The organism is Burkholderia sp. AU4i (assembly GCF_000466765.1).
Lineage (GTDB): Bacteria > Pseudomonadota > Gammaproteobacteria > Burkholderiales > Burkholderiaceae > Burkholderia > Burkholderia cepacia.
The window spans coordinates 1-54832 of record NZ_ASSI01000039.1; the positions used below are offsets into that span (position 1 = coordinate 1).

Here is a 54832-nt window from a genome sequence, read left to right on the forward strand (position 1 = left end):
CACGATTCCCGGTGCGGTTCACTTTGTCGGAACGCGGCCGTGCGAAGCTGAAAGCGCGAACCTGCCAATGGAAAGACCATGGGGGCTCACGCAGGTTTGCCGCCTGAGTACCTTGCAGGCGGCATATTTGCTCACGAGGATGGTTTTTGAACGGAGCGCGCTATTAACGCTTGGGGCCGACCTCCGCGGTGTCGTACTGGATGATGGTGCGTTCGCGCATGCGTTGGTGGGGAACATCCTCGGCCGCTTAGCCTGTCGCGTCGTTGTGCTAAGTGCATTTGCGATGCTTGTGGCCCTGGGGGGCCATTTTTGTCGAGCGAGATTGGCAAACATAGATAACCCGTCGTTTCAAATTTCGAGCGTGATCGCATTCGCGGGCATCGCGTTGGCCAATGCACAATACTGCGTAGCAATCTTGCCGAAGATGGGGAAGTTTCCCATTCGGCCAGCAGAGCACGTTCACCTGAACCGCGACGTAATAGAGGTGATCAACCTAGCACTAGGTGAGGCAAGGAGCGCGTACAGCGCATAAGGTGTCAGTTGGGCTGTCCCGGACGTGCCTCACCCACACACGCTCACGTTTTCAGTTATCGTCCTCTGAGATTCCCACATCAATACGTGAGAGACATTGGAAGCACTGCTGTATCGAAGACCCAATGTGATTTCGTCGGGTACTTCCGGCGCTCGCCGCAATGACCTGTACCGCGCGCGAAATCTGAAGTAGGGGATTGCGAAGGAACTGTACCTCGGCACGCAGGTGGTCGGCTTTAAGCATATGGGGTTTGGGGAGCAATGGAACAGCCAACCGACTTAAGCCCTGGCGGGGGTAAGTCGGAACCCCAGAAAATGCCGCCAAGCCCAAACAAGCCGTGTCATCGGCCGCATTGACCGTCGTTCAGCCGCCATGCAGCGAGTCAATCAGTGGACAGGACACGTGACCCTGATGCGCGCAACACTCGTCCACCAGTTTTGACAGCGCCGCCTCCATCCGCGCAAGGTCCGTCAGGCGGGCGCGCACATCAATCAGCCGCAGCGCTGCAAGTTCGGACGCCTCGCTGCAATGGGTGCCGTCTTCGAGTTTCAGCAATTCGCCGATCTCATCCAGGCTGAAGCCCAGCCGCTGAGCCGACTTCACGAATTTCACCCGCGCCACGTCCGGCCCGCCATAGCGCCGGATGCTCCCGTAAGGGCGGTCTGGTTCGAGCAGCAAGCCCTTGCGCTGATAGAAGCGGATCGTCTCGACATTGACCCCGGCTGCCTTGGCAAACGCACCAATGGTCAGGTTCTCCAAATTGTTTTCCATTTCGCTTGACTCCGTACATGACTACGGAAGTAACGTTACCGTATCAAGCGAAATCTCGAAAGGAAAACCGTATGTCGGAATCGCAAAACGGGCGTGGTGCCCTGGCTGCCGGCGGGCTGGCCGCCATCCTCGCTTCGACCTGTTGCCTGGGGCCGCTGGTCTTGGTTGCTCTCGGCTTTTCAGGGGCCTGGATCGGCAACCTGACCGCGCTGGAACCCTACCGTCCGATCTTCATCGGCGCGGCGCTGGTGGCCATGTTCTTCGCCTGGCGGCGCATCTTCCGGCCAGTGGTCGCCTGCAAGCCGGGCGAGGTGTGCGCGATCCCGCAGGTTCGTACCACCTACAAGCTGATTTTCTGGATCGTGGCCGCGCTTGTGCTGGTCGCACTTGGTTTTCCCTACGTGTTGCCTTTCTTCTATTGATCAGGAGTTCACCATGAAAAAGTTGCTTGCCTCCCTTGCGCTCGTCGCGGTCACCGCTCCAGTGTGGGCCGCTACCCAAACCGTCACGCTGGCCGTGCCCGGCATGACCTGCGCCGCCTGCCCGATCACCGTCAAGAAAGCGCTCTCCAAGGTCGAGGGCGTCAGCCAGGTCGATGTGACCTTCGAGAAGCGCGAAGCGATCGTCACTTTCGACAACGCCAAGGCCAGCGTCCAGAAGCTGACCAAGGCCACCGAAGACGCGGGCTATCCGTCCAGCGTCAAGCGCTGATTCTGGGAGGATGCCATGAAGCCAATCGCACGGATCGCTGACAAGGCTGGTGCGCTCGGTGCCGTCGTCTCGGCAATGGGCTGCGCGGCCTGTTTTCCTGCAATCGCCAGCTTGGGCGCGGCCGTCGGCCTGGGCTTCCTCCAGGAGTACGAGGGACTTTTCATCTCCAAGCTGCTGCCGCTGTTCGCCGGCCTGGCATTCCTGGCGAACGCACTCGGGTGGCTGCGCCACCGGCAGTGGCACCGCAGCCTGCTCGGCATGATCGGACCGGCCCTCGTGTTCGCCGGGACCTTCTGGCTGCTCGGCAACTGGTGGACGGCCCGTGTCGTTTACACCGGCCTGGCCTTGATGGTCGGCGTCTCGATCTGGGATCTGCTATCTCCGGCCAACCGTCGTTGCGGACCGGATGGCTGCGAACTGCCCACCCAACGCCCAGCGAAACACGGCTGACTGGCTTGAGCCACAACGAATTGAGAGGAATGACTTCATGACACAGCTGAAGATCACCGGCATGACCTGCGACTCCTGCGCGGCCCATGTCAAAGCGGCGCTGGAAAACATGCCTGGCGTGCAATCGGCCGAGGTGTCCTACGCCAAGGGCAGCGCCCAGCTCGCTATCGAGGCCGGCATTTCACCCGACGCCCTGATTGCGGCCGTCGTCGGACTTGGCTACCGCGCGGCGCTAGCCGATGCGTCGGATGCGCCCCCCAAAGGCGGGCTGCTCGACCGCGTGCGCGATTGGGTCGGCGGCGGCGACAAGGCCAGCCACGACGGCGGCTTGCATATCGCCGTCATCGGCAGCGGCGGGGCCGCGATGGCGGCGGCGCTGAAGGCCGTCGAGCGCGGCGCGCGGGTCACGCTGATCGAGCGCGGCACCATCGGTGGCACCTGCGTGAACGTCGGCTGCGTGCCCTCCAAGATCATGATCCGCGCCGCCCACATCGCCCACCTGCGCCGCGACAGCCCGTTCGATTGCGGCATCCAAGCGACCCCGCCGGTGATCCTGCGCGAACGGCTGCTGACCCAGCAGCAGGCGCGCGTCGATGAGCTGCGCCATGCCAAGTACGAAAGCATCCTGGACGGCAATCCGGCCATCACGCGGCTGGCAGGTGAAGCCTGCTTCAAGGACGGCCGCAGCGTCACCGTGCGGCTGAACGAGGGCGGCGAGCGCACAGTGTCGTTCGACCGCTGCCTGATCGCCACCGGCGCGAGCGCGGCGGTGCCGCCGATCCCCGGCCTCAAGGACACGCCGTACTGGACGTCGACCGAGGCGCTGGTAAGCGACACCATCCCGCAGCGCCTGGCCGTGATCGGTTCGTCGGTGGTGGCGGTGGAGCTGGCACAAGCCTTCGCCCGGCTCGGCAGCCGGGTCACGATCCTGGCGCGCAGCACGTTGTTCTTCCGCGAAGACCCGGCCATCGGCGAAGCCGTGACGGCGGCGTTCCGCGCCGAGGGCATCGAGGTGCTGGAACATACGCAAGCAAGCCAGGTCGCGCACATGGACGGCGAGTTTGTGTTGACCACCAACCAGGGCGAACTGCGTGCCGACCGGCTGCTGGTGGCGACCGGCCGCAGCCCCAATACGGGCAGCCTCAATCTCGAAGCGGCCGGGGTGGTGGTGAACAAGCAAGGGGCCATCGAGATCGACCCCGGCATGCGCACCAGCGCCCCGGACATCTACGCCGGCGGTGACTGCACCGATCAGCCGCAGTTCGTCTACGTGGCGGCGGCGGCCGGCACGCGCGCCGCGCTCAACATGACCGGCGGCGACGCGGCGTTGGACCTGACTGCCGTGCCAGCGGTGGTGTTCACCGATCCGCACGTTGCCACCGTGGGCTTGAGCGAGCAGCAGGCGCACCACGCCGGCATCGAGACCGACAGCCGCACGCTCACCCTCGATAACGTGCCGCGCGCGCTCGCCAACTTCGACACGCGCGGCTTCATCAAGCTGGTGATCGATGAAGGCAGCCACCGTTTGATCGGCGTGCAGGCGGTGGCGCCGGAAGCGGGCGAGCTGATCCAGGCAGCGGCGCTGGCGATCCGCGCGCGCATGACGGTGCAGGAACTGGCCGACCAGTTGTTCCCGTATCTAACGATGGTCGAGGGCTTGAAGCTCGCCGCGCAGACCTTCAGCAAGGACGTGAAGCAACTGTCCTGCTGCGCCGGATAGCGGAAGCGAGGAAGGAGGCTCACCGTGAGCAGCTACACGGTATCGAAGCTGGCGCAGGACGCGGGCGTCAGCGTGAGCGTAGTGCGCGACTATGTGCTGCGCGGCTTGCTGAAGCCGGCGGGCCACACCGAAGGCGGCTACGGCCTCTACGACGCCCACGCCCTGGAGCGGCTGCGCTTGGTGCGCGCGCTGTTCGAGGCCGGCATCGGCCTGGGCGAGTTGGCGCGGTTATGCCACGCGCTGGACGCTCAGGCCGGCAATGCCGGCGACTGCCTGGCGCACCTGCGCGCGTTGGTCGCGGCACGGCGCGAGGCGCTGGCACTGCTCGACCGGCAATTGGCGGAGATGGTTGCCGGGACGCGCCGTTGCACCGAAGCGGAGTCTCATCATGGATAAATCTGACAGCGTCGAATCCCGGCCGCAAGTGCTGCGCTGGCGGGCCTACACCTGGGGCGTGCTGGCGGCGCTGACCTGCCCCTGCCATCTGCCGCTGCTGGCGGCCGTACTGGCCAGCACGACGGCCGGCGCGTTCATCGGCGACCATTGGGGCGTCGCGGCCGTGGTGCTGGCCGCGCTGTTCTTTCTATTCCTGGCGCGGGCAATCCGGGCGTTTCGGAGCAGCCCATGAACCCCGCCGAACCGGCCGCGCCGACGGTCACGGAATTGCGGCAGGCGGCTTGCGCGGCGGTCGTAGCGACCACCATTCGTGCTGCACTACCAGCCCATCGTCGAACTGCATGGCAACCATTTCTGCGGACTGGAGTGCTACCAGCGCTTCCAGGCGCGTGCCCAAGCCGATGCCGAGTCCGGGCAGCCGCCTTGTGGCGACATCTCCAGGCAAGTAACGCCCGCCGGGGCTGGTTCCCGGCAGCGTTAAAAATTGAGCCGGAAGCCGGTGGTCAGGATGTAGTCGTTCTTGAGCGCCGTGCCGTTCATGCGTTGCGAGACCGGAATCTGCACGCCGGCTTCCAGCACCCAGCTACGGGTCACGTATTGCACGGTGGGCGTCAGGAACAGCGTGGTTCGGCCCGAGTTCGCGTCGTCAATCCCGTTGACCTGATCCTTGGCGACATGGATCAGGTTGGCCTCCAGCCCGCCATAGAGGAAGCCGGGAACGCCTTCGCCCAGCGTGCCCGGCCATAGCCGGCGCTGAACCGACAGATCAAGCCGGCTCACCGCTCCTGCCCGGAAGCCATTGGCTTGGCCGTTCGATTGATAGGCAAGCTGGACATCGCCGCCCCAATCAAGCGACTGGTAGGTAGTCACCGCACCGCCTTGCCAGTCCCACGAACCGTAGCCTGATTGAAGCCGCCCGGCCCATCGCCTTGGAATGGATACGCCGCTGACCGTCTCACATTCTGCTTGACTCTGGAGTTAGCTCCAAGGTTTATCCTGAGATTGTGACGGGGTGGCGCACATCCGCGTGGCTGCAACTCATCACAAACATCAACAGGAGCCTTGAAATGACTGCCAAACGCAAAGTCGAAGTATTCAGCGCCGGCTGCCCGGCCTGCGCCGAAGTCGAATCCCTCGTAAAAAGCCTGGCCTGCCCGTCGTGCGAAGTCGATGTGCTCGACATGCATGACATTTCTGTCGCGCAACGCGCCAAGGCGCTGGGCGTGCGCTCGGTGCCGGCCGTAGCGATCAACGGCCAGCTCGCCGGCTGCTGCGCCGGGCGCGGCGTGGACGAAGCGAGCTTACGCGCTGCCGGCCTCGGCCAGCCGTGATGCTGACCATCGGCAAGCTGGCCCGCGCGGGCGACCTCAGCCCCGACGCGCTGCGCTATTACGAGCGCGAGGGGTTGATCGCTCCGGCGACCAAGACCGACAGCGGCTATCGCCTGTACGGCGACGACGCCGTGCGCCGGGTGCGCTTCATCCAGCATGCCCAGGCGTGCGGCTTCACCCTGGCCGAAATCCGCGAGTTGCTGCACTTGCGCCAGTCTGAGCGCGCCTGCTGCGACGACGTGCGTGGCCGCGCCGTCGAAAAGAAACTCCAGCTCGCCGCCAAGATTCGCGCCATGCAAGCGATGTCGTCCGCGCTCGACGTGCTGATCGCCGAGTGCGCGGGCGGGGCGTTGCCGGTCGATGACTGTCCGATCCTGGCAGCCTTGGAATCGGTCTGCGACAAAGCGGAGCGCACGCCATGAAGATCGAGTTGTTCTATACGCCCGGCTGCGCCAGGTGCGCGACGGCGACAACGGCGCTCAAGGCCGCAGCCGAAGCGGCCATGCCTGGCGTCGAATGGAGCGAGGTCAACGTGCTCGACGATCTCGACCGCGCCGTCGATCTGGGCGTGTTGACGCTGCCCGCGCTCGCCGTGGATGGCGAGTTGGTGTTCAGCGCGCTGCCGACAGCCGAGCAGTTCGTTGCCGCGCTGCGTCGCCGAGAGAGCAGGCATGGCGATGGGGCTTGAGACGCTGCGCCAGCTTGCCTCGCAAAGCGTGGGGATCGCCAGCGGCATCAGCCTGCTGGCCGGGCTGCTGTTCAGCGTGAGCCCCTTGGCGATTGCCGCGCTGCCGGTGCCGCTCGCCTATGTCACGCGCGCCCGCGCACCGTGTGAGGCCGTCCGCTATGGCTTGGCCTTTGTCGGCGGCCTGATCGCCGCGCATGCCTTGCTGGGTGCCGTGGCGGGACTCGGCGGCCACGGGGTGCAAGCACTGGTGGGGCGCTGGTGGGGGCTGCTGCTCGGCCCGTGGCTGATCGTCCTTGGCCTGCTGTGGACCGGGTGGATCAGGCTTCCGCTGCCGGCACTCGGGTTCAAGGCCAAGCGCGTCGGCAGCACCTGGGGCGCGTTCGCACTCGGTGTTCCCTTTTCGGTTGCCATCTGCCCGTCCTGCGCGCCGGCGCTGGTCGTGTTGCTGGGTGCGGCGGCGGCCAGCGGCTCGCCGCTGTTCGGCGCGGTGATGCTGACCGCTTTCGCCGTCGGCCGCGCGATTCCCCTGGCGTTGGCGGCGGCCGCGATGGAGTGGATCGAGCAGATCAAGCCGCTCGGGCGTTTCCGCCGCACGTTCGAATTGGCCGGCAGTGTCCTGCTGATGCTCGCCGGCCTGTATCTGCTCAACGGCTACTTTGCCTTCTTCCCTTGGCTGACGTGGTAGGAGCACGCAATGAAAACCGAGCCCTCGCCACTCCGGCAAAGCGCCGTCAGTTGGCTGACGCTGTTCACCTCGGCCGGCACGCTGATCTGCTGCGCGCTGCCGATCCTGTTCGTCATGCTGGGCCTGGGTGCCGACGTGGCGGCCGCGTCACCAGCGCGGCGCCCTTCCTGGTCACGCTGGCCCTGCACAAGAGGTCGGTGTTCGCGGATTCCGGGCTCATGCTGCTCATCTCCGGCTGGCTGATGTACCGGGCCGGCCGCGCCTGCCCGAGCGACCCGGAGCTGGGGCGCTTGTGCGAGCGCGCGGATCGCTGGAACCGCCGGCATCATGGCATCTCGGCGGCCCTCTGGGGCATCGGCTTCTTCGCGGCCTACGATGAGTTCAGCGTTTGGTGGCGTCGGCAACGATTTTGTCGAAAATTGGGTCTAGTTCACTGGCTAAAGCATCCAGCTCGGCATTCTTGTAAGGCGCGAAAGTGGCGCTCGGACTACGGTAGGTGATGTTGCTGCCGTTGGCGTTTTCCGTGACATAGATCCGCAAGGGCGCTTCAATACCGGCCGGCACGCTGGCTTTCAACATTCGCACGGCGTAATCATTCCGAAACACCATGAGTACGGTGTTTCCGGGGATCTTTATGCCGCGTGACGCGGCGCCTTTGCTGGCGCTTGCTTTGGCGACCACGCTCATCTCGTTGTCGACGACCGCCTTCTCCAGGCGACTGACCGTTTCATCGAAATTCTGGGGAGTATTAATCGTTTTGGTGCCGGGATCGGCCAGGGCTGACGGGGATATTGCCAGCAAATACAGCGCTAAGCCGATGGCGCCAACCAGGGCGATGGGGCGGGAGGAAGGGGATGTCATAGTGGTTCTCCGATGGTAAATACTGGGCGGATTAGTGGCACTCGTCCTGAACGCATTCGACCTGGGGTAGATGGCCGGACATGGCACGTGTGACGAGCATGACGGCCGCGATGCCGGACAATAGGGAAAGATAGTTGAACAGCGCCCACAGGGAGAGGGTCGGAATTGCGGAAAGAATCAGGGTGTCGTTGCCCCCCGGTACCAGGGTGCTGCCGATACCCATCAAGAAGCCGCCGGCCAGACGGCGTGGCAGGTGGAGATGCCAATGACGGTTCAGCGCAAACGAACCGCGCTGCAAGGAAGAAAGTAGCATGCCGCCAAGTAGCGCGACGAGCAAAAGTCCGTGAAACGCCGATGGCGCCGCTCCGGCGCCCAACCAAGACACCGTAACAGCCCGGAGGTAGTTCGTGTAGGTCCAAGACCCTTGAAGCTGATAGAGCAAGCCACCGGCAATACCGAGTAGGGCTGCAGTCGAGGATAGCCGGTAGGCTGACGACACCAGTCTTTGATGAAAGCGAATTGCCGCGGCGGCCGGGCGCCATAACCGAATTACTTCCCACGAGGCCCAGAGCAAAAGCAGGCATAACAGGGCTGATCCCCAGGGGTGCCCGCCCTGCCAGCGGGTGGGCAGGGCCTGCAGGGTGGTGAAACCTAGCTCACGACTCAAGGCGTTAAAGGCAAGTGCCCCAAGAATATATGCGGTCAGCGTACCAAGCATGCTTAGATCGCCATCCGCCAAACGTTGAAGTGTGGACAGAGAGCAGCCACCGTTGATTGCGGTACCGACGCCGAAGAGAAAACCTCCCACCAAGCCTAATCCGTGAGGAAGTCGTTCTAGTACCTGCGTAGCCGATGTGGGCGAAACTAGAGCGATGACCCCGGAAACGACGGTCGTCCACGCCGCCGCCTTCGCAAAACTGGTAAGCAGCCACGCCCGCTGTGAGGTCAATACTTCGGCGACTGCCCGGACTGTGCACAAGGTCGCACGGCTCGCAGCGAAGCCGATCAGCCCCACTAGCGGTGGCGAGAGCAGATCGAACATGGCGATAGCGGAGGTCATCACGGAAGCCAAACCAGCCCGATATCAGCGGGTGTGATTTCATGGCATAGAAGGCTGCTGTAACAGACCGGCTCAATCTGCTGTCGATGCATAGTGCTGACAAGAAAACGGTTCTCTAACGCCTCAATCCGCTGATCGAAAAGAATTCGCACGCGTCAGAGGGGCGGCCGGCCTCAACTGCGCCACATTTCCAACATCGCGCCGCAGACGCGTCGTTACGTCTTTCCCCTCATCACCGGGGCCCGGGGGGAAACGCTGCCTTCGTTCCGGCGGCGTCTGCAGTTCGTGCTCCCCCTTAACCATTAGTCGATGGGACATCCGAAATTTTACAAACTGATCCGGAAATTCAATCGGCAACCATCGCGATATGCGCTCGCATGACGGTGGAGGGGGGTGACGATCGACTTTTCTCATACCTGACGAGGGTCGCGAGATTGAATTGCACTGGTCAAATAATCACTACGCGCGCGACGCAACTGTCGCGCTGTGCATGGTGCAGCTGAACGGATGGCGATCGCGTGAGGCTCACTGCAACTTTCTGTAAACCGGCCGTGACCCGTTCGTCTAAGTGACTAGGAGTCAGACGATGTGCAATTTGTCACCATGGTCACATCTAGTGTGACGTTTCCGGATCGGCAGCGTGGTTCGACAATTCCTACTGCTGCTGACGGTTCAATTCCACGTCTAGCCGAACGGTGCGAGCGATATTTCCAACGGCATTGCAGTGCTTTATGGGTGCGAGGCAGTGATCGTGTAACACGACGCTCCGCTCGGCGAAGAGCTCTTTCCTTGGTGGCGCGACGACTTTGAACGTGCTGCCTGCGACTCGCGTCGAGCATGTTTCGCGCTGGTCTAACCGTTCATCATTCGAATCAATTGAGGTATTCCGATGCTCGACAAGCACTATCTCGAGACCACGCGAGACGTGTATCGCAATGCTGCCATGAGCCCGGTGCCGGGTTTATGCTGCACGACTACGCCTGTCTGGCGTCTGCCGGGCTTGACCGTTCCGAAACGCATGCTGGAAATGAACTACGGCTGCGGCACGACGGTCCATCCTCGAGATCTGGCCGACGATCCAACCGTGCTGTACGTCGGCGTGGGTGGTGGCATGGAATTACTGCAGTTCGCCTATTTCAGCCGAAAACTGTGCGGTGTGATCGGTATTGACGTGGTCGATGAAATGATCGCCCGGTGTTGCGAAAATTTGACCGAAGCCGAGAAACTGAATTCATGGTTCGAGCGCGACTTCGTCGCCGTGCGCAAGGGAGATGCGCTTGCCTTGCCGGTGCCGGACGGCAGCGTCGACGTCGCCGCGCAAAACTGCCTGTTCAATATCTTCGAGATTGACGAACTGAAGTTGGCGTTGAAGGAGATGTATCGAGTCTTGAGACCACATGGCCGGCTGGTGTTGTCTGATCCCGTATCGCAGACGCCCATGCCAGATTCGCTCCGGCGCGATCCAGGATTGAGAGCGTTGTGTTTGTCTGGCGCACTGCCGCTCGCCAGCTACCTCGAACTTGTCACGGAAGCCGGCTTCGGGACGGTAGAAATTCGGGCGAGGCGTCCCTACCGCATACTTGATCCGAAGCACTACGACGTCGCAACGCGGATCCTGCTGGAAAGCGTTGAGATTTGTGCGGTCAAGGATCCCGTTCCTGCCGACGGTCCGTGCATATTTTCCGGCAGGACGGCCATCTATTACGGGGACGAGACGTACTTCGATGATGGCAATGGGCACGTCATGACGCCCAACCAGCCGCTGTTCGTTTGCGACAAGACGGCCAATGCACTGGAATTTTTAGGTCGATCCGACCTCTATGTTTCGCCCTCAACGTGGTTCTATGACGGTGGCGGTCGATGCTGAGTTAGCGCGCTACGTCATCCGAACATTATTGTGATTTGGGTCCCCGAATCTGCCCGCATTCGGCCAATGCGGCAAGTGTGATCGATCTCACGTGCCGGGGGCCCTGTTATCGGACTCGATTCGCAACCGACCGAATCCACTCGGAATTTCTCGGCGAGTGTTCCGACTGGCTTTCAGCGCCGAGGTGACGCGTAGGTGTTCGCATGTGCAGGGTTGATGTCAGGGCTTGGTTGGCCATCTCGCTGCTTGCCAGCAGCTTTGCCGTAGCCGCGCCCGTCAAAAACGGTTTCGACCTTGACGGCGGGTTGGTAGCGCCGGAGGCCGTTGAGTCGGGTGGTCCGCCGAAGGACGGCATTCCGGCGCTCGATCACCCGACTTTCGTCAGCGCGGGCGACGCAGGTTTTCTGAATGATCAGGATCGTGTGCTCGGGATTGCCCGCAATGGACTGGCCAAGGCCTATCCGATTGCGATTCTGAACTGGCATGAAGTGGTGAACGATCATTTCGCTGCGGAACCCGTTGTCGTCACCTTTTGCCCTCTTTGTGGTACCGGCGTGGCGTTTGATGCCGAAGCGAACGGGCGTTGGCTGTCGTTTGGTGTTTCCGGACTGTTATACAACAGCGACGTGCTGCTCTACGACCGGCAAAGCGCATCCCTTTGGTCTCAGCTGATGGATCAGGCCATCACCGGACCGATGAAAGGTATGCGACTCACGAGTCTGCCCGTGACCCATACCACCTGGGGCGACTGGAAAAGGCGCTATCCGCGTACCCTAGTTTTATCTCCCAAGACCGGTTATGTGCGCGACTACCAGCATGATCCGTACGCGGGCTACGCACAAAGCGAACGCCTGATGTTCGAAGTGCAGGCGCATAGTGCGCGCTATCACTATCATCCGAAAGAGCGCGTGATCGGTGTGTCAATCGGTGGCGCGCATAAAGCGTATCCGTTTGTCGAACTCGGGCGGAGTCCGAGCGTAATCCACGACACGCTGGGCGGCAGATCGATCGAGGTACGCTTCGACACCGAGCACCAGACCGGATCCGTGTTCGACACGGAGGGCCACGAAATTCCGTCGGTGATCGCGTACTGGTTCGCCTGGTTTGCTTTTCATACGGATACGGAGGTTTTCGTGGCGAAATAGGAAGTCCTCGTGCGCGGGACCGACGGCGCCCCCAAAGTCAGCTGAGCATTGCGCTTACCTAGGGTCGATGAGAAACTGCCCGCCGCTGACGGGACCTCGCCTGAGACTATCTCGTGGTGGGTTTGTGCGACCCGGTCCCTTGGACGACACCCCCAATCTATGAAGTTCTTGACCCGATCGCGGAGTGAGTTGGAGACGTTGGTGGTTTGATTGTGCCGTTACGCGTTACCACTCTTCGCTCTTTACAGCAGACGCGCATCTCGCCGGACGTGACCGATTCGGCGGGCACGAGACGTTGCTCACGTTTGCGCTTGGCCTTCACGTCGATCCCGACGATATGCCCCAGGGCCGCACCCGAAGATTCTCTTAAATGCCTTGCTGAGTGCAGGCTCAGACTCGTAACCGACACGCTCGGCAATCGCAGCAATGTTTAGCTGCGTACGCACGAGCAACTCTGCCGCTTTGTATAGACGCCGATGCGTTACATATTGCATCGGGGATTGTCCGACCATTTCCCTGAAGCGAGTCGCGAAAGCCGCGCGTGACATGCAGGCCTCAGTGGCAAGCGTCTCGACGGTCCACGGTCGTTCAGGCGCGCGGTGGATCTGGTTAAGCGCTGCCCCCACTTGCTTGTCTGCGATTGCACCGAGAATGCCGGCCTCCGGACCCGACTTCGCAATGTACGTTCGCAGCATCTGAATAAACAGCACTTCCACCAATCGCTGAATCACCGCGACGGCGCCGGATCGGGCCCGCAGTGTTTCGTCGGCAATGAAGCGATGTACCGTTTGCAGCCATTCGAACTCGTACGTGTCCGTTCCGCGCAAATGAATCAGCGTCGGCAGGCTGCGCAGCAAATAGTTGTCCTGCTCCCGGTCGAACTCGAAGTGGCCACAAAGAACGGTGGCCGGCAGACCACCACCACCCGATATGACCGACACAAAATCGCCCGGAGTGTCCGGATGAGGTACCGACTCCGCGGATACGACATTGCTGCCCGGCGCATCGACCAGGCAGTGCCCTGTGCCGGAGAGAAGGACCACTAGGTCTCCAGCGTGCAGCTGGATCCATTCGGGTCGGCCCGCCAATTTCAACCAGCAATTGCCGTGAACGATGATGTGAAAGCGCGCGACCGGACCAGATTGCATCTCCAGGCCCCAAGGCGCGGAAAATTCGCAGCGAAAGTCGACGCCGCCCTTCAGACGAATTGTCTGAGTTATATCTGTGAGTACATCCATGTAGTTCGAAATGTACGAATGGACAAGATTTTTGGACGTTGTGATATCGATCGTCTTCATGGTACGCGATATCTTGGAATCAGGCCACGGCAAGGAAGCAACCCTGCTGGCAAGGCCGATTCCAGTCTCATTTCCATCCATGGAGCGCACAGATGACAAGACTCAATGCAGTGGCGCCTGACCAGGCGGCGGGAGCGGTAAAGGAAATGTACGATGCCATCCGCCAAGCGATTGGCGTGGTTCCCAATATCCATCAGGGCATCGCGAACAGTCCGACCGCGCTACAAGGCTTTTTGCAACTCGGTGCATCGCTCAATGCTGGTCAGCTTGGCGCATTGGATCAGGAAGCGATTGCTCTCGCCGTCAGCCAGGCCTACGACTGCAAATACTGCCTGGCGGCCCATACCTTACTGGCCAAGAAGGCGGGCTTGACCGAGGTCGAAACAATCGAAGTTCGTCGCGGAACGATCAAGAAGCCGACACTCGCAGCCCTCGTCCAATTCGTCACCCAGGCGATCCGCCCGGATGGCCGAATTACTGACGAGGACGTCGCGGCGGTCAAAGCGGCGGGCTATAGCGATGCGCAAATTACCGAGGCCGTGCTGACGGCAGCGCAGATTATGTTCGCGAACGTCTTCCAGCGCGTGCACCAAGCACCCGTGGATTTCCCCGCGGCGCCGACCCTGTAGGCCACGCGTCATTCGGATATCGTCATTGAGGAGAACGCAAATGTCGTGCTCATGCTCACAGCATCCCGATCCTGCCGACGAGCCGGCGGTCGACGCCGGCCGACGCGGCTTTGTCAAGGCAGGGGCGGCGATCACAGCCGCCACGATGGCCGCGCCTTTGGCTGCGGCCGCTCAGGAACGCGGAGGGATGGATAAATACGCCGATCCGGACAAGCCATTGCTGCCACCGTCGGACATGACCCTCGATCTGGCACGCACGGCTCTCGTGGTCACTGATCCGCAAATCGATTTTCTCAGCCCGAAGGGCGTCGTTTGGGGGGCAGTCGGCCAAAGCGTCAGGCAGATGAACACCGTGGCAAACATCGGCCGGCTGTTCGCAGCCGCCAAAAAGGCCAACATTACCGTGGCCGTTTCGCCGCACTACTACTATCCGTCGGACGACGGCTGGCGGTTCGACGGCGCGATCGAGAAGCTGATGCACAAGGTCGGCATGTTCAAACGTCGTGGCCCCTATACCATCGACGGCTTCGAAAATTCCGGAGCCGATTTCATGCCGGAGTACAAGCCGTACATCCTCGACAACAAGACTATCGTCGCGTCGCCGCACAAGGTATACGGCCCGGAGCAGAACGATCTGGTCCTGCAATTGCGCAAGCACCGCGTCGACCAAGTGATTCTGGCGGGGATGTCTGCCAACCTTTGCGTTGAATCGCATCTGCGGGAATTGCTCGAGCAAGGTTTCGAGGTCGCGGTGGTACGTGATGCGACGGCTGCGGCAATCCTTCCGGAAGGTGACGGCTACCTTGCTGCGATTACAAATTTCCGATTCATGGCCAATGCGTTGTGGACCACGTCGGAAACGGTCAAGCGGCTTAACCCGACGGGCTGACAAGCAGGGAGAGTGATTGGGTGGAGCGATCCCATGCCCCCGCGTCGATCGGGTACGCGGGGGCAGGTCGCAACGACCTCGAGGACCACTGCGTCGACGCCTCGCTTGTTTTGTACACAACTGAGGGCTGCTCGTTGAGCGCCAGAACATCGGGCTGAGTTGGTGCAATTCATTGGCCAGCGGACATGTGCGTGTTCTTCACCAGAACGGTCCTCGTCGGCTCTTCTGAACCCCGGTCATCGTCGGAACGCCGCTCGCGCCTTAGACCTTCATTAACGAGCGGTGGGCGAACGGTGAACGGTAACCTTTCGTGAGGTGCGAGCGAAGAAGTAAGCAGGTAGAGCAGCTGGATCAAAGCCCATTTGTCGAATTTAGGTGACACATCCGGCCGAACTGCCTGAAGTAAGTGTATCGACGTAGATCGTGATTGCCGTGTGATCCATCCGATGATCGGGAGGTCCATCATGAAAACCAAACCATCCGGCGAGTCACCGCTGCGGAAGGCTTTGATTGCATCGATTTTATCGAGCGCAACATTGCTTGTCGCGGCACCTTCACTCGCTCAAAGCAATATCACCAACACAACTCCCGTCACGCGCGCCCAAGTAAAGGCCGAGCTTCAGGAACTCGTGAACGCGGGATATAACCCACGCGACTGGTATCACTACCCGGAAAATATCCAGGCCGCCGAGCGCATCGTGCAGCAACGGCATGAAATGCTCGCGCAACAGAAGCGGGAGGATTCAGGGGGCGTGAAGGCGGGGCCAGCGGTAACGGAGGAGTCTTATGGCGGGAACGCCGCTGGCAAGTCTGAAACCGGCGCGCAGACGAACGATCGGGGTACGTGGCAACATGGCTCAATGCCATGCTCGATGGATCCGCAGTGCGGTCTCTATCGAGGCCATTGAGTATCCATCAACATGCGCCTGTCGATGTGGCGACGCCGGCTAACAGTTGGCATCGCCACATCGAGCGTTTGAGCCGGTCCTGTTCTACGTTTCCGACGTGGGAGGGTCACGACTCGCCGAAGAATTTCCGGCGAACCAGCCAGTCCAGAGATAGCTTTCCCGGCCCACGTGCGAGCAGCACGAGTATCATAGCGGCCCACTGAATGTGGGTCGGCCAGGCTTGCGGATAGACGAGCACCTCGATCATGGTGGTCATGCCGAGCAGCGCGGCGGCCGCTGGACGTGTAAACAGGCCGAGCACCAGCAGCACTGGCGTCGAGAGTTCGATTGATGTGCCCATGTAGGCCGCAAGTTCCGGTGGCAGCAGCGGCAAACGGTACTCGTCTTGGAATAATGCGATGGCTGCGTCCCAATTGGCGAGCTTCACCATCGCCGAGCTCCAGAATACGTTCGCCACCGCCAGTCGTAGCGGGATCGCGAGCAGCGTGTAGGGAATTCCGTCGAGCCAGCGAATGCAGCGTATGGCGAGTGTCACGGCGCTCCCGTGCGCCTTCGAAACCGTCTGTTCCATCATGTCGCTCCTTCTTCGATGGGGCTCATGGCCCTGGTACGGCGGTGTTCGCCAGACTGAAGCGCGCACAGCGCCCTTGGACGAACAAATCGGCCAGAATCTTGGCCGCATCGATGCCGGGGTACTTGCTCAAGGCATTGCCGAGCGTGCAACCCGCGAACAGGTCGTCAAGGAAACGCCATGTAGTTGCTTCAAGTCGATCGACGCGGATACCGGACTCGTGCCGTTGAACGATCAACCAGATTGGACCGCTACTCAGATCGACGGCCGTCAGCGCTGCATCGTCGCCGGCGAGCACGGATCGCCAGATCTCGTCGACCGGAAACCGGCTGCACACGAGGCTCACGGACGGATGAGGCTGAAAACGGATCCGCTCGTGATCGGCAGGATCGACGATCCCCAACTCGGCCGCGCTGAGCACGGGCGCATCGGGAGCATGAATGCTGCAGTTGACCGCCCATTCGAGTCGTGCAACGTCCGGCAGATACGGCACCGACTGCGCCGGTGGAAACTGCTCGAGAAAGTCCGCGAAGTCGCCGCCGAATTCGTCCAGATAGCTGCTGCGCGGCGGCCGTACGGCGACGTACTCGCGTACCGACGCGTCGAAAAACTCGGCGCCCACCAGGCGATCGACCGCCGGACAGGAAAGCCGCATCGCGCGGATCAGCGTACTGGCGAACGTGTTCCGATAGACCGACAAACGCCTGCCCGGCCCGATGCCGCCATCAAGGATCCACGCGGCGGCATCGAGATCGTCGCGATCGACGATGCTCCGCCGGATCGCATCCTGAAGCTCACGCAACGACGGCATGGCGGCTCCTTTCCCGGCAGCAGGAGAGCCGCCGCTCTGCGAGTGCGGCTTCGCCGACCAGAACGTCCAGCGGCGGGATGTTCGTGTCCCATTCGATCAGCGTCGGAATCGGGCCGAAACGGATCAGTGCAGCTTCATACAGCTTCCAGACGGCGGGCGCGACGCGCGAACCATGATCGTCGATCCTGAGCGTCGCGCCGGAATCGAGTGTGGTCACCGAATGCCCGGCCAGATGGATCTCGCCGATCGCGGCGGGCGGGAGCGCATCGAGGTACGCCAGCGCGTCCCAGCCGTGATTTTGTGCGCTGACATAGATGTTGTTGACATCGCACAAAAGGCCGCATCCGGTACGCCCGGCGACGCTCGACAGAAATTCCCACTCGGGTATCGTCGAGTGCCTGAATTGCAGGTAGGTCGAAGGATTCTCTACGAGGATCCGGCGCCCGAGACGCTCCTGCGTCTGGTCGACGTGACGGCACACGACCTCGAGCGCTTCTTCGGTCATCGGGAGCGGTAGTAGATCGGCGAGGTAAGTATGCCGGACCACACTCCATGACAGGTGCTCGGATATCAATCCCGGCTCAATCCGCTCAACGGCCTGAGCGAGGCGTTCCAAGTGCGCGGCGTCCAGCCCATCCACGCTGCCGAGCGACAAACCGACGCCGTGCAGCGACACGGGATAGTCACGGCGCAGCGTGTCCAAGTAGCGTAACGGCGTGCCACCGCCCATGTAGTTTTCGGCGTGCACCTCAAGCCACCCGACGGAGGGGCGCAGGTCGACGAACGCCTGATGGTGCGGGAAACGCAAACCGACCCCGGCCGCAGCCGGGATCGAACTTGGGTCCGGCGACCTGTTGGTGCACGGAATGAATGTCATGGGTGCCATGACGCATCACGTATGCTTCAGGCTCCCGCCCGCGATCTTGCCGCAATCGCCTGCCGGCAACAGCACGAACGAGGCGGAGTCGCGCGCCTGGGTTGCTTGTCCGGCGCATGAGTGTGCGCCTTCCGCGCAGTCGTTTTTAGCGACAGCATTGATGCCGTAACACTTTTCCAAGTGGCCCTTCATCGCCCTTTCCATGTTTTGCTTCACGATCGGCGGCGCGTTCGACATGTCTTTCATGCCTTGTGCGTTCGCCGCGCCTCCCTGGATGGCGAATGCCAGTCCCAAGGCAGTGGAAAGTGCGGTGGTGGCGAGCAGTCGGTTACTCATGACGAATCTCCTTTCTCCTGGTTGGTCGGCACTCAACACGAGGCCGAGTATCGCTACTTCGGTGGGCATTGCAAAAAGGTTACGCCCTGTCGTTTTTCCCACGCCGCCGAATGGTCAAGGCAGACCATAGAGCTCCCGGATCGGCGCCAAGAAACGGCGGAGCAGGGTAAGGACCGCAGTAAACAGTGCAACGCTGCCGAATTGCCATACGATGACCATCAGCGCGGCGTCCTCAGCGTGGAACAAGCGCAGTCCCGCATTGGCCAGCGCTGCTGCCGCCAAGCTTCCCCACAGCACCGGGGCCGACGTGAGGCCGGCGCCGCGCCGGATCGCGATCACGATAGCCAGCGCCGGAATCGCGCCGGCAATCGCAATATCAGGCAAGCACATCCAGTCCGGACGTAACATCATGCCGGCTGTGCCCACACGGACCCAATCGCTCCAGCACTGGTGTCCAAGGCTTACCATCCAGGCGCACAGCGGCGCGACGGGCGCCCACAGCTTCCAGCGCGCCGTACCGGGAATGCAGCCAGCAAGTGCAGCCCACCCAGCCACCAAGGCGGTTGCCACCGTGGCAGCTTGTTCGGCCAGAAATGTCGGTTCCGCAAACCGCATGGCGAGATCGCTGCGCACGCCTTGTAGCGCAACAACCGTCGCGACAGCCGGTATTGAGACCGCAAGCCATCCCAGTAGCCGCAACGTGGGCGGGAAAAGGCGCCTGACCGGTATGAGGTCTGCAACGAGCGCATCGATGAGCGTGTGAGTATCCATATCATTTCGCGATTGCAAGCATCAGGCGCAACGCCTTGAGTCCGCGATGTGTGGCCACCTTGAGCGCCGCGATGGTCAGCCCGGTCGTGGCCGATGCCTGCTTCAGGGACATTTCCTGCAGCTTGACTAACTCAATTGCCTGTCGCTGCCCGGGCGGCAGTTGAGAAATTGCACTCCTGAGGACTTTGCTGTCTGCGGGTAACTCATATGCGGTATTCGCTTGTTCGATCGAGAAGGTTACGTCGGATATGTCCATCCCGATTTCGCGACGGTGAGTTCGCGCGTGTTTTCGCACGCCGTCCACGATGCGTCGCTGGAGTAGGGCGAGTAGCCAAGGAACGAACGGCCGCCCCGGATCGAAGGTGTGCCGGATGGTGTGGAGGGTGAGCAACGTTTCCTGAACGACGTCCTCAATATCCGCCGCTGCCCCTTTCGGCCAGCCCTGTCTCGCCAAGCGTCGCAGAAACGGCGAAATCTCGCGCAGCAGGGTGGCGTAGCTCACCTGGTCGCCCGCCTGTGCGGCCTTCATGAGCGCAACCCATCGCGAGTCCCGTTGATTATCCACGTCCCCCCCTGCGAAGTGTCTGGCTATCGGATCGCGCCTACCTCACCGTAGCGCGAGCCGCGATGACCGGGATTTCCCTACGGACGCGACCGCCGGCGCCAGGGTGAGCGTTGCGATGCGCATATTCAGGACAGCGCAAGCGAGCTGGAGCTCTCCCTTACCGCCGATTGCTTTGGTGCTCCGGCGACCGGCGGATGTGCTCGCGAACTTATCCGGGGCGGCTCCGTGGCCTCATGTTCAGCGAAACCAATCGGTCCGTCTGGCGCGAATTTGGGCTGATTCACACCTCCGTGACAATCGTTAGTCGGAGCAATCAACGGTCGTTTACGTCTATTTTTCCGAAGTCGGTGATTGAGCCATCCGAATCGCTTCGGTTGCGACCAACCTGGCGTAGCGCCAAGACAGCTGCCGGGTACCAGCGAGGAGCATCCAGAGCGGAAGAGTCCTTCCTGTAACGGTCAGACGCAGCTATTCGATGCCGCGACTTGTAGATGATTTCGAAATCGACTCCCACACGTCAACCGTCACGAAATGAAGCGAGTCGATATCTCAACCGATTCACCCTGCACAGGTAGTTCGAAAAATGCGTAAACCGCATGCCAAGGCCTCGTCTAAATGGGTGTGTATGGAGGCGGCCGCTTCGAACGCTTTTACGTATCGATTCTTAAACGTGTTGGAGGAAACCATGAGCAATGCAATGCTGAACGATAGACCCGCCGTCGGGCGAGGGGCCTTGGCCGGATTCGTGGCTACGGTCGCACTGTCGGTTCTGATGATGATGAAACACGCGATGGGCCTGATGCCGGAACTCGACCCGATCGGGATGATTTCGCACATGCTCGGCATGTCCACTCCTCTCGTAGGATGGGTCATGCATTTCATGATTGGCATCGTGTGGGGCATGGCATTTGCGTTGACGAGCCGGATGTTCCCGGGGGCCTTCTGGCTCAAGGGCATGCTGTTTTCCGTCGCGCCGTGGCTGATCATGATGTTCGTCATGATGCCGATGGCCGGCGCTGGGGTTTTCGGTCTGGATCTGGGCATGGCGGCGCCCGTCATGACGCTGATGCTTCATCTGGTGTTCGGAGCGGTGCTCGGGGCTGTGTACGGAACGCGCGCGTCGAGCGTTACGCCTGCGTGATCGGTGGCCTATGGCGAGTGTTTGTGTCATTGCAGCACTCGACCATTGGCGGTTTGGCCGGCCTGTTGGGGCGGCACGATTGAGCTGCTCGAACGAGGAGGCGTGATGGCCGACGACGTGTCACGTCGTCGCTTAAGGTTGGCGAAGGCTGCAATAGCCGTCGCTGGCTTTCTATTGGTCATAGCTGGATGGTGGCTGTGGCTGCGATTTCCTCAGTGGTTTGCAATCGGCACCGTGCGTCGGGCGGTTGAGGTGATGCGGTCTCTTGGTGCGTGGGGCGTATTGCTTTCGATCGCGCTGATGACAGCACATTCGTTCCTGCCGTTTCCCGCGGAAGTCGTTGCGATCGCTAATGGCGTCATATACGGACCATTGTGGGGCAGCGTAATAACGTGGGTTGGCGCCATGATCGGCGCAGCATCCGCATTTGCCGTCGTCCGCGCACTGGGGCGACCATTCGTCGACCGAATGCTGTCGCCGCGCCGGCGGCTCCAGCTAGCCTCCTGGTCGCATAGCTATGGAGGATCCGCGATCCTGGTCAGCCGGCTGATTCCGGTGATCGCATTCAATCTGATCAATTATGCGTCCGCGTTGACCGACGTTTCGTTCGCGACGTTTGTTTGCGCGACTGGGATCGGCATCCTTCCTCTCACAATCGGGTTCGCCGTGTTGGGTGACCGACTGCTGTCCGGATGGGGTGCCTGGGCATTCCTTGCAGGCGCTGCCGTCGTGGCAGTCGCATGGACGACCGGACGTCTTATATGGAGACGGAGAAATGTCGCGGGCAAGCGGGATGCGAGCCAGTAATCGCCAGTTGCTCGAGACGCGGAATATCCATATTTGCCGCTTGAAGTTCGCCTGGCATGCTTGCATCGCAAGAACCGGGCGTCCTGCGCGCATGCCGGGCCTCGGACTCATTTTGTTAAGGGTTATTCGATGCCTGCCCATATTGACGAGCGCGTTTTCGCACGACGGCGCGTGCGGACAGGCATCGAATAAGCTGTATTAGCCGGGACTCGATCTGACAGGTAGTCGGGCCGATAAAGAATGAGCCATCAATGGGGAATGAGTTTCTCCTTGGCGAGTTCCAACGAATCGAGGAAAGTGCGCATCGGGATCGCTGCTGGCAGCGCGTACACCGATTGTCCGTGCAAGGTAGTGACCCGCTGTTGCCGGTAGCGTGCGATTCACTTTCGCAATTGATTGGGAATGACGTCGTGCGAGCGCCCGTCAATATCCACACGTTCTTCAAACGGACTGCCCATCGCACCAGCCTAACCACCGAAGGATGCCGGGCTAACTCTACAGTGGACCGAAGCACGCGTGAAATACTGGTGGCATTGAGGGACCAGAGCCACCGACGAGGATTGGGGACACCGAAAGTTTTTCGGTCCACGGGCGGCGGCTATACTGAGAACCGCCGAGCTATAATCCATGCCATGAAACTGCTTCGGACCGTCATTCTCTTGCTGCTCTGCGCCGTGCTGCCCATAAGTGGGCTGGCAGCGAGCGGCTTGACTGGCGAATGCCCGATGCAGCACACCATGTCCATGGACACGGACTCCGGCATGTCGGCCGATATGCCTGACTGCGACATGATGAAGTCGCAGTCCGTCGGCAAAGCCAAGGCTAAGGGCGTGTTCTGTAAGGTCACTGCCCAGTGCCAGTTCGGCAGCCTGTACCATCCGGTCGCCCGCACGGACGTCAGCCACCCAGCAGCGCTCGTGCGTCCGGTCGTCTTCCACTACGCCGATTCCCTTCCGGTTCGCGACCCGAACGGGTTGTGGCGCCCTCCGCGCCTCAGCTAATCCCAAGCTAACAGGTTCACCGCAATTGCGGTGAGATTCGTCCTATGCCAGGACGTGGAATCCCTGTGGGATTTCGCCGTTGGGGTTAGAACATGCCATTCACTTATGGCACGCCGCTGGGTCGGCGTGTTCCTTGGCGCGCGCATACGCTTTTTGCCGCGCTTCTAATTGCGGGCGTTGCTCACGCCCAACAAGCAGCTTTCACGCTCGACGCCGCGCTGCAGTCGGCGACCGACCAGTCCGCATCGATGCAGGCGGCACAGGCCTCCGTACGCGCCAGCTCGGAAGCGGCCGTCAAGGCCGGCCAGTTGCCCGACCCGATGCTCAAGGCCGGCATCGACAACCTGCCGATCAACGGCGGCCAGCGCTTCACCATCGGTCAGGATTTCATGACGGCGCGGCGCATCGGCATTGAACAGGAATGGGTTTCCGGCAACAAGCGACGGCTGCGTTCCACGCTCGCAAGCGAGATGGTCGGCCGCGAACGCGCCGGCTATCTGATGCAGCTGGCCAATGTCCGTCAACAAACCGCGACCGCGTGGCTGAATGCCATCTACGCGAAACAAGCACTCGCGCTTCAGCAAGCATTGCTGGACCACATGAGCCACGAACTGGCGGCCACGAAGGCGTCCTATCGCGGTGCGAAGGCGAGCGCTGCCGACGTGATTCAGGCCCAAGCCATGCTTGCGCAGACGCAGGACCAGGTACTGAAGGCGCAGCAGACCTACCAGACTGCAACGATCGGCCTGTCTCGCTGGACGGCCGTGCCGGTGACCGACGTGACCGGACAGCCGCCCGCGCCCGAGTCCTTCGTTTCATCGCTGCCCCTAGAAGAACTGCGCATTTTGCAGCCGGCGCTCGTTGCCGCAGCCGACGACATCGCGGTGGCCGAGGCGGATACGGCAGTCGCCAACAGCGAGCGCAGTCCAAACTGGACGTGGGAAATCGCGTACCAGCAGCGCGGCGGAGCGTACTCAAACATGGTGTCGGTCGGCGTCACGATTCCGTTGCCGCTCAATCGGAAGAATCGCCAGAACCGCGACGTCGCCGAAAAGGCCGAACTCGCGACCAAGGCGCGCCTCACGTACGAGGACACACTGCGCCAGGTACAGGCAGACATTCGCAGCCAGTCCGCCATCCTGGCCAGCGGCCGCGAGCGCATTACTCATCTGAGCCAATCCCTGTTGCCGGCGGCGGACCAACGCGTCCAGCTTGCGAACGCCGCCTATCGCGCAGGTACGGGGCCACTCGCTGACACGTTCGCCGCCCGTCGCGCTCAACTGGATGCCCAACTTCAGGTGCTCGACCTCAAGCGCGAGGTCTCGCAAACCTGGGCTCAGCTCGAATATCAAGTCGTGCCGTCCACGATGGCCGCAGCTCAGTGAGGGAGAACACATGACCAACAAACCACTGGTGCGCGCCGTGCTGACCGTGTTCGCCGGCGCGGCCCTGCTCGGGGCAGGCTACGTCATCGGTACACGCCACGCCTCGATCGGCGCAGCGGCGGCGCCCACCGCTGTCGCTGCTGCTGGCGAAAAGCTCGATCCGAAGACCGGCAGAAAGGTGCTGTATTGGCATGACCCGATGGTGCCGAACCAGCATTTCGACAAGCCGGGCAAATCGCCTTTCATGGACATGCAGCTCGAACCCGTCTATGCGGATGAAGGCGGTGGCTCGTACGGCATCAAGATCGACCCGGGTCTGCAGCAGAACCTCGGCATCCGCTATACGACCGTTCGCAGGCAGGATACGACTGGCGGATTCGATGCCGTTGGCACCACGCAATTCGATGAGTCGCGCTCGGATGTTGTTCAGTCGCGCGTGACAGGCTACATCGACCGCCTGTACGCCAGCGCACCCATGCAGCGCATCGCTAAAGGCGCGCCGATTGCGTCGCTGTTCGTGCCGGACTGGCTCGCGCCGCAAGAGGAATACCTCGCACTCAGGCACGGTGCCATGGACGGTGGTCTGCTCGAGGCGTCACGTGTGCGCATGCGTGCGCTGTCGATTCCCGACGGCGTCATCGCCGATCTCGATCGGACTGGCAAAGCGCAAACACACGTCGTTCTGACGTCGCCGGAGACGGGCGTCGTCAGTGAACTCAACGTTCGGGACGGTGCGATGGTGGCACCGGGACAGACGCTCGCGAAAATCTCCGGCTTGTCGAAGCTGTGGCTCATCGTCGAAATTCCCGAAGCGCTCGCGACGAGCGTGCAGCCCGGCATGACGGTCGACGCGACGTTTGCCGGAGACCCGGCCCAGCACTTCGCCGGGCACATCCGGGAAATCCTTCCCGGCATCAGCACCAGCAGCCGCACGCTGCAAGCGCGCCTGGAAATCGACAACAGCGCGCTCAGGCTAACCCCGGGCATGTTGATGCGCGTGCACGTCGGTGGCCAGAAAGCCGCGTCGCGTTTGCTCGTGCCGTCCGAAGCGGTCATCACGACCGGCAAGCGCTCGGTCGTCATCGTGAAGAACAGCGACGGTCGCCTTCAACCGGCGTCTGTCACCATCGGCAATGACGTCGGCAACGAGACCGAGGTCCTCAACGGATTGAACGAAGGTGATACCGTCGTCGCGTCAGGCCAGTTCCTCATCGATTCCGAAGCCAGCCTGAAATCGGTTCTCCCTCGCCTGCAGAGCGGTGCCGCCGCCAGCGCTACCAATCCGGCCTCCGCCGCAGCCACACAGACCTATGAAACGACTGGCAAGGTCGAAAAGGTCACCGCCGCGGACATCACGTTCTCTCACCAGCCCGTTCCCGCGCTCGGCTGGGGCGCGATGACGATGGCGTTCAACAAGCCCGCACCAAACGCTTTCCCGGACGTCAAGGCCGGGCAAACCGTGCACTTTGTCTTCAAGCAAACGGACGCCGGCTATCAGCTGACGAAGATTGAACCTGCCGGAGACGCAAAATGATTGCGCGCCTCATTCGCTGGTCGATTCACAATCGCTTCCTCGTGCTGCTCGCGACCGTGCTCGTCACGGCATGGGGCGTCTACTCGCTCAAGGAAACGCCGCTCGATGCGCTGCCGGACCTGTCGGATACGCAGGTCATCATCAAGGCGTCGTATCCGGGCAAGGCGCCCCAGGTCATCGAGGACCAGGTCACGTATCCGCTCGCGACGACGCTGCTCGGCGTGCCCGGCGCGAAGACCATTCGCGCATACTCGTCGTTCGGCGACGCGTTCGTGTACGTGCTGTTCGATGACAAGACGGACCAGTACTGGGCGCGCTCGCGCGTGCTGGAGTACCTGAATCAGGTGCAAAGCCGTCTGCCGCAGGGCGCGACCGTTTCGCTCGGTCCCGATGCGACCGGCGTCGGCTGGGTGTACGAGTACGCGCTCGTCGACCGAAGCGGGCAACACGACCTCGGGCAACTGCGCGCGCTCAACGACTGGTTCCTCAAATTCGAGCTGAAGTCGGTGCCGGATGTGTCCGAAGTCGCCAGCATCGGCGGGATGGTGCGTCAGTATCAGGTGGTGCTCGACCCGGACAAGCTGCGCGCCTACGGCATCACGCAGGCGATGGTGGCCGATTCGCTGGGCAAGGCCAACCAGGAGTCCGGCGGCTCGGTCGTCGAACTCGCCGAGTCGGAGTACATGGTGCGCTCGTCCGGCTACCTGCGCTCGCTCGATGACTTCCGCAATACCGTGCTGCGTACGAACGACGCCGGCACGCCGGTGCTGCTGGGCGACGTGGCGCGTATCCAAATCGGTCCGGAGATGCGTCGCGGCATCGCCGAACTCAACGGTGAAGGGGAAGTCGCGGGTGGCGTCATCGTCATGCGCTCGGGCAAGAACGCGTTGACGACCATCGATGCCGTCAAGGCCAAGCTCGGCGACCTGAAGCGCTCGCTGCCGCCCGGTGTCGAGGTCGTCACGACTTACGACCGCTCGCAGCTCATCGAACGCGCGGTGGACAATCTGAAGGACAAGCTTGTCGAGGAATTCATCATCGTCGGGCTCGTCTGCGCGACGTTCCTGTTTCATCTGCGAAGCGCGTTCGTTGCGATCCTGTCACTTCCGCTCGGCGTCCTGGCTGCGTTCATCGTCATGCGCTATCAGGGCGTGAATGCGAACCTGATGTCGCTCGGCGGCATCGCGATTGCCATCGGCGCGATGATCGACGCGGCCATTGTCATGATCGAGAACGCGCACAAGCACCTGGAGGCGTATGACCATGAGTATCCAGGCGTTCCGATGTCGGCCGCGCACCGTTGGGAATTGATCGCAACCTCGGCAGCGGAAGTCGGCCCTGCGCTGTTCTTCTCGCTGCTCATCATCACGCTGTCGTTCATTCCGGTGTTCTCGCTGGAAGGCCAGGAAGGCAAGCTGTTCTCGCCGCTCGCGTTCACGAAAACCTACACGATTGCCGCCGCCGCCGGACTGTCGGTGACGCTCGTGCCAGTGCTGATGGGATATCTGATCCGTGGACGTATCCCGCACGAGAACGCGAACCCCATCAACCGCGTGCTGATCAGGCTGTACCGGCCGCTGCTCGAGGCGACGCTGAAGCGCCCGTGGTTCGCGATCGGCCTCGCAGCCGTGGCATTGGTGCTGACCATCGTTCCGGTTTCCCGCCTTGGAGGCGAGTTCATGCCGCCGCTCGACGAGGGCGATTTGCTGTACATGCCGACCGCACTGCCAGGTATTTCGGCGCAGAAGGCCTCCGAGTTGCTGCAGCAGACCGACCGGCTCATCAAGACGGTGCCCGAGGTGGCGACGGTATTCGGCAAGTCCGGGCGCGCTGATACGGCCACGGACCCGGCGCCGCTCGAGATGTTCGAAACGACGATTCACTTCAAGCCGCGCAGCCAGTGGCGGCCGGGCATGACGCCGGATAAGCTGGTTGACGAGCTGGACCGGACCGTCAAGGTGCCGGGCCTGTCGAACGTGTGGGTGCCGCCAATCCGCAACCGGCTCGACATGCTGTCCACCGGCATCAAGACGCCGATTGGCGTCAAGATTTCCGGGCCCGACCTGACGCAGATCGACCGCATCGCGACGCAGGTCGAAGCAGCGGTGAAGCGCGTGCCCGGCGTGACCTCCGCGCTCGCAGAACGGCTGAATGGCGGCCGCTACATCGACGTCGACATCGACCGCCTGGCCGCGGCGCGCTATGGGCTGTCGGTCGCGGACGTGCAGTCGGTCGTGTCGTTGGCGATCGGCGGCGAGAACGTCGGCGAGGTGATCGCCGGCCGCGAGCGCTTCCCGATCAACATCCGCTATCCGCGTGAAATACGCGATTCGCTCGACCTGTTGCGGCAGTTGCCGGTCGTCACGGAGCGCGGCGCACAGATCCGGCTCGGCGACGTTGCACACATCACGATTGCCGACGGCCCGCCGATGATTCGCAGTGAGAACGCCCGACTTTCAGGGTATGTCTACATTGATATCCGCAATACGGACCTTCAATCGGCTGTCCAGGCGATGCAGAAGGCCGTTGTGCAACAGGTCAGGCTGCCACCGGGCTATTCGATCGCCTGGTCGGGACAGTTCGAGTACCTAAAGCGGGCAGCGGCGAAGCTACGCACCGTCATCCCGGTCACGCTCGTTGTCATCTTCGTGCTGTTGTTTCTGACGTTCAATTCCACGGCGGACGCACTGTTGCTGATGTCGACCGTGCCGTTCGCACTCGTCGGCGGTTTTTGGCTCATCTGGGTACTGGGCCACTCGGTCTCCGTCGCAACATCGGTCGGCTTCATCGCGCTCGCTGGCGTGGCGGCCGAATTCGGCGTCGTGATGCTGCTCTACCTGAAGGGCGCGTTGAACCGTCGGCTGGAAGCGGGCGAGCCACTCACTGAGGCGTTGCTCTTCGATGCGATTCGCGAAGGTGCCGTGCTGCGCGTGCGGCCCAAGGCGATGACGGTTGCCGTCGTTCTTGCGGGCCTTATCCCCATCATGGTCGGACACGGTGCCGGCTCCGAAGTCATGCAGCGTATTGCCGCCCCGATGGTGGGTGGCATGGTTACGGCGCCGCTGCTTTCCATGTTCGTCATCCCCTCAGCCTGGTTCCTGTTGCAGCGCCGCCGCGTGCGAAAACTGAATCAGACGCGGTCATTCCAATCAGTTCCATCCGGCATGCAAGTGCCGTCCACCCAATCGGGAGAAACTCAATGAAGAAGCTGTTTGTTACCATCGTCGCTGCCGGTGCTATCGGCGCATTTGCCGCTCCGGCGTTCGCCGGCGATGACATGGCCGGCATGTCGACGAAAACCTCGGCATCGACGCCGTCGAATGCGGCACTTGCCGACGCGGAGGTGAAAAAGGTCGATGCCGCCAGCGGCATGGTGACGCTGAAGCACGGTGCACTCGAGAACGTCGGCATGCCGCCGATGACGATGGCGTTCAAGGCCAAGGATGCCGCGATGGTCAAGCAGGTTCACGAGGGCGACAAGGTCAAGGTCCGTGTCGAAAGCGTCAACGGAACGCTTACCATCGTGAAGCTGGTGAAGCAGTCCTGACGGTTTGCTGAATCGTGCGCAGGCTCGCCCTTCGGGGCGGCCTGCGCCGTCAGGGCGAAGGAGGACAACGATACTGACCACATGAATCCTGGCGATGGCACGCATGGGTCGAATTGCGGACCTGCTCCATCTTGCGTTGCACGCTGCAATTGGCCTCTTGGTCGCTCTGAATACCCTTACGACTCACTCGGCCAGTGAAGCGAACTTGTTACCAGCTGAACGCGCCTTTCCATTGGAAATCTCGCTCAGCGGACCGCAACAAGTGGACCGCGCGTTCAAAACACATCCCGGTTATTACCTCTATCGAAACCACCACGCCGGGATTTCGGAAGTGGGAAAAATGCAGGCGGCCGTCGACGCGAAATTCGCGCCCAAGGGATGAGCGGCGGCCGCTTCAGTCCAGGGACAGGAGGGTCCAATGGAATTGAAATGCGTTATCCCGGTGGTGCGTCCCGACATGTTGCAGGTACTTGAGCGACGCTTATGCGCGCTTCACATCCACGGCGTGACCGTGACAAGCGTCAGCGGATTTGGTGTGCACCCGAATCTCTTTGCGAACGTCTGGGCCACCGAACACATCAAAGCGGAGATCTTCACAACCTCCGACAAGGCCGACGGGCTCACGAAGGAAATCATGGATGTCTCAAAGGAGCAGTCGGGTGGGGGCGGCATCGCGGAATACAGACGTCCGAGAATCGAAACCGGCGGCGCTTGCAGTCTGCACGGCCCGACGAGGCGGGCCGCAGGCTGGCGACGCGATGTTAGGCGGCAGGCGTCCAGGCGAAATCATTGAACTTCTGGTCAACTTCCGTATGGAACACGTGGTTCGAGTAGTTGCTGAGTGTTTTGACAGCGATCGCAAGAATGATCTCGAGGACGGTGCGTTCCGTATAGCCAGCCTCGATGAATGCGTGCAACTGCTCCGGAGATGGACGGCCGCGCGAAATCACCATCAGTCGAGTGAAGTCGGCCAGTGCTCCCAGTTTCGGATCATCGATCTGGCTGTCCGAACGGATCGCCTGCACGACCTCGGCGGGCGTCTTGGATACGGCTATCGCGATCATGCTGTGAGCCGCCATGCAGTAGGTGCATTCGTTGACACGGGAGATGGTGAGCAACACAGTTTCCTGCTCGGCGGGCGTCAGCGACGATTCCTTCCGAAACAGGTTGTAGCCGTGCAGGTAGGTGTCGAGCATGGCGGGATAATTCGCCATCCCGGAGTACATGTTGGGAATGAAACCCACTTGCTTGAGTGCGGTATCGAGTACTTCCTTGGAGCGCCCTTGTGCAGTATCAAGGCTGATCGGAGCAAGGGAAAGTCGTGCGGTCTGGCTCATGGCTGTGCCTCTGTGAAAGAAGATCGCAACACGTACGGATCTTCCGGTTGAAATCCATTTTGGACTAACTGACCAAAACGGGCAAAAAAATTAGATGCTCATGCTGGCGAGAATCGTATCGATGAAAGGTCGCATTTCCATTGCGGAAAAGCCGCTCTGGACCATGACTCGCAGGCCGGCAATACTCGTAATCAAAATTCGTGCCTGATTCTTGGCGTCGAGGTCCGTGCGGATTTCCCCGGCCTGCTGCCCCGCAACGATGAGCGCCTCGAATGCCTTTGCCATCGCCTCGAAGCCGGCCCGTGTCGTGCTGGCAATGTCCACATCGTGCCGACTGAGTTCGACGGCGGTATTCACCAGCAGGCAACCTCTCCCGTCGTCATTTCGCTTTGCAACGTCCCGAAGCAATGCGCGCAGCACGTCCATAACGTTCCGTCCGCGCACAGCGTGTTGAAGCGCTGCCGTTTTCAGCTTCGTGTAGCTGGCAACGGCCTCCTGAAGAAGCTCGGCTTTCGATCCGAACGTGTTGTAAAAGGACGACTTGCCAATTTTCATCCTTTCCGCAAGCTCATTCGCGGAGAGCGCCCCGTAACCACATTCCCAGAACGCGTCGACAGCTCGCGCCACGGCATCGCCACGGTCGAATTCCATCGGTCTTGCCATAAATTCCTCATGTTCCATTTTAGGCTGAGTGTACCAAAACTTCGTGCGCTCCGCATGGCCGGCGGGCGGCATAGTCAGGATGCGTTACTCGGTCGTCGCCTCATGCGGTGTCGGTGACGATGATTTTGTCGGCTACCGCAGCGAGATCCGGAGCGACGATGTCGGGTTGCACGCCGACCGGAAGCGGGGCATTTCCCGGTCGCGTGACGAGGGCCGCTGCATAACCCGCGGCGATCGCGCCGAGCGTGTCCCACGTATGCGCGGCGATCAGGCGAAGCCGGTCCGGCTCGACGGCAAGCTCGCTCGCGACGTGTGCATAGACTTCACGACTCGGCTTGAATCGTCTGACTTGATCCACCGAAAACATTCTCTCGAAACAGTGCGACAGGCCAGCGTTGTCGAGCGCGGACTGACCAGCCGGACTCGTTGAATTGGTCAACGTCACCATCCTGAAACCCGCGTCCGCCAATTGTGTCAGGGCCCCCGGTACTTCCCGATGGGGCGGTAGCCCTCCCATCGTGGTCACGAATTCGTCGACATCAGCAGGCGTGAGGACGACGTTCCTGATGTCCGCAACCATTCGCAACACGGCCACCGCCAAGGCCCCGAACCCGGTGTACTCCCCACTGAGCGACATCGCCTGGGAATAGAGGATCAGCTCCGCAAACCATTGACGCATCACGCCCGCGTCGCCGAATACGCGGGCAAAGAACGGATGAAGCACCTCGATGTCCAGCAATGTTTCATTGACATCGAAGACGAGTATGCGGCGGCGTGAAGAGTGTTCAGACATGGAAGGCTCCCGCTTCGTTGGTGTCAGTTCGCGCGCGATGACGCCCGGGGGGCGTCACGTGGCGATGGCAGACGGTTGGCACGATGCGTACCGCCGGCGGAACGAAACAGCATACCGGCTACCGGAAAAACCTGCTTGGCGAAGTCGCCAGGATTTGCTGTAAACGCTCGCGACTGGAGTCGTCTAACGAGTGACCTGACATGAAATCGCAGGGTCATCCTTTTTTACCAGTCGCCCTAATCGGGCCTACCAGGAGAATTGCAGCATGGACAACAAGCGACGTATCCTCATCGCCGCCGCGCTCGCGGGTGCCCTCGGCGCAGGTCTTTCCGCCACCGCGCAAGCCGACGAAGCCAAAATCAAGTGCTACGGTGTTGCGAAAGCCGGCCAGAACGACTGCGCGAGCAAGACGGGCGCCCACGCGTGCGCCGGCCAGTCGAAGAAGGATTTCGATCCGCTCGACTTCAAGATGATGCCGAAGACCTCGTGCGACAAGCTGGGCGGCAAGGAGGCCTGACGCAATCATGGCAACCGGACGATCAGTGCCCGAGTCGACGCGTATCCGCGCGGCCTGTGCGGCACGCCCGAGTCGCGATCTCGGTGTGGGCATTGGTCTCCGCCATGCACACTACCGCGATTTTCTCGACGAAAAGCAACCGGTGGACTGGCTGGAAGTCCATACAGAAAACTATCTGGGCAACGGTGGTTTCGATCTCCATGTGCTCGAGCAGGTTCGGCGGGATTATCCGCTGAGCTTTCATGGGGTCGGGCTTGGCCTTGGTTCCGCGATATCGCTCGACACCGGCCATCTCGAACGGATTACTGCGCTAGTGGACCGGTTCCAACCGGCGCTCGTTTCGGAACACCTGTGCTGGTCGGCCGTGCCGACGCGACATGTGAACGATTTGCTCCCGTTGCCTTTTACCGCCGAGGCGCTCGACGTGGTGACTCGTCATGTCGATCAGATGCAGGCTGTGCTGAAGCGGACCATCCTCCTTGAAAACATCTCGAGTCATCTGCGTTTCCGGCAGAACGAAATGAACGAGATGGAATTTCTCACGGCGGTCGTCAGGCGGACCGGTTGTGGGATTCTGCTTGACGTCAACAATCTCTACGTGAACCAGTGCAATCACGGGGAAGATGCCTTGGCCGCAATCGACCGCGTCCCGGCGGACACGGTGCAGGAAATCCATCTGGCCGGACATCTCGTCACCGCGGATTCCGTGGTCGACCACCACGGGAGCCAGGTATCGCCCGACGTCTGGGCGCTTTACCGGCATGCCATCGATCGCTTCGGAGTGGTTTCGACGCTCATCGAATGGGATACCAATGTTCCGACGATCGAGGTGTTGCTGGAGGAAGCCGCGATGGCGCGCCAGTTGGTCGAGGCACAGTCGTTGAGGAGGCACGATGGACAAGTCGCTTAAAGAAGTGCAGCGCGAGTTCGTCGAAGCATTGTTGCATCCGGCTGCCGGGCAACGCGTGCTTGACACGTTGGTCGGCGAGGACACGCATAACCAGAACCGCCTTGCGCTCTATCGCGGGAATCTGACCGGAACGTGGCACAGCGTTCTGGCGTCGGCCTATCCGGTGGTGCACGCGCTCGTCGGTGAGGACTTTTTCGTCGCGTTGTCCCGCGAATATGGGTTGGCCGCTCCGTCCAGTTCGGGCGATCTCAACCAGTTCGGACATCGAATGGCAGACCTGCTGACATCGTGGCCACCAAGCGCGCCGTATCGTTATCTGGCAGACATCGCGCGACTCGAATGGGCTGTCCATCAGGCTTATTTTGCTGCGGATGTATTTCCGTGGTCAGTCGAGCGGTGGGCACGGCACGCGCCCCACGTGCTCGAGGCGGCTGCCATCTCGCTGAATCCTGCCGTTGCGCTGCTGCGTACGTCGACCTCCGCAGCCGACATGTGGATTGCGTATCAGGAATCCGGAAGCGAGTCAGTTGTACATGACATTGAGGCGCCACAATGGATCGTGGTTTCGCGCCCGTACTGGATTCCGAAGGTCCAGGCTGTGACGCCGGCGGCATTCGAGATGCTGGAGGCGCTGCGTCTTGGCGAATCGCTCGGGGCAGCACTTGATATCGCACTGACAGTTGACGGCAATTTCGATTTCGGAGCGACGTGGCGGAGCTGGATCGAGCAGAAGATCGTCGTTGCCGCAGTATTCAAATGACCAACGATAAAGATGGGAGATGTGTGATGAATGCAGTGGTTAAAGCCAGCCTGACAGCCGAGCGCTTCGACGCGGAACTGCGACGTTACGGCGGGGCACTCGTGAACCTCGGATTGCGATGGTTCGTGGGCTGGCAATTCTTCAAATCGGGACTCGTCAAGATCAGCGATTGGGGCAGCACGTTGTCGATGTTCCATGACGTCTACCACACGCCACTTTTACCTCCTGATATTGCGGCCGTGATGGGGGCCTTCGGCGAGCTCACGTTCCCGGTTCTGCTGTTTGTCGGATTCCTGTCGCGTCCGGCTGCCTTTGGATTGTTCTTCGTCAATGCAGTCGCCGTCATATCCTATCCCGATCTGTTCCATTTTGACTGTCCTGCAGCCATCCAAAGTCACCTGTATTGGGGCATTTCATTGTTGGTGCTGCTTGTATGGGGGCCGGGCATGCTGTCTCTGGATCACTGGCTGACGCGCAAACGAACGGGCCTCTGAGATGGACGCAGCACCTCCTCGGTCAGTCGGCGAAGACGCGCGTTCCGGCGCCGTGCGGTTTGGGCCCGGTCGCATCGCGTTGATCGTGCTCGTCGGAGCGTTGATCGTCGCGTTTTTCGGCTTCGGCGGGCTGCATTACCTGTCGCTCGATTATGCGAAGACTCAGCAAGCCGCATTTGTACACGTTCGCGACATGCATCCTGTCGCGACCTCGCTGGTTTTCCTCGCCGGCTACGTGATCGTCACCGCATTGTCGATCCCGGGAGCGACGGTGCTGACGCTGGCTGCCGGCGCGCTGTTTGGTGTCGTCTGGGGCGTCACGCTCGTTTCCTTTGCGTCAACGATGGGGGCCACGCTCGCTTTCGCCGCGTCACGGTACGTGCTGCGTGACGCCGTCGTGACGCGTTTCGCCAACCGGTTGGGGCCAATCGACGATGGCGTTCGGCGAGAGGGCTGGATGTATGTGCTGTCGCTGCGTCTTGTTCCGGCAGTGCCTTTCTGGCTCGTCAATTTGATAATGGGCGTCACCGCGATTCGACTGCGGACGTTCTACCTGGCGAGCCAGGTCGGCATGCTTCCGGCGACGATCGTCTACGTCAGCGTCGGCACTCGATTGTCGGAACTGACGTCGTTGCGCGGAATTCTGTCACCGGGGCTGCTAGCCGGTCTGGTTGCGCTCGCAGCATTACCGTACGGAACTAAGAGCCTCATGCGTGAGGTCCGCGCCCGGCGTCTGATGGCGCGTTGGCCGACCCCGAAACGGTTCGACTATAACGTCGTGGTCATCGGAGCGGGATCGGCCGGCCTGGTTACTTCGTATGTCGCATCGGTCGTCAAGGCCAAAGTGGCGCTCGTCGAGCGACATGCGATGGGCGGCGATTGCCTGAACACTGGCTGCGTTCCTTCGAAGGCCTTCTTGCGGTCTGCCGGCGTGGCGGCTGAATTACGCAGAGCAGCTGAATTCGGTGTCTGCGGGGTTGACGAGGTCCGCGTGGATTTCGGTTCGGTCATGAAGCGCGTCGCTCGAGTACAGGCGGACGTGGCGCCGCATGATTCGGTCGAACGTTACACGTCACTGGGTGTTGATTGCGTGTCGGGGCAAGCAATGATTACGTCGCCTCACGCCGTCGAAGTGACCGGTGGCGACGGATCGGTACGCACTCTGACGACGCGCAGCATTGTGATTGCCGCAGGGTCTCGGCCTGCTGTACCAGATATTCCGGGACTCGAGGAGGTCGGATACCTGACTTCCGATACCGTCTGGTCTCTCGACACGCTGCCGGCGCGCCTTGTGATCCTCGGCGGGGGCCCAATCGGTTGCGAGCTCACCCAAGGCTTCGCACGGCTCGGTGCGCACGTGATTCAGATAGAAAAAAGTCCGCGGTTGCTTCCACGGGAAGATTCCGATGCGTCGAACCTCGTCCTGGAACGTTTCCGTGCTGAGGGCGTTGATGTGGTCCTCGGGGCCGACGTCGTGCGTTGCGAGCGACGCGGCCAGGGGAAGGTTGTTGTGGTTCGCACGGCAGAAGGCGAGCGCGCTTTCACGTGCGATACGATTCTCTGCGCCGTCGGGCGCCTGGCCAACACAAAAGGGTATGGTCTGGAGCGGCTGGGAATCGCCGTAACGCCCGCTGGGGCGATCGAGGTCGACGACCGGTTGCAAACGCTTTTTCCGAACATCTACGCGTGCGGCGACGTGGTGGGGCCGTACCAGTTTACGCATATGGCCGCCCATCAGGCGTGGTACGCGTCGGTCAATGCGATGTTCGGGCGTTGGCATCGATTCAAAGTGGACTATCGTGTGACGCCCTGGGTGACATTTACCTCTCCCGAAGTCGCGCGCGTTGGACTCAACGAGTCGGATGCGGCGCGCCAAGGAATACCGTGCGAAGTGACGACGTTCCACCTGGATGACCTCGATCGGGCGATCGCGGATGACGGCACGGACGGCTTCGTCAAGGTGCTGACGCCACCGGGCAAGGATCGGATTCTAGGGGTAACCATTGTCGGCGAGCATGCATCTGCACTGCTAGCCGAGTTCGTTCTGGCGATGCGTCATGGCATCGGTCTGAACGGCATCCTGCGGACGATACACGTATATCCGACGCATTCGGAGGCCGCGAAGTACGCAGCCGGCCGTTGGAAGATGAAACATGCGCCGCAGTCTGTTTTGCGCCTACTGGGGCGCTATCAGACGTGGATGAGGCGAGGTTGAACACTGATCGCCGGCGCAGCTAAGGACGAGCAAATCATGTCAGGCGAGATGTTGACCTGTCGTGAGATCCATCGACTGATCGTCGAACGCCTGGATCGTACGCTGTCGACCGAAGAGGAAAGTTATGTCGCCCAGCATATTGCGACGTGCGCGGGTTGCCTTGTTTTTTGTGAGCAGATGGCGGCGATCCGTAAGGCGTGCGAGGCACTCAAGGAAGGAAGGGTGCATTGGGATGACACAAAGTAGTTCCGTCACGCAAATCCCCCAAGAATTGATATCGAACTCGAGCTAGCGGTCATGACCAAGTTGAAATCGTTATTCATCGACGCGTTCCTGGTGATGCTGGCGGCCTCGCTGCTACATGGGAGTATTGCGCTCTATCTGCACGGGATTGCGATAGAGTGGCTCGGCGTTGTCATCGCGTCGATGTCCAACCTGCTGTTCTTTTTCGGGCTGTTTGCTCGTGGTACGGCTCGAACGTCAAGGCATTTGTGGCCGTTGCTCGTTTCCACCACGTTCGGCGCTTCGATTGCGGTATGGGGTGCGTTAGCTCAGGTCAGCAATTGGCTTCCGTTGTTTTACGCGGGTTTCGTTCTTGCCGGATGCATGCTGTATGTCTTCTGGTATTCACGGCTTGGCCGCACGGACAATACGCTTTTGGAAGTGGGGCGACCATTGCCGCCGTTTGTGGTCGAGGATGTCGATGGTGCGACCGTGATGCTCGGACCTTCGTTCAGCAAGCCAGCAGTGCTGTTGTTTTTTCGCGGCAACTGGTGCCCACTTTGCATGGCCCAGATCCGCGAGATAGCGGCCCAATATCGCGAGCTTGACCGACGAGGCGTACGAGTCATCCTCATCAGCCCGCAGCCGCATGGCCACACTCGCGAACTGGCGCAGAAGTTCGCGGTCCCGTTCCACTTTTATGTGGATCGGGACAATCGCGCCGCGCAGGCGCTGGGAATTCTGGCGAAGGACGGCCTGCCTGCTGGTTTGCAGGCGCTCGGTTACGATTCGGACACGGTGTTTCCGACAGTGATCATGACTGACGCCACTGGCACGATCGTATTCGTTGATCTCACGGACAACTATCGGATCCGTCCGGAGCCGCAGACGTTCCTGCGCATCGCGGACGGGTGGCCTACCTGACCTGGCCGGGCTTCCCGGATTCACGTTGAAGCGCCAGGCGCCGCACGTCGCGCTAATACCGTCGGAAGCGGCACACGAATCGGCGATCGATGTGCCGTTTCCACCACCAGACCCATTCACCTTCCCACGACCAGGGCCCCCAGGTTGCGACCGCATGGCGTGAACCAGTTGCGATCAAGTAAAGGGCGCGTCGTTGGGGGTGAAAATCCTGCAAAGATCCGCCCATCAACACTGCCCGCAAATTGTGGGCGAGTATCGCCCCCTGGCGAACCGCATAGACGCCCGAGCGCACGACGCCATCATCGGGGAAACGTGCGCAGTCGCCCGCTGCGAACACGGCCGTACTGCCAGTCGAACGGAGTGATGCGTCGACTGTCAGATAACCCGCCTCATCGAGTGGCAGGCCGCTACCACGTAATAAACTGGGCGCCTGGGGGCCGGTCGCCAACACCACGAGCGCCGCCGCGAGATGTTGACCGCTCGACGTCTCAACCCGCATGTCGTCGACCCCGCATGCATCTTCATCAACAATCATCACGCCCCGCGCTTTCAAGGCGTTTTTCAGCCGCGTTTTGAGCGTCGAATTCTGAGTCGGTACGATACCGTCTCGACCTGCGAGCAGCGTGACATCGGCTCTGTAGCCCGAGGCAACGCGCAGCGCACACGCGATCTCGATGCCAGCCATGCCACCTCCGACGATGGCAATTGGCTCATTTTTTCCGTTGACCGTGTACTGCCGATATCGCTCGGCGAAGCGCTGTAGGGGGCGCACCGGTGCCACGCGGTCGGACGCATATTGAAGCCGGTCGATCGAGACGTCCGAGCCGATGTCAATGGAGAGCAGGTCGTAGTCGATTGTCCAGTTGTCCGCGAGCCGTATACATCGACTCGCGGTTTCAATCTCGCACGCACGTATGCACAGGAATTCCGCGTGCGCGGCAGCAGCAAGTCGATCGAGTGCGATGGCACACGCCGCGAGAGGGTAATGGCCGGCTATCCAGCCCGCCAGCATGCCGGAGTAGATCTGCAGGCGGTAAGGTGACACAAGGGTCACTCGGACATCGGGCAGTGGTGAGTCGGCTAACGATTCCAGGACATGGAGATTCGCGTGTCCGCCTCCCAGAAGCACAAGGTGCCGCGTCATAGTATCGGCACATTGGGCCGGGGCATGGTCGTCAGACGGACAAGATCCTCGGGGCGATCAATGTCCCAAAGCGGCGGCAGCTCGTGCCACGACGCACCGATTTGCCGTAGTCGCTCGCGCGTGCGTGTCATGACCTGATCGGTGCTCCACGGCATGTCGTCGAACAGTGCATCGAGCACGATCTCGCGTCTTGCGAGCGCGCCCCTTGCCGCGCCGATCAGCACATATCCACCATCCTCTGCAGGTATCGCAGCAACCTCGCAACCGTTAACCAGTGCTGTGAAGATTTGGTCAAAATGCTCAGCCTTGAGCACTGGGCAATCTGTGCCGACAATCAACACCGCGTCGGCATGCGGTAGCAGCCGCTGCATTGCGCACTTCATGCGGGCGCCGAGATCAGCACCTTGTTGCGAGCGCAAGCCAATGCCGAAATCGTCGCTTGCGTCGAGCAGGGCTGGATGGGCGAGCTCGCCGGCAATCCACAATGAACGCGGGTAGCCGGCACGGCATACGACGCCAAGCGTATATCGCAGCAAGCGATGATGAAGCGTGGCGGCGCCGTCGGCACCGAGTGCCGGGATCAGGCGGGTTTTGACCGCACCTGGGATCGGAGTTTTGGAGAAGACGGCGATGTGACACGAAGTTGACATGAGAAATCTCACTGCTCTTGAAAATCGCGGCAGCGCTTCGAGGGCGACTGGCCGGGGTCGTAGCGGTACCATCTCGCAAGCGTTTCGGCAGGCACACCGAGTGCGTACGCGAGACGCAGCCACCACATCAACAAAATGGTCCGGATCACGCCGTTCGCCTCCCAGCGTCGACCCGATGTCGTCACGCGGGCACGGAGGCAAATGGGTCGCGAGCGGCGACGCAGCCGCTTGCTGAACGAGATGTCTTCCATGATCGGGAGCGTCGGGAACCCGCCTTCCTGGGCGAAGGATTCGCGCGTACAGAAGATGGCCTGGTCTCCCGTCGCGATGCCGGTCAGGCGTGAGCGAATCGACATCATGTGCGCAACCAGACCGAGCAGCGGTCCGGTTCCGTCGATCCGCACGTCGAAGCGGCCCCAGGTACGGGATGGAGCATCCAGCAGCGCATCGCGAATCACGGTGTCGGCGAACGCGGGTAATGTGGTGTCTGCATGCAGGAACAGCAGGATGTCTCCGCCCGCGCGGCGCGCTCCGGCATTCATCTGTGCAGCACGCCCCCGCGGAGCGTGAACGACGGCGTCGCAAAATGGGGCTGCCAACGCTACCGTGTCGTCATCACTTCCGCCGTCGACTACGATGATCTGCGTGCCGCGATAGCGGAGCAGGGCCAGTCGGCGCAGGCCGACGCCGATCGTCGCCGCTTCGTTCAGCACCGGGATAATGATCGACAGCGTGACGTTCCGCGAGCTGTCCGGATGGCTGTGTGCCGTCGTCGCTATTTGCTCGCGTTTCGTATCCGCCGATTTCATCGCGTGCCTCAATCGCCAATGTATTTGCCGATGATTGCGGCCAGGCGCTCACGAGCCGCCGTGCCGATTGCCGCGGGCGGCGTCACCAGGGCCGTGCGCAGCGCGTCGTGGGCAGCTGATGACGGAGGCTCGTCCGCGATCAACGTAATCGCATGGGCAAGGATTCGCTTCGCGTTGCTCGCGTTGTGCTGCAGGTTCGCAATGGCCATTTCCACGGTGACACTCTCATGCGACGGATGCCAGCAATCGTAATCGGTGACCAGCGCGAGCGTCGCGTAAGCGATCTCCGCCTCGCGCGCGAGTTTCGCTTCCGGCACGTTCGTCATCCCGACGACCGAAGCGCTCCATTGCCGATACAGCATCGATTCCGCGAGCGTGGAAAAAGCCGGACCTTCAATGCAGACATAAGTGCCGCCGACGTGGACGGACACGTCCGGTGCCGCGCGCCTGATCGCCTCTGCAAGCACGCCGCTCAGCGCGGGACATACGGGTGTGGCGAAGGCGACGTGTGCAATGACGCCATCCCCGAAAAATGTGGAATCGCGACGGCATGTGCGATCAATGAACTGGTCGGGAAGGACGATGTCGCGAGGACGCATCGCCTCCTGTAAAGATCCGACCGCCGAGACGGAGAGCAGATAGCGCACGCCGAGCTGCTTGAGCGCATAAATGTTGGCCCGATAAGGGACTTCGGACGGCAACAGGGTATGGTGGCGGCCATGCCGTGCGACGAATGCGACGCGTACGCTGCCGAGCCAGCCTGTCACAATGCGGTCGGATGGCGAGCCGAATGGCGTTGTCACGTCGATTTCTTCGACGTCTGTCAGTCCGTCCATCTGATAGAGCCCGCTGCCGCCGATAATGCCGACGGTGATGTTATTGGCGTTCATGTCGATTCTCTCCTGTTACGTGCGGCTCGGTGGCGCGCTTCCGTCATTCAACGCGATATGTCGCGCAACGCGGCGTCGACGTCGTCGGAAAACGAGAGCGTCTTCGACGACAGCACTTCGAGCGAGCGGTCGTCGATAATCCGATAGTCGGCGGCGTGCGTATCGATCGCATGCCGGATTGCTGCGTCCCGGTCCCGAATCAATTCTTGTATCGATTCCTCGTACAGCGAGAAGACGGACGTCAACCACGCAGAGAGGAGTGGCGGGCCTGCGCCGTCAACGCGGAACGCTGCCGAAAGCGCGGCGACGCTGGCGCTGCTGCACCATCGGTCGCCCGTGACCCATTGGTTCACGGTGAAGATCTCAGTCGGCAAGCCCAACGCATTGACGGAAATCGCGACCAGATGCACGGAGTCGGGATCTTGCGTGTTCGCGTTGACCGTTGCATTGCCCGGAATGGGCAAGTCCTCTATGTTGCGAGCGCGCCGATCCAGGCGCGCGAAGGTATGAAAATGCCCGTTCTCGATCACGCCGGGCCGATCTTCTGGGCTGTGTGCGTGATAGAAATACTGGAAACCGCTTGCAGAAATCACGTCAGCAGACGGGTACTTGCGCCAGCATTCGAATGCCTGCTCGCCGGTCACGTGCTGCAGCAGGTTCTCGTTGCGTTTCGCAAGCGTGTCATAACAGCGAATGAGCGCCGTAGCCGCCTGTTGACGATTGTGTGCCGAGCATGTCCGCTTGACGTTCACGGAAATCGCCTCGATTGCGGGAGTGATATGTCTGGGATGACGGTGTCATCGGATAACGGGGCGGCCGGATGTGACGCCGCCCCGATTAATGTCGCTAACCCTTATTGGGCGCCACACTTGGCCGCGCATTTCGCGCCGCACTTTGCCCCGCACTTGGGTGCGCATTTGGCGCCGCACTTGGACGCGGACGCGGCAACATGCTTGACGTGTCGTTTCGCGCCGTGTTTGGCATGTTGCTTGGCCCCGCACTTTGCCCCACATTTTGCGCCGCACTGGGCAGCGCATTTCGGTGCACACTTTGATCCGCATTGCGCCATCGTCGCGTTGGCTTCGGTGGTTGCCGCCGCTGCCGGAAATGCAACGGTGGCTGCCGTCAGCGCAGCGATCGAAAGGGCGACCATCGACGACTTCTTCATCTTGCTCTCCTGTGACTTGTCGAGTTGCTTGGGAACTGTTCCCAGCCATTAGTCGGTGGAGAGCGCCACCTTTTACATTTATTTTGCGACTGGGTCGACACTTGGCACGGCTAGTGCGTTCACCATTGCCTCCAGTGCCTTTCCCTTGCCTTCGACGCCACGGAAATACCACGGCACCATCGCAACGGCGCCGATGAGCCAGAACGAAGCGAGCACGAGCAGTGCAGGAATCATGCCCGACGTATCGGCGATATAGGTGAGCAGCAATGGCGCGGTGAACGCGCCGATGCGTCCGACCGCTACCGATATGCCAATACCCGTCGAGCGAAGCTGCGTCGGGAAGATTTCGGAAAAGGTTGGGTAGGCGGAGACCCAGCTTCCGGTCGCGAATAGGTTGGCGAGCGTGAATGCCGCCAGAACCCAGCGCCAATCGTGCGTGGTCATTGCCGCAGCCATCAGTAGCACGCCGACAGCAGCAAGCGCATATGAAACGGGCACGGTGATTTTGCGTCCGGCGCTGTCAAGCAGGGTGGCAACGATGAGGCCACCGGCAAGTGCGCCGACATTGCCGATCAGATAGAACCAGGGGACAAACGCGGAATCCACATGGACTGCAGGCAGGATAAACAGGGCGAGGAAAGCGAACAGGCCGTAATAGCCGGCTGCCTCGGAAAAATCGAGTGCGCAGCCGAGCGCAAGACGTCCCGGATGCATCCGTATCAACTCGCGCGACTGGGACCAGAAGTTCCGCCTTATAGTAGGCTCGGGCGTAAAGTCTTGCTTGCCGGTCAGGCGCGTGTCGGAAAACCGACCACGCTCGATATCGTCGATGATGGCGGACGCAGCACGTGTGTCACCGTGGGCGAGTAGCCATCGCGGTGACTCAGGAATGTAGCGACGTGCGAAGGCGGCCGCGACCGCAACGACGGCGCCAAAGCCGAATGCCGCACGCCAACCGATGTCGGTCGGAAGCTGATTGATGAGCAGTAGCGTCACGAGCGCCGCAAGAATCGCACCGATGGACCAAAAGTTCATCACGGTTGCGTTTGTCTTGCCCCGGTGTCTCGCCGGAATGAACTCGCTGATGGCAGCGTTGATGGCTGCGTATTCTGCGCCGACACCAATTGCAGTGACGAAGCGAAGCACCATCATCGACGCGTAATCCCATGCGAAGGCGGTGAGAAACGTGAACGTGCCGTACAGCAGAAGTGTCAGCAGGAAGAGTCGTTTGCGGCCGTATCGGTCGGCCAAGTAACCAAAGCCGTATGCGCCGACCATGATCCCGACGAACCAGATGCTAAGAATCCAGGACGCCTGGGTATTGCTCAAATGCCACAGTGTCTTGAATACAGAGATGACGTTGTTGACGATCGTCACTTCGAACGCGTCGAGCAACCAACCGACGCCAAGCGCGATAGTGATGGCAGTGTGGACGCGGTTCCATGAAACATCGTCCAGGCGGCGAAGAGAAAGAATTCGCGAGTTCATGCTGGTACTCCCGGAAGCGGCGCACGACGCTTGCCGCGTTCACTCAGATTGGTGACTGATACCTTCAACGCGCGTCTTTCGACGCTGCGTCCGGCGATTGGTCAGGCGTCGCCGCTGAGCGGCAGGCACGCCGCAAAAACTGAACGTTGCTGCGATAGTTGCGGCACGCGCTGCACATCAGGATATGCAATCGCATGTCGAGTGATTCCCGAAGATTGAGGCCCTCGTCGGCCTCCTTTGACAGCAGTTCGGTTGTTTCCTTGCATGTCAGCATTTTCGATTGCCTCGCTCGTTGAACCATTTGGTCTGAAGGCATACCCGCAGTGCCATTCGCGCCCGGTGGAGAATCACACCGCAATTGGATTTGGTGATCGCCAGTTCCGCGGCCACGTCTTCAGGTTCCAGTTCCAGAAATTCCCGCATCATAAACACTCGGGCGGTCGAGGGCGGCAGCCGGTCGAGGCAGGTCTGGAAGACCGTCCAGAACTGCTGCTGTTCGAGCGTCGCCTCGGGATCGCCCCAGAAGGCGGGCCGTTCGTCGACTTGCCAACGATCCCGTTCATCGAACAGCGCATCGAAACTGTCGGCGGGAAGTTCATCGACCTCTTGCGATGAGGTGAAGCGCTTCCGTGAGCGCATGATGTCGATGATCTTGTTCTTGAGGATCGCGAACACCCAAGTGCTCAGTTGCGCGTTCCCGCGAAAGTCCGCCATTTTGCTCATCGCGGCGAGCATGGCATCCTGAACGGCGTCTTCCGCAGCGGCGTCGTCGCGCAATTGGAGTCTCGCGAAGCGCAGCATGTTGCTGCGCAGTTGCGCCAATTCAGCTCGCGAAATGTTTGCGTTGACGTCGCTCATCACCACTTCGTCCCGACCAAAAGGAAGGAGGTACATCGTGCATCCTCGCCATTCGTCCACCGCTGCATGTCGGCTTCCTTGTTTTAGAGTGAAGTTGTCAACTGGACCAGCCAGTCGGGACTGTGTGACAGAAGCATTGCCTGTAGGGCTTTGTCGGTACCAGACAGGATAAGCGCGCCCACGGCAACGAAAAGTCCGCCGAGCGCGCCCCGCCCGATCCGGCCGAAGCGGCCCAGTCCTCCGCGCAGCTTCCCGATCGTCGCGCGCGACATCGCACCCAGCGCGAGCAGGGGGACCGCGGCGCCCATCCCGAATACTGCCATCAGCGCAGCAATGTGCATCAGATCTTGTCCTTGAGACGCGAGCGTGGATGCGGCTCCCAGGGTCGGTCCGACACACGGGCTCCAGACGATACCGAGCAGCATTCCGATCGCGAACTGCCCCACAAGACCATCACCACGAATGCCCGCGAGCAGGCGCTGGGCCATATTACCGACCGGTGAGAGCGCGCGAGCAAACAGGTGCTGCATTGTCCCGAAGGCCATCAAGAGCCCGAACACCACCATCAGTACTGCGGCGAACACCCGGAAGGTGTCGCCCGTCAATCCAATAGTCGAACCGACAGTGGCAACGAACAGGCCAATCGCGGTGAACGACACGCCCAGGCCGGTGGCAAGCGCCAAGTTGCCGAAGCGATGGGCAGATAGCGCAGACGCAGCGAGGACGGGGAGCAGCGGCAGTGCGCACGGGGACAGCGTGGAGAGCGCGCCGGCCGCGAACCCGACGCCGTAGGTGGCTGGCCCAAAGACAATCACAATGCCTTCCCCCACGTCGCCCGAATGGCCTGCTCATCCGTTTCGCCGGTCGATCGCGCAACTTCGCGACCGCCGCGGAAAACGACAAACGTCGACTGCTGGGCGACGCGCAGCGCTTTCTCGAGCGCCGTTTCCTTGTCGAAGTCGGCGACGAACACCGTGACATCCTTCATTTCGCTTGATGTGGCCAGTCGGTCGACAGCAGGTTGCTGAGCGCGGCACGTCGGACACCAGCTGGCGTGGAACCAAATCACGACCGGCTTGCCGTGAGCCAGCGCCCCATCGAACTGGGCCTTGTTATAGGGCTGCGTTCCGGCGAACGCGGAGGCCGAGGCGCCGAGGAAGGTCAGCAAAAAAAATCCTTTCAGCAGCATTTTGAGCACGGTATTTTCCCTCGCTTGTGGTTTGAGATGCTTCATCCCTTGGTTAGACGGGATCGGATCGCGATGTTTACGGCTTTTAGCGATGTCGTCCTGGCGCCATGGCAGGCTGCGGAAACATGCGGACGAACCGGTCGTCGAATGGCGGCACTTCAACCCGCGTTCGCCACGTCGGGTCGGCCCAACAGGAGTGGGCGCGCGAACAGAAAGGTTCCAGTCAGCACGAGCGTACCGGCTGCGACGCCAATCACGAATCCCCAACCGGGATCAGGGATGACTTGCGGCAGCAGTCCGATAGCCAGCGCGGGGGGCAGATGCAGGCTGAACGCTCGGAGCGCGGCGATTCCAGCCAACAGCGCAACGGTGACCGATAAGGGCCCGATGCCGAGCACCAGGACGGCAATGACGCCGACGGCAGCGGTGATCGTGCAGGCCAGAGGCAAGGAAATCGGGCGTTTGGCCCATGGACAGACATCCGCATGCGCGAACATCTCAAACGCGATCACGACGAGTGGTGGAAACAGGATGAGCCGATTCCCGGTAACAGTGGCGATACCGTAAGCCAGCAGAAGAAAACCGACAAAAACCGGGAGCCACGCGTAGCGCCGGGGCGAGCTTTCCAGTTCGTCATCGACCGAATCACCGGGGTGGCGGGGTGTCGAGCGAAGCCTTGTGGAGAACACGCGCCGATAGATGAGGGACAGCAACCCAAGTAAGCCGGTTACGGCGGCGATCGACACGGGATACCACCAACTTGTGACGCCTAGCGCGAGCGGCAAGAATCCGGCGGAAATCGCCGGCGCGATTGGAGAGCGCAGGATGCGAATCAGGAGCATTGCGCTTGCGATGGACAGGGCCGCGGCGCCAAGTCCATAAGGCATGCTGCGCGCGATCGCCGTGCCGAAGACCGCTGCGGCAACTGGAGTGACAGCCAGCATGACTGGGGCGCGCGCCCAGACGCCGCCTGGACGGGTGAACACGTCGTAGGCCAGTGCGCCGAGCTCAGGAAAAAGCACGTAGATTGCGCCCGTAATGAGCGCCGCCTTGGCAACACCCGCGAGGAATACAAGCGAAAGAAATTCGCCCAGAAGGAGAAATCCGGAAGTCATTGCGCCGTTTCGGGAGGGTCGTACCGGTTGCTGCGGCCATTGCGATCTCGCGCACTGGCCGGTGGTGAAGGGACATGTAGGATGTGACGCGCGATCGCCGGTTTTTTTACTAACTTTTAGTTATAAGAAGAACCCCTCCCACCAAGATTGTGTAAACGGAACGTGGCTCGCACGTCGAATCAACAAGTTGCAAGCCTGCAAGGAATCCACCATGCACGATACGTTTCCGTTATTGCGCGAAACCGATTTTCCGCGTATCCGGCGCCGCTCCCTCGATTGTCTACAGGTCAATCTGGGGTACCGGTGCAATCAGTCGTGTGTCCATTGCCACGTCGCCGCAGGCCCGACGCGCACCGAGGAGATGAGCCGCGCTGTCGTGAATGACATCCTTAGGGTCCTCGCGAAGCACCAAATTGGCACCCTCGACCTCACCGGTGGCGCTCCGGAGTTGAATCCCCATTTTCGATTCCTCGTGCATGAGGCGCGTGCGCTCGACGTGCACGTCATCGACCGCTGCAATCTCACCATCCTCGAGGAACCGGGGCAAGAGACGCTTGCCCGCTTCCTGGCGGACCACGCGGTCGAAATCGTGGCGTCGCTTCCTTGCTACTCGGCAGAAAACGTTGACCGGCAGCGCGGCGATGGTGTGTTCGAATCAAGCATTCGCGCACTGGTTCGCTTGAACGCGCTCGGGTATGGCGACGAAAGCGAAGAGCGCCATGCGCTCAGTCTCGTCTATAACCCGCAGGGCCCGGTTCTGCCGCCGGATCAACAGGCACTCGAGGCGGATTATCGCCGGATCCTTGGCGAGCAATTCGGCATTCGATTCACCCGTTTGTTGACTCTGGCGAACATGCCGATCCAGCGCTTCGGCAGCACGTTGATCTCGAAGGGCACATTTGCAGCATACATGAAACTGCTCAGAGACAACTACGTTGCGGCCAATCTCGACAGCGTCATGTGCCGCAGCTTGATCAGCGTCGACTGGCAGGGATATTTGTACGATTGCGACTTCAATCAAATGCTCGGGATACCGATTTCGAATAAGGAGGGCAGGCGTGCGTGCGTGGCCGACCTGCTGGAAGACGATTTTGTCGGCGCAATGGTTCGCGTTGCGGATCATTGCTTTGGTTGCACGGCGGGGCAGGGCAGCAGCTGTTCAGGCGCATTGCATCCGTCGTCGGTCGTCGCTTGACGTCGTAAGCAATGGATGATCTTGCCGATAGAGGGGCGCCTGGAAGGTTGTGTCCTTTCGATTATCACTACGGTGCCGCGACGTTCAACCGGAAGGCCGACCTGGAAGCGACCACGCTCTACGTCGTCGGCGGGCTGTACGGAAATCGTCCTGCGCTGGATGCGGTCGAACTTATGGCGAGCCTTGAGAGGGCTTCGCTGATCTTCAATGGCGACTTCCACTGGTTTGACCGGAATGGTGCCATCTTCTCCCAGGTCGATTGGCGTGTCCGTCGCCATCATGCGCTGCGCGGAAACGTCGAGACCGAGTTGGGCCGCGTGCACGATCTGGGAGCCGGATGCGGATGCGCATATCCGCCGGAGGTGACGCAACAAACGGTAAACCGGTCCAACGCCATTTTGCGCGACCTCCGCCATACTGCTGAACGACGTGGCGGGCAAGCTGCCTTGGCCGATTTGCCGATGACGCTTGTCGTCAAGGTCGGCCGGTTGCGCGTTGGTGTCGTACACGGCGACTGCGAATCGCTGGCCGGCTGGCGTTTTTCGGCCGCCGTATTGGATCGGGCCGAGACGCCTATATGGCTTGAGCAGGTGCGCAGACAATCGCGAATCGATGTGTTCGCTTCATCCCACACCTGCCTTCCCGTGATGCGTTCATTCGCTCTGCAATCCGGGCCACTCGTCGTCGCGAACAATGGAGCGGCGGGTCTGCCAAATTTTGCGCGAACGACATACGGAATCGTGACACGGATCGGCACGAGGCCTTCACGCCGACGCCCCCTTCATCAGGTGAAACTGCACGGCGCCTACATCGAAGCCATCCGATTGGACTACGATTATTTGCATTGGCACAAGGAATTCCTGTCCCAATGGCCGAGCGGTTCCGAGGCGTGGCTTTCATACTGGGAGCGAATCGTTGACGGGCCGAATTACTCGCCGACACAGGCCTATCCAGAACTCGAGCGACATTCTGGATTCGTTGACGGGGCCAGCGAAATACCTCTTATATCGGATATCCGTATCACGCGTGTTCCGTAGGCGAGACGCCCGCGACCTCTCGTTAAACTGTGTAAACGCGGTTATCCGAACCCGACTAAGTATCGGGAGGGTCACTTCGATTGACGAAGATTCCGTCGACTGAACTCGGATTCGCGTGGCGAAGCACCACGACCACCGCATTGACGCGCGATTCGTCAGGCAGAACTATGCGAAGAGGAGGGAGCCATGGATTTCTTCTGTTCCGCGATCGGTCGACGCCTCGCGCGGTACTTGTCCGCTCCGGTCAAAACGAATGATATCGCGCCAGCGACGCGTCCGGACACTCTGCTCAAGCATCTTATGCCGGGTGACGTCGTCTTAGTTGAAGGCAATTCGCGCATCAGCGGTGCGATCCGTTATCTGACGCAATCGACCTGGTCGCATGCCGCGCTGTATGTGGGCCATCATGCTTCCGGAAAAGCCAACGCGTTTGTCGAGGCCGACATTCTTGAGGGGGTGCGAATCACAGGGATCGATCAGTTTTCCTGGTACAACACGCGCATTTGTCGGCCTGTTGGCTTGTCCGAACGGGATGCTGTTCGCGTGTGCGAATTCGCCATTGCCAGGATTGGTCAGCAGTATGACCTGCGCAACATTATCGATCTTGCGCGCTACCTACTCCCGACGCCCCCAGTTCCGCAGAGGTTTCGCCGACGCATGCTTGAGCTGGGGAGCGGAAGTCCGACACGGGCAATTTGCTCGACGCTGATCGCGCTCGCCTTTCAGTCTATCGGCTATCCGGTTTTGCCCAGCATGCGCAAGGAAAGCGCGGGCATTCCCGGCTGCGAGTCGTGCTTCAACGAGATCCTGCGCGTACGCCACCACAGCTTATTTGTACCACGCGACTTTGACCTTTCCCCCTACTTCTCGATCGTCAAACCTGCGATCGAGGAGCACTTCGATTACACAAGTCTTCTCTGGGAGGAAAATCCAGGAGAACTCATTCCAGTCGCCGAGGCAGGCAGCATCGTGTCGGCAGACCGATGCCGAGGCTAGCTTTAGCGTCGCAAATTGCTGTAACGACGACCAACGTCGTCCGTCTAATGTTGGGATGGCGATCAGAGACATCCTCCGACCATGCCTCCCCGCTTCGGCATGGGCGTTCACCCGCTTCGAGGACATTGCACCCGGGCGGGTTCTTTTTTTGGTCCCTCTTCAAACTGGACCAAGATGGGTTGGAGTTGCATGGAAAGGCGTTTGCACAATAGGTCCGTCAACTTGTCAGGTGCGCTTCAAATTGCCTCTTTGCGAAGATCTTGCACGGAGCGTCAGCGACGAGCAGGTCGTGGCCACCCGGTCGATCGCTGGTAAGCTGCATGCAATGGGTTCCCGACTTTTGTATGTCGGCACGAACGCAAAGTCGTTGCGCCTATAGTCGTGGCCGGTCAATAAGGTGCGACGGCCCGCTTTGTTATAGGCCTCTCTCATCGGCTTCATTGGCGATGGATTCGAGACGCTCAAGATCCTTGGCGCGATCGACATCCCATAGGGCGGGCTGCTCATGGCATTCGGCCGAAATCCATCGCAATCGCTCGCGAGTGCAAGCCATAACTTGCGCGGTGCCCCATGGCATGTTGTCAAACAACGCGTCGAGCACGGCATTGAGCCGCGCACGTTCAGCGTTCGACACGCCGATAGCCACATAGCCACCGTCTTCGGCTGGTATTGCCGCGACTTCGGCCCCATCGCGCAGCGCTGCGAACATCTGCTCAAGGTGGTGTGCGTCGAGAATCGGACAATCCGCGCCGACAATTGCCACTGCATCGGTCTCGACAAGCATCGTGCGCATCGCATGTTTCATCCGCGCACTGAGATTGGCACCGCGCTGCTTACGCAGCGCGATGGCAAACTCCCGGCTAACGGCGTGCAGCATTGGATGAGAGGAATCGCCCGCGATCCACAATGAGCGCGGACAGCCGGTGTTGCATACGGTGTATAGCGTGCGTCGCAGCAGGCGTTGATATAGGGCTGCCGCGCCATCGGCACCTAGCATCGGAATCAGTTGGGTCTTGACCTCGCCGGGAATGGGCGGCCTGGAGAAGATAGCGACATGACTTGCGGTCAACATAAGGACGATATCGAGGTTCGACGTACGGGGAATCGACTGTCGCGGCTGTGTTCAAAGCTGTAATGACCGTCGACGGGGTGGCACTTAGCGGGCCCCGCGAATGGTTCGCGGCTGTCGATAACTCAGCGCGTTCGGCGTTCATTGACAGCATCGCACGTCCGCGACCGACAGAACGTGCCGATGATCGCGGATGCGTTGCTGGAAGCGGACCAATATGCATACCTCAATGCAAACGCTTGCTCGCGCCCATCAGTTTTTCATGACGATATCGACGGGCAATCCACACCGACCGACGGACTTCACGATGAGGGGGCACACTGTATTCGTGTCCGCAGGCGGTTATTTTTGCGTGCATTCAAACTTTCCCCTTGCTGTCTCATACCGGAGAAGCTTCATGTTTGAATCGGCGGGCGCGTCGTTGCAGCCGACCAGTATCGCGATTACCCGCTGCCGATTGTCTCGGATGGATATTCGACATTCGTTCACGGAGGAGGTCGGGCCGGCGTGCAACACAGCAGCATTGTGAAAGAACGCCACCACGGTTGGACGCGCGGGTCATTGAACTGCACACTTTGCACCACATTTTTCCGCGCATTTGGCACAGCATCGGGCCCCGCACTTGGCGCCCGCAGTGATGCCGTACTTGACCATTGCCAACTCAGTTTCCGTCGTCGCGGTGGCCGCAGGAAATGCGATTGCGGCAGCGGTCAGCCTAGCAATCGAGAAGTCGATTGTCGTCGACTTCGTCATTGAATCCTCCTAAGAGTGGTTAGGTTCATCAAACGATCCCTCGACCATTAGTCGCCGACGGGCCGCACTTTTTACATCTTTCTGTGGCATCGCGTTGAGGGGCGGTTTTCGGTTTGCTTGCGCGGCGGGCGGCGTATTTTCGGCCGACTCCGATGGGAGACATCGCGAAGGTGATAGACGATCTGCTGAAGCCCAATATCAAGTGTGACCAACGTTCGGGGTAGCCCTTCGCGATGTACCGATTCCGCACACGCCGTACCAATCGTCTGACAGAAAAACATGCGATCTGATCGGCACAACGTTGCCACATTGGCGGGCAATGAAGAAAGGGCGAATTGTTGACAACCCTATGTGTCTTGCGACCCATCGAGAGCGAAATGAGTCAACGATGCTGTGCATCGATCAGGAACCCGCTGCGAATCTCACGATAGTCGACGGTCCTGCCTCCCACGCCAGCATCAACGTGATAGCGATCAATTCAAACGAAGATGGCACATCAAATTTTATTTGACTCGCCAGTTTCGTTTGAATCGGATTGGTCAATCGATTTTTAAAATCTTTATTTGCATATGTTGGCATCAATGTTACCTGTTTAGATGAATTCGTCGATTGACAGATAAATACGTCGCAGCGAAATTAACCCGCGACATTGAATCGGACGGAGACAAAGGCACGTCATGCGCCATTTCGAATGGAATAACGACAGCCACACCCATCGGACCTTTTTCTATCGCCGATCGTGGGACGACGGCAGCTCGCCGGAACGCAGATAAGACAATTGAGGAGGAGAATCATGAAGGCGAATCTCATTTTGGCGCTCGCGCTGTCGGTGCCTCTTCTTTCTGCCTGTGGAGGCGGTGGTGGTGACGGATCAAATCCGTCGGCATTCACCGAATCGAGCCTTTGTCCGCCATCGTCGGACTACAACACCGTCTACACGGGGGGCACGGGGAGCGGCGAACTCGTCAAGCTGCAGCTCGACACCACCAAGATGACTTGGCAACTCACCTATGTCGAATCGCCGGTGCCGCGCACGACTAGCACCGTCACGCCGACTCGCGCCGGCACCATTGACAGCGGCACGCTCACGCAGGAAACAACGCTGCCGACGACGAAGCAGAACATTTGCACGTACCGCCTCAATGGCGCGAGTCTCGATCCGAGCCGTCCGGCGCGTATCTTCGTCGGCTTCGGCGTCGCAGGCGGCACGATTCCCGGCAAGGAGATCCAGTTCAACGGCGTGCTCGGCCAGGCAGCCGTGCCCGACACGAAATTCCCGTACTACCCGTTCATCGGCTTCTCGTCGATCGAAACCGACATCACGAAGGTCGCGGGCACGTACAGCCATGTCGGCTTCGGCGAAGTGCCGTCGCAGAACTTCGCGCCGGCGTCGATTGATGCGAAGGTGACGATCAACGCGGACGGCACGTGGACCAAGTGCGACTCGACCGGCCAGTTCGCCGGTGGCGCATGCGTGCAGCAAGGCACGAACTTCGTGCAGTCGGCCGACGGCAGCGGCGCGTTCCAGTCGAACAACTACGCGAGCCAGCTGAAGCCGACGCTGTCGGCGACGCCGCAGGGCAAGGGCTTCATGATCGTCGGCAAGCTGCGCGACCAGCTCGTGCCGATCCTCGTGCGCACGGGCGTCGCGAACCCGAATCCGACGCCTGACAGCAACGGCGTGCCGGGGCTGACCGCAGACGACGAATCGAGCATTTCGATCCTCGCGCCGCAGACGGCGATTGCACTCGACTCGCAGAATGGCGAGTACATCGGCGTCGACAGCGCGTTCAACTATCGGACCACCGCGCTGATCGACAAGCAGGCGACGCTGCTCGATCCGTTCCAGCCGTCGCAGGCCTCGCTCGCGACCGCGCTCGACCTTGACTACACGCAGCGGGTGCCGGGCACGGTCACGACGATCCACACGGGCGCGAGCAGCTCGGCCCCGACCGGCAAGTTCATCTTCACGGGTGGTGTGTTCGGCTTCCTCGACATGGCCAATGCGTCGTCGCCGTATTTCACGATCGGCGCGTTCGTCCAGTAAGCGCGCACGGGAGGCCGTCATGAAGAAGATTGTTCTCTGCGCGGCGGCCGGCGCCGCCGCGCTGGCACCGCTCGCGGTGCGCGCGCAGAGTGCCGGCAGCACAGTGGTCACGCTCGGTTGGCTCCACATCATGCCGCAACAAAGCAGTTCGCCTTTTACGACCGACGTCGCGCCCACACCGATCAACACGCCATTGCGCGTACCTGCGTCGTTCACGTCGCCAGGCACCGGGCTGCACACGAGCGGTGCTGAGACCGTGGGCCTTACAGTCAGCCATTTCCTTACCGATCATATCGCAGTAA

At 60.9% G+C, this 54832-nt stretch carries 64 protein-coding genes and 1 pseudogene (1 of these 65 cut by a window edge); 38 read left to right on the forward strand and 27 right to left on the reverse strand.

Going from position 1 to position 54832, the window contains the following annotated elements; translation table 11 throughout:
- Positions 1-532 (forward strand): hypothetical protein (locus tag L810_RS48680; RefSeq protein ID WP_042973702.1); only part of this gene is annotated, 532 nt, incomplete at its 5' end.
- Positions 533-895: 363 nt separating this feature from the next.
- On the opposite strand, the gene merR is transcribed toward L810_RS48680, so the two are convergent.
- Positions 896-1303 (reverse strand): Hg(II)-responsive transcriptional regulator, encoded by a 408-nt coding sequence (gene merR, locus L810_RS07645; RefSeq protein WP_021157790.1) that lies wholly within the window; start codon positions 1301-1303, stop codon positions 896-898.
- A gap of 71 nt (positions 1304-1374) precedes the next feature.
- On the opposite strand from merR, the gene merT reads away from it, so the two are divergent.
- From merT to L810_RS44825, 7 genes are all read left to right on the forward strand, one after another.
- Positions 1375-1725 (forward strand): mercuric ion transporter MerT, encoded by a 351-nt coding sequence (merT, locus tag L810_RS07650; RefSeq protein WP_021157791.1) that lies wholly within the window; start codon positions 1375-1377, stop codon positions 1723-1725.
- A 13-nt stretch (positions 1726-1738) separates the two neighbouring features.
- The gene (gene merP / locus L810_RS07655) at positions 1739-2014 is read left to right on the forward strand and encodes a mercury resistance system periplasmic binding protein MerP (protein ID WP_021157792.1); all 276 of its coding nucleotides are present in this window, start codon (positions 1739-1741) and stop codon (positions 2012-2014) included.
- A 15-nt stretch (positions 2015-2029) separates the two neighbouring features.
- Positions 2030-2464, forward strand: a complete 435-nt coding sequence (gene merC / locus L810_RS07660; protein WP_021157793.1) for an organomercurial transporter MerC — start codon at positions 2030-2032, stop codon at positions 2462-2464.
- A gap of 37 nt (positions 2465-2501) precedes the next feature.
- Positions 2502-4184, forward strand: coding sequence for a mercury(II) reductase (merA, locus tag L810_RS07665; protein ID WP_021157794.1), 1683 nt, complete (start codon positions 2502-2504; stop codon positions 4182-4184).
- Positions 4185-4208: 24 nt separating this feature from the next.
- Complete coding sequence (gene merD / locus L810_RS07670) at positions 4209-4580, forward strand: mercuric resistance transcriptional repressor MerD (RefSeq protein ID WP_021157795.1); 372 nt, start codon at positions 4209-4211, stop codon at positions 4578-4580.
- Positions 4573-4812 carry a broad-spectrum mercury transporter MerE gene (merE, locus tag L810_RS07675; RefSeq protein WP_042973703.1) on the forward strand — a complete coding sequence of 80 codons (240 nt, stop codon included), beginning with the start codon at positions 4573-4575 and terminating at the stop codon, positions 4810-4812. The genes merD and merE overlap by 8 nt, the downstream gene beginning before the upstream one ends.
- Before the next feature lie 78 nt (positions 4813-4890).
- Positions 4891-5061 (forward strand): DUF3330 domain-containing protein, encoded by a 171-nt coding sequence (locus tag L810_RS44825; RefSeq protein WP_081712812.1) that lies wholly within the window; start codon positions 4891-4893, stop codon positions 5059-5061.
- On the opposite strand, the gene L810_RS07680 is transcribed toward L810_RS44825, so the two are convergent.
- Positions 5058-5516 carry a hypothetical protein gene (locus L810_RS07680; protein WP_373453093.1) on the reverse strand — a complete coding sequence of 153 codons (459 nt, stop codon included), beginning with the start codon at positions 5514-5516 and terminating at the stop codon, positions 5058-5060. The two genes, L810_RS44825 and L810_RS07680, sit on opposite strands and share 4 nt — an antisense overlap.
- 131 nt (positions 5517-5647) lie before the next feature.
- Between L810_RS07680 and L810_RS07685 the strand changes: the two genes are divergently transcribed.
- The 4 genes from L810_RS07685 to L810_RS07700 are packed head-to-tail and all read left to right on the forward strand — an operon-like array spanning position 5648 to position 7284.
- Positions 5648-5911: a glutaredoxin family protein gene (locus L810_RS07685; protein ID WP_021157798.1), complete on the forward strand. Its 264-nt coding sequence runs from the start codon at positions 5648-5650 to the stop codon at positions 5909-5911.
- Positions 5911-6333, forward strand: a complete 423-nt coding sequence (locus L810_RS07690; RefSeq protein WP_021157799.1) for a heavy metal-responsive transcriptional regulator — start codon at positions 5911-5913, stop codon at positions 6331-6333. Before L810_RS07685 ends, L810_RS07690 begins: the two co-directional genes overlap by 1 nt.
- Positions 6330-6599 (forward strand): thioredoxin family protein, encoded by a 270-nt coding sequence (locus tag L810_RS07695; RefSeq protein ID WP_021157800.1) that lies wholly within the window; start codon positions 6330-6332, stop codon positions 6597-6599. The genes L810_RS07690 and L810_RS07695 overlap by 4 nt, the downstream gene beginning before the upstream one ends.
- The gene (locus L810_RS07700) at positions 6583-7284 is read left to right on the forward strand and encodes a cytochrome c biogenesis CcdA family protein (RefSeq protein ID WP_021157801.1); all 702 of its coding nucleotides are present in this window, start codon (positions 6583-6585) and stop codon (positions 7282-7284) included. The genes L810_RS07695 and L810_RS07700 overlap by 17 nt, the downstream gene beginning before the upstream one ends.
- Before the next feature lie 381 nt (positions 7285-7665).
- Here the strand turns inward: L810_RS07700 and L810_RS07705 are convergent, their stop codons facing one another.
- Both L810_RS07705 and L810_RS07710 read right to left on the reverse strand, forming a co-directional pair.
- The gene (locus tag L810_RS07705; protein ID WP_042973705.1) at positions 7666-8145 is read right to left on the reverse strand and encodes a DUF302 domain-containing protein; all 480 of its coding nucleotides are present in this window, start codon (positions 8143-8145) and stop codon (positions 7666-7668) included.
- 31 nt (positions 8146-8176) lie between these two features.
- Positions 8177-9187, reverse strand: coding sequence for a YeeE/YedE thiosulfate transporter family protein (locus L810_RS07710; protein ID WP_162175281.1), 1011 nt, complete (start codon positions 9185-9187; stop codon positions 8177-8179).
- Between the two features lie 907 nt (positions 9188-10094).
- On the opposite strand from L810_RS07710, the gene arsM reads away from it, so the two are divergent.
- Both arsM and L810_RS07720 read left to right on the forward strand, forming a co-directional pair.
- A complete protein-coding gene (gene arsM, locus L810_RS07715; RefSeq protein WP_021157804.1) occupies positions 10095-11072 on the forward strand; it encodes an arsenosugar biosynthesis arsenite methyltransferase ArsM in 978 nt (325 codons plus the stop codon).
- 203 nt (positions 11073-11275) lie between these two features.
- A complete protein-coding gene (locus L810_RS07720) occupies positions 11276-12217 on the forward strand; it encodes a DUF3179 domain-containing protein (protein ID WP_042973709.1) in 942 nt (313 codons plus the stop codon).
- 299 nt (positions 12218-12516) lie between these two features.
- Here the strand turns inward: L810_RS07720 and L810_RS07725 are convergent, their stop codons facing one another.
- Positions 12517-13515, reverse strand: a complete 999-nt coding sequence (locus tag L810_RS07725; RefSeq protein WP_051392178.1) for an AraC family transcriptional regulator — start codon at positions 13513-13515, stop codon at positions 12517-12519.
- Positions 13516-13607: 92 nt separating this feature from the next.
- Here L810_RS07725 and L810_RS07730 point away from each other — a divergent pair, with 92 nt between their 5' ends.
- The 3 genes from L810_RS07730 to L810_RS44835 all read left to right on the forward strand — a co-directional run bounded on the left by L810_RS07730 (position 13608) and on the right by L810_RS44835 (position 15941).
- On the forward strand, positions 13608-14144 hold the full coding sequence (locus L810_RS07730) for a carboxymuconolactone decarboxylase family protein (RefSeq protein ID WP_042973712.1): 537 nt from the start codon (positions 13608-13610) through the stop codon (positions 14142-14144).
- A gap of 145 nt (positions 14145-14289) precedes the next feature.
- Positions 14290-15033: a cysteine hydrolase gene (locus L810_RS07735; RefSeq protein ID WP_155836142.1), complete on the forward strand. Its 744-nt coding sequence runs from the start codon at positions 14290-14292 to the stop codon at positions 15031-15033.
- A gap of 464 nt (positions 15034-15497) precedes the next feature.
- Entirely contained in the window at positions 15498-15941 is a 444-nt protein-coding gene (locus L810_RS44835; protein ID WP_081712815.1) for a DUF4148 domain-containing protein, read from the forward strand.
- Positions 15942-16047: 106 nt separating this feature from the next.
- On the opposite strand, the gene L810_RS07740 is transcribed toward L810_RS44835, so the two are convergent.
- The 6 genes from L810_RS07740 to L810_RS07765 form a co-directional block, all read right to left on the reverse strand.
- Complete coding sequence (locus tag L810_RS07740) at positions 16048-16512, reverse strand: DoxX family protein (protein ID WP_042973736.1); 465 nt, start codon at positions 16510-16512, stop codon at positions 16048-16050.
- Positions 16513-16537: 25 nt separating this feature from the next.
- The gene (locus L810_RS07745; RefSeq protein ID WP_021157809.1) at positions 16538-17323 is read right to left on the reverse strand and encodes an HvfC/BufC N-terminal domain-containing protein; all 786 of its coding nucleotides are present in this window, start codon (positions 17321-17323) and stop codon (positions 16538-16540) included.
- Positions 17307-18200, reverse strand: coding sequence for an MNIO family bufferin maturase (gene bufB / locus L810_RS07750; protein WP_042973737.1), 894 nt, complete (start codon positions 18198-18200; stop codon positions 17307-17309). The genes L810_RS07745 and bufB (L810_RS07750) overlap by 17 nt, the downstream gene beginning before the upstream one ends.
- Before the next feature lie 15 nt (positions 18201-18215).
- On the reverse strand, positions 18216-18536 hold the full coding sequence (bufA1, locus tag L810_RS07755; RefSeq protein WP_021157811.1) for a BufA1 family periplasmic bufferin-type metallophore: 321 nt from the start codon (positions 18534-18536) through the stop codon (positions 18216-18218).
- A gap of 114 nt (positions 18537-18650) precedes the next feature.
- Positions 18651-19307 carry an NrsF family protein gene (locus L810_RS07760; RefSeq protein WP_051392180.1) on the reverse strand — a complete coding sequence of 219 codons (657 nt, stop codon included), beginning with the start codon at positions 19305-19307 and terminating at the stop codon, positions 18651-18653.
- A gap of 1 nt (position 19308) precedes the next feature.
- Positions 19309-19836 (reverse strand): sigma-70 family RNA polymerase sigma factor, encoded by a 528-nt coding sequence (locus tag L810_RS07765; protein WP_051392181.1) that lies wholly within the window; start codon positions 19834-19836, stop codon positions 19309-19311.
- A gap of 721 nt (positions 19837-20557) precedes the next feature.
- On the opposite strand from L810_RS07765, the gene L810_RS07770 reads away from it, so the two are divergent.
- From L810_RS07770 to L810_RS44840, 9 genes are all read left to right on the forward strand, one after another.
- Positions 20558-21013, forward strand: a complete 456-nt coding sequence (locus tag L810_RS07770) for a DUF6789 family protein (RefSeq protein ID WP_141717117.1) — start codon at positions 20558-20560, stop codon at positions 21011-21013.
- 105 nt (positions 21014-21118) lie between these two features.
- Positions 21119-21820 (forward strand): TVP38/TMEM64 family protein, encoded by a 702-nt coding sequence (locus L810_RS07775; RefSeq protein ID WP_051392183.1) that lies wholly within the window; start codon positions 21119-21121, stop codon positions 21818-21820.
- 632 nt (positions 21821-22452) lie between these two features.
- On the forward strand, positions 22453-22821 hold the full coding sequence (locus L810_RS07780; RefSeq protein WP_042973715.1) for a hypothetical protein: 369 nt from the start codon (positions 22453-22455) through the stop codon (positions 22819-22821).
- 92 nt (positions 22822-22913) lie between these two features.
- Positions 22914-24206, forward strand: coding sequence for a TolC family protein (locus tag L810_RS07785; RefSeq protein WP_021157816.1), 1293 nt, complete (start codon positions 22914-22916; stop codon positions 24204-24206).
- Between the two features lie 10 nt (positions 24207-24216).
- Positions 24217-25740 carry an efflux RND transporter periplasmic adaptor subunit gene (locus tag L810_RS07790; RefSeq protein ID WP_021157817.1) on the forward strand — a complete coding sequence of 508 codons (1524 nt, stop codon included), beginning with the start codon at positions 24217-24219 and terminating at the stop codon, positions 25738-25740.
- The gene (locus L810_RS07795; protein WP_021157818.1) at positions 25737-28943 is read left to right on the forward strand and encodes an efflux RND transporter permease subunit; all 3207 of its coding nucleotides are present in this window, start codon (positions 25737-25739) and stop codon (positions 28941-28943) included. The genes L810_RS07790 and L810_RS07795 overlap by 4 nt, the downstream gene beginning before the upstream one ends.
- Positions 28940-29287 (forward strand): copper-binding protein, encoded by a 348-nt coding sequence (locus L810_RS07800; protein ID WP_021157819.1) that lies wholly within the window; start codon positions 28940-28942, stop codon positions 29285-29287. Before L810_RS07795 ends, L810_RS07800 begins: the two co-directional genes overlap by 4 nt.
- A 103-nt stretch (positions 29288-29390) precedes the next feature.
- Positions 29391-29669: a protein-disulfide reductase DsbD family protein gene (locus L810_RS46940; RefSeq protein ID WP_162175282.1), complete on the forward strand. Its 279-nt coding sequence runs from the start codon at positions 29391-29393 to the stop codon at positions 29667-29669.
- A 36-nt stretch (positions 29670-29705) separates the two neighbouring features.
- Positions 29706-30080, forward strand: coding sequence for a P-II family nitrogen regulator (locus L810_RS44840; RefSeq protein ID WP_179945665.1), 375 nt, complete (start codon positions 29706-29708; stop codon positions 30078-30080).
- On the opposite strand, the gene L810_RS07810 is transcribed toward L810_RS44840, so the two are convergent.
- The 3 genes from L810_RS07810 to L810_RS07820 all read right to left on the reverse strand — a co-directional run bounded on the left by L810_RS07810 (position 30049) and on the right by L810_RS07820 (position 32080).
- On the reverse strand, positions 30049-30624 hold the full coding sequence (locus L810_RS07810; RefSeq protein WP_042973718.1) for a carboxymuconolactone decarboxylase family protein: 576 nt from the start codon (positions 30622-30624) through the stop codon (positions 30049-30051). The two genes, L810_RS44840 and L810_RS07810, sit on opposite strands and share 32 nt — an antisense overlap.
- A gap of 90 nt (positions 30625-30714) precedes the next feature.
- Positions 30715-31275 carry a TetR/AcrR family transcriptional regulator gene (locus tag L810_RS07815; RefSeq protein ID WP_232542463.1) on the reverse strand — a complete coding sequence of 187 codons (561 nt, stop codon included), beginning with the start codon at positions 31273-31275 and terminating at the stop codon, positions 30715-30717.
- A 112-nt stretch (positions 31276-31387) separates the two neighbouring features.
- Positions 31388-32080 carry a haloacid dehalogenase type II gene (locus L810_RS07820; RefSeq protein WP_042973719.1) on the reverse strand — a complete coding sequence of 231 codons (693 nt, stop codon included), beginning with the start codon at positions 32078-32080 and terminating at the stop codon, positions 31388-31390.
- Between the two features lie 265 nt (positions 32081-32345).
- Between L810_RS07820 and L810_RS07825 the strand changes: the two genes are divergently transcribed.
- Genes L810_RS07825 through L810_RS07855 form a run of 7 tightly spaced genes read left to right on the forward strand, consistent with a single transcriptional unit; the run spans position 32346 to position 38122 of the window.
- Positions 32346-32597, forward strand: a complete 252-nt coding sequence (locus L810_RS07825) for a BufA1 family periplasmic bufferin-type metallophore (protein ID WP_021157824.1) — start codon at positions 32346-32348, stop codon at positions 32595-32597.
- Between the two features lie 7 nt (positions 32598-32604).
- Positions 32605-33507 carry an MNIO family bufferin maturase gene (gene bufB / locus L810_RS07830; protein WP_042973722.1) on the forward strand — a complete coding sequence of 301 codons (903 nt, stop codon included), beginning with the start codon at positions 32605-32607 and terminating at the stop codon, positions 33505-33507.
- A complete protein-coding gene (locus L810_RS07835; RefSeq protein WP_021157826.1) occupies positions 33491-34267 on the forward strand; it encodes an HvfC/BufC N-terminal domain-containing protein in 777 nt (258 codons plus the stop codon). Before bufB (L810_RS07830) ends, L810_RS07835 begins: the two co-directional genes overlap by 17 nt.
- Complete coding sequence (locus tag L810_RS07840) at positions 34264-34761, forward strand: DoxX family protein (protein WP_257008809.1); 498 nt, start codon at positions 34264-34266, stop codon at positions 34759-34761. Before L810_RS07835 ends, L810_RS07840 begins: the two co-directional genes overlap by 4 nt.
- A 1-nt stretch (position 34762) precedes the next feature.
- Positions 34763-36976 carry an FAD-dependent oxidoreductase gene (locus L810_RS07845; RefSeq protein ID WP_021157828.1) on the forward strand — a complete coding sequence of 738 codons (2214 nt, stop codon included), beginning with the start codon at positions 34763-34765 and terminating at the stop codon, positions 36974-36976.
- Positions 36977-37012: 36 nt separating this feature from the next.
- Complete coding sequence (locus L810_RS07850; RefSeq protein WP_021157829.1) at positions 37013-37222, forward strand: zf-HC2 domain-containing protein; 210 nt, start codon at positions 37013-37015, stop codon at positions 37220-37222.
- Between the two features lie 51 nt (positions 37223-37273).
- Positions 37274-38122 (forward strand): peroxiredoxin-like family protein, encoded by an 849-nt coding sequence (locus L810_RS07855; protein ID WP_021157830.1) that lies wholly within the window; start codon positions 37274-37276, stop codon positions 38120-38122.
- A 52-nt stretch (positions 38123-38174) separates the two neighbouring features.
- Here L810_RS07855 and L810_RS07860 read toward each other — a convergent pair whose 3' ends face one another.
- The 12 genes from L810_RS07860 to L810_RS07910 all read right to left on the reverse strand — a co-directional run bounded on the left by L810_RS07860 (position 38175) and on the right by L810_RS07910 (position 47433).
- Complete coding sequence (locus tag L810_RS07860; protein WP_042973723.1) at positions 38175-39266, reverse strand: FAD-dependent oxidoreductase; 1092 nt, start codon at positions 39264-39266, stop codon at positions 38175-38177.
- The gene (locus L810_RS07865; protein WP_042973724.1) at positions 39263-39916 is read right to left on the reverse strand and encodes a TIGR04282 family arsenosugar biosynthesis glycosyltransferase; all 654 of its coding nucleotides are present in this window, start codon (positions 39914-39916) and stop codon (positions 39263-39265) included. The genes L810_RS07860 and L810_RS07865 overlap by 4 nt, the downstream gene beginning before the upstream one ends.
- A gap of 8 nt (positions 39917-39924) precedes the next feature.
- Entirely contained in the window at positions 39925-40725 is an 801-nt protein-coding gene (locus L810_RS07870) for a TIGR04283 family arsenosugar biosynthesis glycosyltransferase (RefSeq protein ID WP_021157832.1), read from the reverse strand.
- An 8-nt stretch (positions 40726-40733) separates the two neighbouring features.
- On the reverse strand, positions 40734-41615 hold the full coding sequence (locus L810_RS07875; RefSeq protein WP_021157833.1) for an S-methyl-5'-thioadenosine phosphorylase: 882 nt from the start codon (positions 41613-41615) through the stop codon (positions 40734-40736).
- 47 nt (positions 41616-41662) lie between these two features.
- Positions 41663-42367, reverse strand: a complete 705-nt coding sequence (locus L810_RS43890; RefSeq protein ID WP_021157834.1) for a DUF6969 family protein — start codon at positions 42365-42367, stop codon at positions 41663-41665.
- Positions 42368-42468: 101 nt separating this feature from the next.
- Positions 42469-42783: a hypothetical protein gene (locus L810_RS44845; protein WP_080484097.1), complete on the reverse strand. Its 315-nt coding sequence runs from the start codon at positions 42781-42783 to the stop codon at positions 42469-42471.
- Positions 42784-42861: 78 nt separating this feature from the next.
- Positions 42862-44271, reverse strand: coding sequence for an MFS transporter (locus tag L810_RS07885; protein ID WP_021157835.1), 1410 nt, complete (start codon positions 44269-44271; stop codon positions 42862-42864).
- A 64-nt stretch (positions 44272-44335) separates the two neighbouring features.
- Positions 44336-44545 carry a zf-HC2 domain-containing protein gene (locus L810_RS07890; protein WP_021157836.1) on the reverse strand — a complete coding sequence of 70 codons (210 nt, stop codon included), beginning with the start codon at positions 44543-44545 and terminating at the stop codon, positions 44336-44338.
- The gene (locus tag L810_RS07895) at positions 44539-45165 is read right to left on the reverse strand and encodes a sigma-70 family RNA polymerase sigma factor (protein WP_021157837.1); all 627 of its coding nucleotides are present in this window, start codon (positions 45163-45165) and stop codon (positions 44539-44541) included. The genes L810_RS07890 and L810_RS07895 overlap by 7 nt, the downstream gene beginning before the upstream one ends.
- A 47-nt stretch (positions 45166-45212) precedes the next feature.
- Entirely contained in the window at positions 45213-45959 is a 747-nt protein-coding gene (locus L810_RS07900) for a cytochrome c biogenesis CcdA family protein (protein ID WP_257008810.1), read from the reverse strand.
- The gene (locus tag L810_RS07905) at positions 45941-46363 is read right to left on the reverse strand and encodes a thioredoxin family protein (protein ID WP_254212126.1); all 423 of its coding nucleotides are present in this window, start codon (positions 46361-46363) and stop codon (positions 45941-45943) included. Before L810_RS07905 ends, L810_RS07900 begins: the two co-directional genes overlap by 19 nt.
- A 113-nt stretch (positions 46364-46476) precedes the next feature.
- Positions 46477-47433 carry a hypothetical protein gene (locus tag L810_RS07910; RefSeq protein WP_051392189.1) on the reverse strand — a complete coding sequence of 319 codons (957 nt, stop codon included), beginning with the start codon at positions 47431-47433 and terminating at the stop codon, positions 46477-46479.
- 211 nt (positions 47434-47644) lie between these two features.
- Here L810_RS07910 and arsS point away from each other — a divergent pair, with 211 nt between their 5' ends.
- The 3 genes from arsS (at position 47645) to L810_RS07925 (ending at position 50661) form a co-directional block, all read left to right on the forward strand.
- Positions 47645-48628, forward strand: coding sequence for an arsenosugar biosynthesis radical SAM (seleno)protein ArsS (gene arsS / locus L810_RS07915; protein WP_042973727.1), 984 nt, complete (start codon positions 47645-47647; stop codon positions 48626-48628).
- Between the two features lie 11 nt (positions 48629-48639).
- The gene (locus L810_RS07920; protein ID WP_051392190.1) at positions 48640-49665 is read left to right on the forward strand and encodes a hypothetical protein; all 1026 of its coding nucleotides are present in this window, start codon (positions 48640-48642) and stop codon (positions 49663-49665) included.
- A gap of 186 nt (positions 49666-49851) precedes the next feature.
- Positions 49852-50661, forward strand: coding sequence for a YiiX/YebB-like N1pC/P60 family cysteine hydrolase (locus tag L810_RS07925; RefSeq protein WP_021157842.1), 810 nt, complete (start codon positions 49852-49854; stop codon positions 50659-50661).
- A gap of 415 nt (positions 50662-51076) precedes the next feature.
- On the opposite strand, the gene L810_RS07930 is transcribed toward L810_RS07925, so the two are convergent.
- Entirely contained in the window at positions 51077-51733 is a 657-nt protein-coding gene (locus L810_RS07930) for a TIGR04282 family arsenosugar biosynthesis glycosyltransferase (RefSeq protein WP_042973728.1), read from the reverse strand.
- A 1543-nt stretch (positions 51734-53276) separates the two neighbouring features.
- Here L810_RS07930 and L810_RS07935 point away from each other — a divergent pair.
- Entirely contained in the window at positions 53277-54530 is a 1254-nt protein-coding gene (locus L810_RS07935) for a DUF2957 domain-containing protein (RefSeq protein WP_021157846.1), read from the forward strand.
- 19 nt (positions 54531-54549) lie between these two features.
- A pseudogene (locus L810_RS07940) lies at positions 54550-54832 on the forward strand (OmpW/AlkL family protein) (it continues 550 nt past the right edge of the window).

Bases quoted from the DNA above. Each gene is read 5' to 3' on its own strand.
- L810_RS44840 (WP_179945665.1), top strand. From the start codon at position 29,706: ATGGAATTGAAATGCGTTATCCCGGTGGTGCGTCCCGACATGTTGCAG.
- bufB (WP_042973722.1), top strand. From the start codon at position 32,605: ATGGCAACCGGACGATCAGTGCCCGAGTCGACGCGTATCCGCGCGGCC.
- L810_RS07735 (WP_155836142.1), top strand. From the start codon at position 14,290: ATGGCCGCGCCTTTGGCTGCGGCCGCTCAGGAACGCGGAGGGATGGAT.
- L810_RS07700 (WP_021157801.1), top strand. From the start codon at position 6,583: ATGGCGATGGGGCTTGAGACGCTGCGCCAGCTTGCCTCGCAAAGCGTG.
- L810_RS07935 (WP_021157846.1), top strand. From the start codon at position 53,277: ATGAAGGCGAATCTCATTTTGGCGCTCGCGCTGTCGGTGCCTCTTCTT.
- bufA1 (WP_021157811.1), bottom strand. From the start codon at position 18,536: ATGAGTAACCGACTGCTCGCCACCACCGCACTTTCCACTGCCTTGGGA.
- L810_RS07790 (WP_021157817.1), top strand. From the start codon at position 24,217: ATGACCAACAAACCACTGGTGCGCGCCGTGCTGACCGTGTTCGCCGGC.
- L810_RS07850 (WP_021157829.1), top strand. From the start codon at position 37,013: ATGTCAGGCGAGATGTTGACCTGTCGTGAGATCCATCGACTGATCGTC.
- arsS (WP_042973727.1), top strand. From the start codon at position 47,645: ATGCACGATACGTTTCCGTTATTGCGCGAAACCGATTTTCCGCGTATC.
- merA (WP_021157794.1), top strand. From the start codon at position 2,502: ATGACACAGCTGAAGATCACCGGCATGACCTGCGACTCCTGCGCGGCC.
- merC (WP_021157793.1), top strand. From the start codon at position 2,030: ATGAAGCCAATCGCACGGATCGCTGACAAGGCTGGTGCGCTCGGTGCC.
- L810_RS07775 (WP_051392183.1), top strand. From the start codon at position 21,119: ATGGCCGACGACGTGTCACGTCGTCGCTTAAGGTTGGCGAAGGCTGCA.
- L810_RS07845 (WP_021157828.1), top strand. From the start codon at position 34,763: ATGGACGCAGCACCTCCTCGGTCAGTCGGCGAAGACGCGCGTTCCGGC.
- L810_RS07765 (WP_051392181.1), bottom strand. From the start codon at position 19,836: ATGAAGGCCGCACAGGCGGGCGACCAGGTGAGCTACGCCACCCTGCTG.
- L810_RS07690 (WP_021157799.1), top strand. From the start codon at position 5,911: ATGCTGACCATCGGCAAGCTGGCCCGCGCGGGCGACCTCAGCCCCGAC.
- L810_RS07895 (WP_021157837.1), bottom strand. From the start codon at position 45,165: ATGTACCTCCTTCCTTTTGGTCGGGACGAAGTGGTGATGAGCGACGTC.
- L810_RS07825 (WP_021157824.1), top strand. From the start codon at position 32,346: ATGGACAACAAGCGACGTATCCTCATCGCCGCCGCGCTCGCGGGTGCC.
- L810_RS46940 (WP_162175282.1), top strand. From the start codon at position 29,391: ATGGGTCGAATTGCGGACCTGCTCCATCTTGCGTTGCACGCTGCAATT.
- L810_RS07905 (WP_254212126.1), bottom strand. From the start codon at position 46,363: ATGAAGCATCTCAAACCACAAGCGAGGGAAAATACCGTGCTCAAAATG.
- L810_RS07860 (WP_042973723.1), bottom strand. From the start codon at position 39,266: ATGACGCGGCACCTTGTGCTTCTGGGAGGCGGACACGCGAATCTCCAT.
- L810_RS07885 (WP_021157835.1), bottom strand. From the start codon at position 44,271: ATGAACTCGCGAATTCTTTCTCTTCGCCGCCTGGACGATGTTTCATGG.
- L810_RS07710 (WP_162175281.1), bottom strand. From the start codon at position 9,187: ATGTTCGATCTGCTCTCGCCACCGCTAGTGGGGCTGATCGGCTTCGCT.
- L810_RS07760 (WP_051392180.1), bottom strand. From the start codon at position 19,307: ATGGATACTCACACGCTCATCGATGCGCTCGTTGCAGACCTCATACCG.
- L810_RS07910 (WP_051392189.1), bottom strand. From the start codon at position 47,433: ATGACTTCCGGATTTCTCCTTCTGGGCGAATTTCTTTCGCTTGTATTC.
- L810_RS07865 (WP_042973724.1), bottom strand. From the start codon at position 39,916: ATGTCAACTTCGTGTCACATCGCCGTCTTCTCCAAAACTCCGATCCCA.
- merE (WP_042973703.1), top strand. From the start codon at position 4,573: ATGGATAAATCTGACAGCGTCGAATCCCGGCCGCAAGTGCTGCGCTGG.
- L810_RS07720 (WP_042973709.1), top strand. From the start codon at position 11,276: ATGTGCAGGGTTGATGTCAGGGCTTGGTTGGCCATCTCGCTGCTTGCC.
- merP (WP_021157792.1), top strand. From the start codon at position 1,739: ATGAAAAAGTTGCTTGCCTCCCTTGCGCTCGTCGCGGTCACCGCTCCA.
- arsM (WP_021157804.1), top strand. From the start codon at position 10,095: ATGCTCGACAAGCACTATCTCGAGACCACGCGAGACGTGTATCGCAAT.
- L810_RS07820 (WP_042973719.1), bottom strand. From the start codon at position 32,080: ATGTCTGAACACTCTTCACGCCGCCGCATACTCGTCTTCGATGTCAAT.
- L810_RS07870 (WP_021157832.1), bottom strand. From the start codon at position 40,725: ATGAAATCGGCGGATACGAAACGCGAGCAAATAGCGACGACGGCACAC.
- L810_RS07835 (WP_021157826.1), top strand. From the start codon at position 33,491: ATGGACAAGTCGCTTAAAGAAGTGCAGCGCGAGTTCGTCGAAGCATTG.
- L810_RS07930 (WP_042973728.1), bottom strand. From the start codon at position 51,733: ATGTTGACCGCAAGTCATGTCGCTATCTTCTCCAGGCCGCCCATTCCC.
- L810_RS07840 (WP_257008809.1), top strand. From the start codon at position 34,264: ATGACCAACGATAAAGATGGGAGATGTGTGATGAATGCAGTGGTTAAA.
- L810_RS44845 (WP_080484097.1), bottom strand. From the start codon at position 42,783: ATGAAGAAGTCGTCGATGGTCGCCCTTTCGATCGCTGCGCTGACGGCA.
- L810_RS07795 (WP_021157818.1), top strand. From the start codon at position 25,737: ATGATTGCGCGCCTCATTCGCTGGTCGATTCACAATCGCTTCCTCGTG.
- L810_RS07730 (WP_042973712.1), top strand. From the start codon at position 13,608: ATGACAAGACTCAATGCAGTGGCGCCTGACCAGGCGGCGGGAGCGGTA.
- L810_RS07745 (WP_021157809.1), bottom strand. From the start codon at position 17,323: ATGCCGTCGTTGCGTGAGCTTCAGGATGCGATCCGGCGGAGCATCGTC.
- L810_RS07695 (WP_021157800.1), top strand. From the start codon at position 6,330: ATGAAGATCGAGTTGTTCTATACGCCCGGCTGCGCCAGGTGCGCGACG.
- L810_RS07925 (WP_021157842.1), top strand. From the start codon at position 49,852: ATGGATTTCTTCTGTTCCGCGATCGGTCGACGCCTCGCGCGGTACTTG.
- L810_RS07725 (WP_051392178.1), bottom strand. From the start codon at position 13,515: ATGAAGACGATCGATATCACAACGTCCAAAAATCTTGTCCATTCGTAC.
- L810_RS07810 (WP_042973718.1), bottom strand. From the start codon at position 30,624: ATGAGCCAGACCGCACGACTTTCCCTTGCTCCGATCAGCCTTGATACT.
- L810_RS07855 (WP_021157830.1), top strand. From the start codon at position 37,274: ATGACCAAGTTGAAATCGTTATTCATCGACGCGTTCCTGGTGATGCTG.
- L810_RS07685 (WP_021157798.1), top strand. From the start codon at position 5,648: ATGACTGCCAAACGCAAAGTCGAAGTATTCAGCGCCGGCTGCCCGGCC.
- bufB (WP_042973737.1), bottom strand. From the start codon at position 18,200: ATGACATTCATTCCGTGCACCAACAGGTCGCCGGACCCAAGTTCGATC.
- L810_RS07740 (WP_042973736.1), bottom strand. From the start codon at position 16,512: ATGGAACAGACGGTTTCGAAGGCGCACGGGAGCGCCGTGACACTCGCC.
- L810_RS07780 (WP_042973715.1), top strand. From the start codon at position 22,453: ATGAAACTGCTTCGGACCGTCATTCTCTTGCTGCTCTGCGCCGTGCTG.
- L810_RS07785 (WP_021157816.1), top strand. From the start codon at position 22,914: ATGCCATTCACTTATGGCACGCCGCTGGGTCGGCGTGTTCCTTGGCGC.
- L810_RS07705 (WP_042973705.1), bottom strand. From the start codon at position 8,145: ATGACATCCCCTTCCTCCCGCCCCATCGCCCTGGTTGGCGCCATCGGC.
- L810_RS07815 (WP_232542463.1), bottom strand. From the start codon at position 31,275: ATGGAATTCGACCGTGGCGATGCCGTGGCGCGAGCTGTCGACGCGTTC.
- L810_RS07875 (WP_021157833.1), bottom strand. From the start codon at position 41,615: ATGAACGCCAATAACATCACCGTCGGCATTATCGGCGGCAGCGGGCTC.
- L810_RS07800 (WP_021157819.1), top strand. From the start codon at position 28,940: ATGAAGAAGCTGTTTGTTACCATCGTCGCTGCCGGTGCTATCGGCGCA.
- L810_RS07890 (WP_021157836.1), bottom strand. From the start codon at position 44,545: ATGCTGACATGCAAGGAAACAACCGAACTGCTGTCAAAGGAGGCCGAC.
- merR (WP_021157790.1), bottom strand. From the start codon at position 1,303: ATGGAAAACAATTTGGAGAACCTGACCATTGGTGCGTTTGCCAAGGCA.
- L810_RS07920 (WP_051392190.1), top strand. From the start codon at position 48,640: ATGGATGATCTTGCCGATAGAGGGGCGCCTGGAAGGTTGTGTCCTTTC.
- L810_RS44835 (WP_081712815.1), top strand. From the start codon at position 15,498: ATGAAAACCAAACCATCCGGCGAGTCACCGCTGCGGAAGGCTTTGATT.
- merT (WP_021157791.1), top strand. From the start codon at position 1,375: ATGTCGGAATCGCAAAACGGGCGTGGTGCCCTGGCTGCCGGCGGGCTG.
- L810_RS07770 (WP_141717117.1), top strand. From the start codon at position 20,558: ATGAGCAATGCAATGCTGAACGATAGACCCGCCGTCGGGCGAGGGGCC.